This is a genomic window from Vibrio sp. 10N.261.51.F11, from assembly GCF_041471665.1.
Taxonomy (GTDB): domain Bacteria; phylum Pseudomonadota; class Gammaproteobacteria; order Enterobacterales; family Vibrionaceae; genus Vibrio; species Vibrio crassostreae_C.
Genome location: NZ_JBFROW010000014.1, coordinates 1 through 56,963, shown reverse-complemented (window position 1 = coordinate 56,963; position 56,963 = coordinate 1). Strand labels below are relative to the sequence as shown.

The 56,963-nt window shown below is 42.6% G+C and carries 56 protein-coding genes (1 of these 56 running past the window's edge); 35 read left to right on the top strand and 21 right to left on the bottom strand.

Annotated features, from left to right (window positions below):
* Both AB4351_RS05205 and AB4351_RS05200 read left to right on the top strand, forming a co-directional pair.
* Positions 1 to 567: the 3' portion of an inovirus Gp2 family protein gene (locus tag AB4351_RS05205; protein ID WP_372125295.1), read on the top strand. Its footprint begins 108 nt before the window's first position; 567 of the gene's 675 nt are visible here — the last part of the coding sequence; the start codon falls outside the window, past its left edge; the stop codon is at positions 565 to 567.
* A gap of 207 nt (positions 568 to 774) precedes the next feature.
* Positions 775 to 1,956: a DUF533 domain-containing protein gene (locus tag AB4351_RS05200; protein WP_372125293.1), complete on the top strand. Its 1,182-nt coding sequence runs from the start codon at positions 775 to 777 to the stop codon at positions 1,954 to 1,956.
* A 361-nt stretch (positions 1,957 to 2,317) separates the two neighbouring features.
* Here the strand turns inward: AB4351_RS05200 and AB4351_RS05195 are convergent, their stop codons facing one another.
* From AB4351_RS05195 to radC (AB4351_RS05180), 4 genes are all read right to left on the bottom strand, one after another.
* Positions 2,318 to 2,878, bottom strand: coding sequence for a tyrosine-type recombinase/integrase (locus AB4351_RS05195; RefSeq protein WP_372125291.1), 561 nt, complete (start codon positions 2,876 to 2,878; stop codon positions 2,318 to 2,320).
* A 127-nt stretch (positions 2,879 to 3,005) separates the two neighbouring features.
* Positions 3,006 to 3,449: a DUF2787 family protein gene (locus AB4351_RS05190; protein WP_372050618.1), complete on the bottom strand. Its 444-nt coding sequence runs from the start codon at positions 3,447 to 3,449 to the stop codon at positions 3,006 to 3,008.
* A 22-nt stretch (positions 3,450 to 3,471) separates the two neighbouring features.
* Positions 3,472 to 3,924: a DUF2787 family protein gene (locus AB4351_RS05185; RefSeq protein ID WP_372050619.1), complete on the bottom strand. Its 453-nt coding sequence runs from the start codon at positions 3,922 to 3,924 to the stop codon at positions 3,472 to 3,474.
* Positions 3,921 to 4,388, bottom strand: a complete 468-nt coding sequence (gene radC, locus AB4351_RS05180) for a DNA repair protein RadC (RefSeq protein ID WP_372125289.1) — start codon at positions 4,386 to 4,388, stop codon at positions 3,921 to 3,923. Before radC (AB4351_RS05180) ends, AB4351_RS05185 begins: the two co-directional genes overlap by 4 nt.
* A 457-nt stretch (positions 4,389 to 4,845) precedes the next feature.
* Here radC (AB4351_RS05180) and AB4351_RS05175 point away from each other — a divergent pair, with 457 nt between their 5' ends.
* The 7 genes from AB4351_RS05175 (at position 4,846) to AB4351_RS05145 (ending at position 14,751) form a co-directional block, all read left to right on the top strand.
* Positions 4,846 to 5,043 (top strand): AlpA family phage regulatory protein, encoded by a 198-nt coding sequence (locus AB4351_RS05175; RefSeq protein ID WP_372125287.1) that lies wholly within the window; start codon positions 4,846 to 4,848, stop codon positions 5,041 to 5,043.
* 136 nt (positions 5,044 to 5,179) lie between these two features.
* Positions 5,180 to 5,419, top strand: coding sequence for a hypothetical protein (locus AB4351_RS05170; RefSeq protein ID WP_017086799.1), 240 nt, complete (start codon positions 5,180 to 5,182; stop codon positions 5,417 to 5,419).
* A 32-nt stretch (positions 5,420 to 5,451) separates the two neighbouring features.
* Positions 5,452 to 7,929: a type I restriction-modification system subunit M gene (locus AB4351_RS05165; protein WP_372125285.1), complete on the top strand. Its 2,478-nt coding sequence runs from the start codon at positions 5,452 to 5,454 to the stop codon at positions 7,927 to 7,929.
* A complete protein-coding gene (locus AB4351_RS05160; RefSeq protein ID WP_372125284.1) occupies positions 7,926 to 9,254 on the top strand; it encodes a restriction endonuclease subunit S in 1,329 nt (442 codons plus the stop codon). Before AB4351_RS05165 ends, AB4351_RS05160 begins: the two co-directional genes overlap by 4 nt.
* Complete coding sequence (locus AB4351_RS05155) at positions 9,244 to 10,713, top strand: ATP-binding protein (protein WP_372125282.1); 1,470 nt, start codon at positions 9,244 to 9,246, stop codon at positions 10,711 to 10,713. The genes AB4351_RS05160 and AB4351_RS05155 overlap by 11 nt, the downstream gene beginning before the upstream one ends.
* 151 nt (positions 10,714 to 10,864) lie before the next feature.
* Entirely contained in the window at positions 10,865 to 14,020 is a 3,156-nt protein-coding gene (locus AB4351_RS05150) for a type I restriction endonuclease subunit R (protein ID WP_372125280.1), read from the top strand.
* The gene (locus tag AB4351_RS05145; RefSeq protein WP_102434064.1) at positions 14,020 to 14,751 is read left to right on the top strand and encodes a M48 family metallopeptidase; all 732 of its coding nucleotides are present in this window, start codon (positions 14,020 to 14,022) and stop codon (positions 14,749 to 14,751) included. The genes AB4351_RS05150 and AB4351_RS05145 overlap by 1 nt, the downstream gene beginning before the upstream one ends.
* 43 nt (positions 14,752 to 14,794) lie before the next feature.
* On the opposite strand, the gene AB4351_RS05140 is transcribed toward AB4351_RS05145, so the two are convergent.
* A complete protein-coding gene (locus tag AB4351_RS05140) occupies positions 14,795 to 16,015 on the bottom strand; it encodes a tyrosine-type recombinase/integrase (protein ID WP_372125278.1) in 1,221 nt (406 codons plus the stop codon).
* Between the two features lie 201 nt (positions 16,016 to 16,216).
* Positions 16,217 to 17,083, bottom strand: coding sequence for a YicC/YloC family endoribonuclease (locus tag AB4351_RS05135; protein WP_017059268.1), 867 nt, complete (start codon positions 17,081 to 17,083; stop codon positions 16,217 to 16,219).
* Between the two features lie 248 nt (positions 17,084 to 17,331).
* On the opposite strand from AB4351_RS05135, the gene rph reads away from it, so the two are divergent.
* Positions 17,332 to 18,048 (top strand): ribonuclease PH, encoded by a 717-nt coding sequence (gene rph / locus AB4351_RS05130; protein ID WP_009847983.1) that lies wholly within the window; start codon positions 17,332 to 17,334, stop codon positions 18,046 to 18,048.
* 107 nt (positions 18,049 to 18,155) lie between these two features.
* Positions 18,156 to 18,797, top strand: a complete 642-nt coding sequence (pyrE, locus tag AB4351_RS05125; protein ID WP_017059267.1) for an orotate phosphoribosyltransferase — start codon at positions 18,156 to 18,158, stop codon at positions 18,795 to 18,797.
* Positions 18,798 to 18,881: 84 nt separating this feature from the next.
* Here pyrE and lpxL read toward each other — a convergent pair whose 3' ends face one another.
* The 3 genes from lpxL to coaBC form a co-directional block, all read right to left on the bottom strand.
* Positions 18,882 to 19,862, bottom strand: a complete 981-nt coding sequence (lpxL, locus tag AB4351_RS05120; RefSeq protein WP_017063085.1) for an LpxL/LpxP family Kdo(2)-lipid IV(A) lauroyl/palmitoleoyl acyltransferase — start codon at positions 19,860 to 19,862, stop codon at positions 18,882 to 18,884.
* Between the two features lie 39 nt (positions 19,863 to 19,901).
* Positions 19,902 to 20,492, bottom strand: coding sequence for a nucleoid occlusion factor SlmA (gene slmA, locus AB4351_RS05115; protein ID WP_004741428.1), 591 nt, complete (start codon positions 20,490 to 20,492; stop codon positions 19,902 to 19,904).
* A gap of 139 nt (positions 20,493 to 20,631) precedes the next feature.
* On the bottom strand, positions 20,632 to 21,873 hold the full coding sequence (gene coaBC, locus AB4351_RS05110; protein WP_065584549.1) for a bifunctional phosphopantothenoylcysteine decarboxylase/phosphopantothenate--cysteine ligase CoaBC: 1,242 nt from the start codon (positions 21,871 to 21,873) through the stop codon (positions 20,632 to 20,634).
* A 224-nt stretch (positions 21,874 to 22,097) separates the two neighbouring features.
* Here coaBC and radC (AB4351_RS05105) point away from each other — a divergent pair, with 224 nt between their 5' ends.
* From radC (AB4351_RS05105) to AB4351_RS05080, 6 genes are all read left to right on the top strand, one after another.
* Positions 22,098 to 22,772 (top strand): DNA repair protein RadC, encoded by a 675-nt coding sequence (gene radC / locus AB4351_RS05105; RefSeq protein WP_017071069.1) that lies wholly within the window; start codon positions 22,098 to 22,100, stop codon positions 22,770 to 22,772.
* Between the two features lie 291 nt (positions 22,773 to 23,063).
* On the top strand, positions 23,064 to 23,300 hold the full coding sequence (rpmB, locus tag AB4351_RS05100) for a 50S ribosomal protein L28 (protein WP_004728407.1): 237 nt from the start codon (positions 23,064 to 23,066) through the stop codon (positions 23,298 to 23,300).
* A 13-nt stretch (positions 23,301 to 23,313) separates the two neighbouring features.
* Complete coding sequence (gene rpmG, locus AB4351_RS05095; RefSeq protein WP_002535344.1) at positions 23,314 to 23,481, top strand: 50S ribosomal protein L33; 168 nt, start codon at positions 23,314 to 23,316, stop codon at positions 23,479 to 23,481.
* A gap of 204 nt (positions 23,482 to 23,685) precedes the next feature.
* A complete protein-coding gene (locus AB4351_RS05090) occupies positions 23,686 to 24,210 on the top strand; it encodes a hypothetical protein (protein ID WP_032546317.1) in 525 nt (174 codons plus the stop codon).
* A gap of 2 nt (positions 24,211 to 24,212) precedes the next feature.
* Positions 24,213 to 25,022 carry a bifunctional DNA-formamidopyrimidine glycosylase/DNA-(apurinic or apyrimidinic site) lyase gene (mutM, locus tag AB4351_RS05085; RefSeq protein ID WP_372125276.1) on the top strand — a complete coding sequence of 270 codons (810 nt, stop codon included), beginning with the start codon at positions 24,213 to 24,215 and terminating at the stop codon, positions 25,020 to 25,022.
* Between the two features lie 90 nt (positions 25,023 to 25,112).
* Positions 25,113 to 26,117 (top strand): NAD-dependent epimerase, encoded by a 1,005-nt coding sequence (locus tag AB4351_RS05080; RefSeq protein WP_372125274.1) that lies wholly within the window; start codon positions 25,113 to 25,115, stop codon positions 26,115 to 26,117.
* Between the two features lie 70 nt (positions 26,118 to 26,187).
* Here the strand turns inward: AB4351_RS05080 and coaD are convergent, their stop codons facing one another.
* Complete coding sequence (gene coaD, locus AB4351_RS05075) at positions 26,188 to 26,670, bottom strand: pantetheine-phosphate adenylyltransferase (protein ID WP_371714009.1); 483 nt, start codon at positions 26,668 to 26,670, stop codon at positions 26,188 to 26,190.
* 1 nt (position 26,671) lies between these two features.
* On the bottom strand, positions 26,672 to 27,754 hold the full coding sequence (locus AB4351_RS05070) for a glycosyltransferase family 9 protein (RefSeq protein ID WP_017063093.1): 1,083 nt from the start codon (positions 27,752 to 27,754) through the stop codon (positions 26,672 to 26,674).
* A 96-nt stretch (positions 27,755 to 27,850) separates the two neighbouring features.
* On the opposite strand from AB4351_RS05070, the gene AB4351_RS05065 reads away from it, so the two are divergent.
* A complete protein-coding gene (locus AB4351_RS05065; protein WP_372125272.1) occupies positions 27,851 to 28,564 on the top strand; it encodes a 3-deoxy-D-manno-octulosonic acid kinase in 714 nt (237 codons plus the stop codon).
* A 56-nt stretch (positions 28,565 to 28,620) separates the two neighbouring features.
* Here the strand turns inward: AB4351_RS05065 and waaA are convergent, their stop codons facing one another.
* Complete coding sequence (gene waaA / locus AB4351_RS05060) at positions 28,621 to 29,883, bottom strand: lipid IV(A) 3-deoxy-D-manno-octulosonic acid transferase (protein ID WP_372125270.1); 1,263 nt, start codon at positions 29,881 to 29,883, stop codon at positions 28,621 to 28,623.
* A 102-nt stretch (positions 29,884 to 29,985) separates the two neighbouring features.
* On the opposite strand from waaA, the gene AB4351_RS05055 reads away from it, so the two are divergent.
* The 9 genes from AB4351_RS05055 (at position 29,986) to pseI (ending at position 38,542) form a co-directional block, all read left to right on the top strand.
* Positions 29,986 to 31,050 (top strand): CDP-glycerol glycerophosphotransferase family protein, encoded by a 1,065-nt coding sequence (locus tag AB4351_RS05055; protein WP_372125268.1) that lies wholly within the window; start codon positions 29,986 to 29,988, stop codon positions 31,048 to 31,050.
* A 21-nt stretch (positions 31,051 to 31,071) separates the two neighbouring features.
* On the top strand, positions 31,072 to 31,842 hold the full coding sequence (locus tag AB4351_RS05050) for a glycosyltransferase family 2 protein (protein ID WP_372125266.1): 771 nt from the start codon (positions 31,072 to 31,074) through the stop codon (positions 31,840 to 31,842).
* Between the two features lie 17 nt (positions 31,843 to 31,859).
* A complete protein-coding gene (locus AB4351_RS05045) occupies positions 31,860 to 32,939 on the top strand; it encodes a glycosyltransferase family 4 protein (protein ID WP_372125264.1) in 1,080 nt (359 codons plus the stop codon).
* A gap of 74 nt (positions 32,940 to 33,013) precedes the next feature.
* Positions 33,014 to 34,027 (top strand): UDP-N-acetylglucosamine 4,6-dehydratase (inverting), encoded by a 1,014-nt coding sequence (gene pseB, locus AB4351_RS05040; RefSeq protein WP_372125262.1) that lies wholly within the window; start codon positions 33,014 to 33,016, stop codon positions 34,025 to 34,027.
* A complete protein-coding gene (pseC, locus tag AB4351_RS05035) occupies positions 34,024 to 35,199 on the top strand; it encodes a UDP-4-amino-4,6-dideoxy-N-acetyl-beta-L-altrosamine transaminase (RefSeq protein WP_016797626.1) in 1,176 nt (391 codons plus the stop codon). Before pseB ends, pseC begins: the two co-directional genes overlap by 4 nt.
* Positions 35,199 to 35,888, top strand: a complete 690-nt coding sequence (gene pseF, locus AB4351_RS05030) for a pseudaminic acid cytidylyltransferase (protein WP_016789203.1) — start codon at positions 35,199 to 35,201, stop codon at positions 35,886 to 35,888. Before pseC ends, pseF begins: the two co-directional genes overlap by 1 nt.
* A 3-nt stretch (positions 35,889 to 35,891) precedes the next feature.
* The gene (gene pseG / locus AB4351_RS05025; RefSeq protein WP_372125260.1) at positions 35,892 to 36,962 is read left to right on the top strand and encodes a UDP-2,4-diacetamido-2,4,6-trideoxy-beta-L-altropyranose hydrolase; all 1,071 of its coding nucleotides are present in this window, start codon (positions 35,892 to 35,894) and stop codon (positions 36,960 to 36,962) included.
* Positions 36,943 to 37,500: a UDP-4-amino-4,6-dideoxy-N-acetyl-beta-L-altrosamine N-acetyltransferase gene (pseH, locus tag AB4351_RS05020; protein WP_372125258.1), complete on the top strand. Its 558-nt coding sequence runs from the start codon at positions 36,943 to 36,945 to the stop codon at positions 37,498 to 37,500. Before pseG ends, pseH begins: the two co-directional genes overlap by 20 nt.
* On the top strand, positions 37,493 to 38,542 hold the full coding sequence (gene pseI / locus AB4351_RS05015) for a pseudaminic acid synthase (protein ID WP_372125256.1): 1,050 nt from the start codon (positions 37,493 to 37,495) through the stop codon (positions 38,540 to 38,542). Before pseH ends, pseI begins: the two co-directional genes overlap by 8 nt.
* A gap of 4 nt (positions 38,543 to 38,546) precedes the next feature.
* Here the strand turns inward: pseI and AB4351_RS05010 are convergent, their stop codons facing one another.
* From AB4351_RS05010 to rfaD, 4 genes are all read right to left on the bottom strand, one after another.
* Entirely contained in the window at positions 38,547 to 39,647 is a 1,101-nt protein-coding gene (locus tag AB4351_RS05010; protein WP_372125254.1) for a hypothetical protein, read from the bottom strand.
* On the bottom strand, positions 39,644 to 40,909 hold the full coding sequence (locus AB4351_RS05005; protein WP_372125251.1) for an O-antigen ligase family protein: 1,266 nt from the start codon (positions 40,907 to 40,909) through the stop codon (positions 39,644 to 39,646). Before AB4351_RS05005 ends, AB4351_RS05010 begins: the two co-directional genes overlap by 4 nt.
* 10 nt (positions 40,910 to 40,919) lie before the next feature.
* Positions 40,920 to 41,876: a lauroyl-Kdo(2)-lipid IV(A) myristoyltransferase gene (gene lpxM / locus AB4351_RS05000; protein WP_372125249.1), complete on the bottom strand. Its 957-nt coding sequence runs from the start codon at positions 41,874 to 41,876 to the stop codon at positions 40,920 to 40,922.
* Between the two features lie 134 nt (positions 41,877 to 42,010).
* The gene (gene rfaD, locus AB4351_RS04995) at positions 42,011 to 42,952 is read right to left on the bottom strand and encodes an ADP-glyceromanno-heptose 6-epimerase (protein WP_010433822.1); all 942 of its coding nucleotides are present in this window, start codon (positions 42,950 to 42,952) and stop codon (positions 42,011 to 42,013) included.
* 151 nt (positions 42,953 to 43,103) lie between these two features.
* On the opposite strand from rfaD, the gene AB4351_RS04990 reads away from it, so the two are divergent.
* Positions 43,104 to 44,267, top strand: a complete 1,164-nt coding sequence (locus tag AB4351_RS04990; RefSeq protein WP_017071086.1) for a nucleotide sugar dehydrogenase — start codon at positions 43,104 to 43,106, stop codon at positions 44,265 to 44,267.
* Positions 44,268 to 44,375: 108 nt separating this feature from the next.
* Positions 44,376 to 45,014: a TetR/AcrR family transcriptional regulator gene (locus tag AB4351_RS04985; protein ID WP_017063104.1), complete on the top strand. Its 639-nt coding sequence runs from the start codon at positions 44,376 to 44,378 to the stop codon at positions 45,012 to 45,014.
* A gap of 62 nt (positions 45,015 to 45,076) precedes the next feature.
* Here the strand turns inward: AB4351_RS04985 and AB4351_RS04980 are convergent, their stop codons facing one another.
* The 5 genes from AB4351_RS04980 to AB4351_RS04960 form a co-directional block, all read right to left on the bottom strand.
* Positions 45,077 to 46,228 (bottom strand): murein hydrolase activator EnvC, encoded by a 1,152-nt coding sequence (locus AB4351_RS04980; protein WP_017066282.1) that lies wholly within the window; start codon positions 46,226 to 46,228, stop codon positions 45,077 to 45,079.
* 83 nt (positions 46,229 to 46,311) lie between these two features.
* A complete protein-coding gene (gene cysE, locus AB4351_RS04975) occupies positions 46,312 to 47,133 on the bottom strand; it encodes a serine O-acetyltransferase (RefSeq protein WP_009847961.1) in 822 nt (273 codons plus the stop codon).
* Positions 47,134 to 47,352: 219 nt separating this feature from the next.
* A complete protein-coding gene (gpsA, locus tag AB4351_RS04970) occupies positions 47,353 to 48,417 on the bottom strand; it encodes an NAD(P)H-dependent glycerol-3-phosphate dehydrogenase (protein WP_372055272.1) in 1,065 nt (354 codons plus the stop codon).
* A gap of 178 nt (positions 48,418 to 48,595) precedes the next feature.
* Positions 48,596 to 49,063, bottom strand: coding sequence for a protein-export chaperone SecB (gene secB / locus AB4351_RS04965; RefSeq protein WP_009847959.1), 468 nt, complete (start codon positions 49,061 to 49,063; stop codon positions 48,596 to 48,598).
* 105 nt (positions 49,064 to 49,168) lie between these two features.
* Positions 49,169 to 49,603: a rhodanese-like domain-containing protein gene (locus AB4351_RS04960; protein WP_017061445.1), complete on the bottom strand. Its 435-nt coding sequence runs from the start codon at positions 49,601 to 49,603 to the stop codon at positions 49,169 to 49,171.
* A 312-nt stretch (positions 49,604 to 49,915) separates the two neighbouring features.
* Between AB4351_RS04960 and manA the strand changes: the two genes are divergently transcribed.
* The 6 genes from manA to AB4351_RS04930 form a co-directional block, all read left to right on the top strand.
* Positions 49,916 to 51,118: a mannose-6-phosphate isomerase, class I gene (manA, locus tag AB4351_RS04955; protein WP_372125247.1), complete on the top strand. Its 1,203-nt coding sequence runs from the start codon at positions 49,916 to 49,918 to the stop codon at positions 51,116 to 51,118.
* Positions 51,119 to 51,244: 126 nt separating this feature from the next.
* Complete coding sequence (locus AB4351_RS04950; protein ID WP_371713989.1) at positions 51,245 to 52,645, top strand: mannose-1-phosphate guanylyltransferase/mannose-6-phosphate isomerase; 1,401 nt, start codon at positions 51,245 to 51,247, stop codon at positions 52,643 to 52,645.
* Positions 52,645 to 54,027 (top strand): phosphomannomutase CpsG, encoded by a 1,383-nt coding sequence (cpsG, locus tag AB4351_RS04945; RefSeq protein ID WP_372125245.1) that lies wholly within the window; start codon positions 52,645 to 52,647, stop codon positions 54,025 to 54,027. Before AB4351_RS04950 ends, cpsG begins: the two co-directional genes overlap by 1 nt.
* Before the next feature lie 72 nt (positions 54,028 to 54,099).
* Positions 54,100 to 54,894: an ABC transporter permease gene (locus AB4351_RS04940; RefSeq protein WP_372125243.1), complete on the top strand. Its 795-nt coding sequence runs from the start codon at positions 54,100 to 54,102 to the stop codon at positions 54,892 to 54,894.
* Entirely contained in the window at positions 54,891 to 56,120 is a 1,230-nt protein-coding gene (locus AB4351_RS04935; RefSeq protein ID WP_372125241.1) for an ABC transporter ATP-binding protein, read from the top strand. The genes AB4351_RS04940 and AB4351_RS04935 overlap by 4 nt, the downstream gene beginning before the upstream one ends.
* Positions 56,107 to 56,963, top strand: an 857-nt coding sequence (locus AB4351_RS04930) for a class I SAM-dependent methyltransferase (RefSeq protein WP_372125239.1), incomplete at its 3' end; no start/stop codon positions are given. The genes AB4351_RS04935 and AB4351_RS04930, both read left to right, overlap by 14 nt.

The window sequence follows — 56,963 nt, the reverse complement described above, 5'->3', positions numbered from 1 at the left end:
AGAGTACTCATCGCTCGAATTGATCTACGTATACCTAACAATGGGGGGAACTCTGACAACCCTTTAGATCGTGATACACCGACTTGTTACCCGAATACCGATGTTGATTTGATGAAACGGTTTATTGCTTCATTGAAAGTTCAGATGAATTTCGACCAGAGGAATAAAGCCAAACAAGGGAAGCGTATCTACCCGTGTCCGTTAAATTACATTTGGGTAAGGGAACGTAGTACGAGTCATAATGAACATTACCATGTGGCATTAGCGGTCAATCAGGATGCTTACTATCCATTTGGTAGGCTTCATTACGAAGGTACTCTTGCTTGTATGGTAAACAGAGCATGGGCTAGTGCATTAGGGCTTACGACAGATGAGATTGAAGGACTAGTTCATATCCCTGAGCGTCCAATGTATACGTTGAACCGTAATCACCCACCAGCACGATTTCAGAAAGACTTAGGTGAGGTAGCGGTTAGGTTAGCTTACTTGGCAAAGGCTGAGACTAAGATACTTGGTGATGGTCGCCGTAACTTTGGATGCAGTAATCCAAGAAAGGGACTGATTTAAGGCAGAACTAATCTTCGAGTTTATCTTGTCAGGAAGATGTTTGATCAAATGCGTTAGCACGCTTTCCTCTGCTTTTCTTCTTGATAGTGAGTAAGGTTAGACTTCCCCTATAGCAGGTTAGTTGTCACAAATCCTTATAACTGGGCTGTTATAAAATTACAATTAAAATACAATTGCACGCATAACAATTTGACAAGGAGTGAATTGATGCCATTGCCATTTATTGCCGCCGCTGCCGCAGGTGCACTAACATACAAATATTTTTCGGGAAATGATAAAAAAAAGACTAGTTCCGCACGGGATGTAACTGAAAAGTCATTAACTAAAGAACAAGAAAGGGAATTGTGTTTTCTTGTGCAACTAGCTACCTCTGCTGCTTATGCCGATGGTGATATGTGTGAAAAGGAGAAGTCCATTATTCAAAATTATATAGATAATGAAAAAATGGAATATCCCTCCTCTAAAAGTTTGCAAGAGTTAAAGATTAAAGAGCCATTGAGTATCGCTGAACTTCATCGGTATTGGGGAGCAATTAAAAAGAAGGAAGGGAGCTGGGAGGCTTTCATTGAGGAAGTCATCAGCGCTAATGACCAGCATACTCATTGTGAAAAAGCATTTTTATTCAGAATGAAGTTAATGTTTGAAGGTTTACCGGATCAACAGTTGTTCATGTTAACCGATGAGGAACCTCGAAGCACATTATCCCTAGACTATATAAACGTTGACTCATTGCCAGAGAATTATGTGATAAACAGTTCAGTGGTCGGTGAGTTTTTGATAGAGCACCCAGCACAAGCTCGATGCGAGCAAAGAGAGTTGATTTCAGTATCAAATTTTTTTGATGATTCATTTTTGACCAGCCAAGATACTGAATTAGTCAATGCAGCTCGTTTAGCAGGTGCTAAGAAAGTAACCATATATTCTGGTAGCAAACGCTCTGAAAGTATTTCCACGGATAAAGAGTTAAGAGGGAAAGCAAGCATTGGCCCACAATCTGGCCATCTAGTTTCAGATGTGGGAGCTTCTAATGCTTATTCGAGTGCAGATAAAAAAGTGGTTGTTTATGAGTTTGAAGGCAATACCACAAGCGCTATGACTCGGCTGAAGTCTATGTTTACTTCACCAGAAAAAGAGTTACTCCGACGGTCTACATGGTTGCAAAATGATGAAGAACTCACTGAATTCGTGAAAGGGTGTTTTAGTGATAATAAACTGACTTACTTTAAAAGAGAGTTCAGTACCGAACGTCAAAAAAATATTATTAATTCTGCAATGATGGCTGCTGATTGTGACTTGGTGAAAGTGTCAGCCGAAGCTAAGAGCTCACTGCAAGAAAAAGGTAAATTCTACGAAGAGTCAGTGAAAAAATACGAGGTAGCTTTTGTTTAAGCAAAGTATGGGTTTGAGGCGTAGGGCGTGTTGACCAGCAAACGTTGCCCGAAGGGGACGAATAAAAGCGTTTTACTCTTTGGTGAGAGGGTTTACTTAGAATGACTAGGCTACTTCCCCCTCGCTGCGATTAAAACTTTTTATCTCGAACTAAATTCAACTGGGAAAGGTTATATTGTAGATTTTTAGTGTGGACGTCCACACTAAAAATCTAGAGCATTCTCAGAGCAGTTATAATTAGTTTGTGCTTAAAAGCGTGTTTGAACATAAAAATAGGTAGGTAATTGCCTCTTTTAATCAACTTCACACATTCGAGTTAAGCGGCAGTTTGAAGATGGATTGGGTGTTGTCTTTTTTGTATTCACAGAATTAACTCCCTAAAGTCATTATCAATATCATCTTGTGTCACACCAATGTAGCGCAGTGTGACACCTTCTGAACTGTGGCGAAGCATACGCATCACCCGCGCAATATCTTTGGTGCTTTTGTAGAGGTGGTAGCCTCTGGTCTTTCGCATTGAGTGAGTCCCCAACGGAAAACTAATCTCTTCACCAATCGACGAGAACGCTTGGCTAACCGCTCGACGACTCAATGGGTTGGCAGCTTTGTTCATCGCTTGTTGGTTTCGGTAAGATTGAAATAGGTAAATGTGGTGTGGATTCTCCTTTTTAATGCGGAGGATGATTTCTAAGCTTCTTGGGTTTAATGCAATCTGGGCCACTTTGCCCGTCTTTGACTCACGGATGGTTAAACGGTCTTCTTCGATGTCACTGAACTTAATCGCCAGTAAATCAGAAATCCGTAAAGCGAGATTGATACCCACATTCCAGATATCTGCCATTTGCTTACTATGCCGTATTTCTAATAAGTGGCCGATGAGCTGGATAGTGTCACGGTTTTTCACCGCTTGAACTTCTGCCATAACGCAGCTTCCTTTTTTCGATGAAAATGATGATTAGAGGAACTTCAAAGCAAGCCAGAAACGAAAAGCCTTGTTCCATAAGGGTTGGCAAGTTCCCAAATTGCTAAAATGGGAACTTGGATTCTTTTCAGCTCTTGGTGACTTTAATTTGGTCAAACACACCATCAGATAGATATTCCAAAAAGTTACTTTCCCATGTTCGATAGAAAGATTTCACTTCTCGATGTGCTAGAGCGCAAGGAGCTAAAAACATCTGCCTGAATATGTTGCTCTCAATATTGAAATCAAGCTCGATGGCTAGCTCTGGATAGACACCTTCAGAATAGGCAAAGTCGGTGATGTAACAGAGTCGCCACTTATCACCTTCATTGCGGATCATGATTTCTATTGGATGATATCCACCAGCTTCAGCGTTATAGCTCGTGTCACGAAAGTTAATGGTTAAGGTATCTGAATAGTAATCAAGGCTCGCTTGCTGAACCTGCTTAGTAATAGCGTTATGAAAGCGAGTTGAGATAGGCAGCACACAAGGGTGAAACTGCATTGTTTGAATTTTGGTTGCGGCTGGCATGGTATGCCTCCTTGGTTAGTGGTTATGCGATAGATGATTCAGTGGGCGTGTCGACATTGACGAGTGTTGCTTGGATACCGTCAAAGGAGCCTTGTTGGATTTGCTTGAGGAAAGACCGTTCATAGCTTTGATATAGACTGGTTACTTGTGGCTGGTGGAGTTCACAGCATTCAATGTCCGGTTGATAGAACCATCCACGTAAGAAATTGAAGTAAAGCTCGACCTCCAGCTTTTCGGTTTGCTCATCTGAGTAAGCAAAGCTAGTCACAAAGACGATGCTCCAATGACTACCGTTTGATTGGTTTGTTGATCTATTGAGTTGGATCTCTACAGGATGAAAACCACTACGATCTTGGTAGTAGTTCGATACTCGAAAGTTAAGGGCGATACGTGTAGCAAAGGTCGGGACATCTAATTGCTCAACAAGAGCATTAAGGTATTCCACCAGCAGTCGATGCGGTGTGGTTTGGCTCATAGCAAACCTCGCTCAGCAAAAGACACACATTGCTCACCTACGACGACATGATCCAATACTCGGATATCAACCAATGCTAAAGCATCAGAGAGACGCTGAGTGATCCTACGATCTGCTTGTGAGGGCTCAGGCAAGCCAGATGGATGATTGTGACCAAAGATCACCGCCGCCGAGTTGAGTAGTAATCCTTCTTTAACGACTTCTCTTGGATAGACGCTAGCGGCATCGATGGTGCCAAAGAACATCTCCTTGTATTCAATTAGTTGGTTTTGATTATCAAGAAACATCACGGCAAACACTTCTCTGTCGTAATGCGCCAGTTTCATCTGTAGATATTGCTTAGTGTTTTTAGGGCTGGTGAATGAGCCAGCCCGAGCATACTTGGCTGCGAGCATAGTTGCAGCGGTCTCTAGGATTTGACGAAGCTCTGTAGGTTCGTTTGGCGTGTAATGATTTGAATGCATGTACTTTCCTTCTTGTGCGTTAAAGGTATGTGCATCCAAGTAATATGTGGCTAAAAAATAATGGAATCCCTCCCCATAGAAGCAGCCCAACTACGCTGGGCCGCTTTAGGTTATGGTCGCTGTTTATCTTGTTGTTTAGCCCAGTTGTAACCACTCACAACGCCATAGATGAACAACTCTATTAGTGTCTTAGTAGGTTGGTGGGGATTCACCATTCGCCTCCTTGTTTATGTGGTACAAGCCTGCGCCAACGATAAAGCCAGCAATAAAAACAAATGGCATAAGTGCCTCCTGCTTAGTTTGATTTTAAGAAAAGTGCATAAATGGAAACCTGCGACTAGCTGGCTTCAGAAAGGTAATGTGTGGTTGAAAAAAGTTAGAGTGTGGTGATTTACGTAGTGGAGTAATTAACTGCACATTCTCTTTATCTCATGAGTTGAACTAACCGGAATTCATCATGAGATTTTTAAAACTACAACAAGTAATGGACAAAACAACACTGTGCCGCAGTAGCATTTACAACCTAATCAAAGCGGGTGACTTCCCGAAGAACGTCACTGTAATGGGTAAACGTAAAGCCTGGTTGGAAAGTGAGGTTGACGATTGGATGATGAGCAAAATGGAGTCAATTGAATTGCAATGCTCTGAGGGCTAAGAATTGTCACTTGCGTTAAATAAGCGATTGAACCTTCTTTATCATCGAATAGTTCTTGCCTTAAATTTGTTGCTTAGATAATTTATATAAATTAGCTAAAAGTATGTAACCGCATGCAAATTAAAGGCACAACAACATGACCGAGCAAGCCATTTTCGACAGCATCAAGCAAGCCTTAAATGATGCCCCTCGCAATCAATACACCGCAGAAATGCACCTGCAAATGATCAAGTATGCTGATGATCTGAAAAGCATCACAGCTAAAGAGTTCTGCGAAGGCGTGGGCTTAAAAAGTAGCTTCGGTACTGAATTCTCAAAAATGCGCAACCTAACCACTCGCTTAAAAGCGGCTGGCTTAAACACAACACAATTGTAACTGCCCAACTCTCATCAAGGTTTTCAAAAATAATGGCCATTAAAAAAACAGAACTTTATTCATCCCTTTGGGCAAGCTGTGACGAACTGCGCGGTGGTATGGATGCCAGCCAATACAAAGATTACGTACTGACCATGTTGTTTATGAAGTACGTATCAGACAAATACAAAGGCGACCCTTACGGCATGATTGTGGTGCCAACAGGTGCCAGCTTCAATGATCTGATTGCGCTTAAAAATGATAAAGAAATTGGCGATAAAATTAACAAAATCATTGCAGCCCTTGCCGAAGAGAATGACTTAAAAGGCGTGATAGACGTAGCCGACTTTAACGACGAAGACAAACTTGGCAAAGGCAAGGAGATGGTTGACCGTCTGACTAAGCTGGTGGGTATTTTCCAAGGCTTAGACTTGTCAGATAACCGCGCTGATGGTGACGATCTACTAGGCGATGCTTACGAATATTTAATGCGTCACTTTGCGACAGAATCAGGTAAATCTAAGGGCCAGTTCTATACACCTTCAGAAGTATCTCAAATTCTAGCTAAAGTGGTAGGTATTACTAAGGACACCCCACAAGATGCGACAGTGTATGACCCGACTTGTGGTTCAGGCTCGCTACTATTAAAAGCCAGTGACGAAGCACCACGCGGCCTATCTATCTTTGGTCAAGAGATGGATAACGCCACCAGCGCATTGGCACGCATGAACATGATTTTGCATAACAATGCGACGGCTAAAATCTGGAAAGGTAACACCCTTGCTGACCCGCAATGGAAAGACGCCGCAGACAAGTTGAAAACATTCGACTTTTCAGTAGCCAACCCTCCGTTTTCTAATAAAAACTGGACCAGTGGCCTAAACCCAAAAAACGATCTCTTTAAGCGATTTGTTTGGGGGACACCACCAGAAAAAAATGGCGATTACACTTTCTTGCTGCATATCCTTACCAGCCTAAAAAGCACTGGTAAAGGTGCGGTGATCTTGCCGCATGGGGTGTTATTCCGTGGTAATGCTGAATCTGATATTCGTGAAAACCTAATCAAGCAAGGCTACATAAAAGGTATTATTGGTTTACCTGCAAACCTGTTCTACGGTACGGGTATTCCTGCTTGTATTATTGTTATCGATAAAGAGCATGCGCAAAAAGCAGTAGCCGATCTTGATGAGAATGGTAACGGCAAGATGCAAGGTCGCTCAATCTTTATGATTGATGCTAGTAAGGGCTTCATTAAGGATGGCAATAAAAACCGCCTGCGTAGCCAAGACATTCACAAAATCGTAGATGTATTTAATAAGGGGTTAGAGCTAGAGCGCTTTAGTCGCTTAGTCACCATTGATGAAATCGCTAAAAATGACTACAACCTTAATATCCCTCGTTATATCGACTCAAGTGAGCCAGAAGATCTACACGATTTAAGTGCCCACCTACAGGGCGGTATCCCAAATAAAGATATCGATGCCCTTGAGCATTTCTGGCAAGTTTTCCCAAATATTCGTGCCACTTTGTTCGGTGAAAAACAAGGTCAAGCAGTGCGAGAAGGCTATAGCCATGGTTTAGTAGAAGCGAGCAAGGTAAAAAGCAGTATTCTGGCTCATCACGAATTTAAAGACTTCGCTAACCGTAGTTTGTTGCCTTTTACGGCATGGACTAAGCAGGCACAACTTAGTGAGATAAAGCAAGGTGACAGCCCTAAAGAGCTTATCCATGAGATTTCTGAGCAACTACTAACAGGTTACGCTAACAGCGAATTGTTGAGTAAATACGACATTTACCAAATTCTCATGGATTACTGGGCCTATACCTTACAAGACGATATGTATGTGCTGGTACAAGATGATTGGCAAGCAGGCAAAGTTCTGCGTGAGCTGGTGGTGGTTAAGGGTGAAAAACTCAAAGAAACGCCAGACTTAATCATTAACAAGAAAAAGTACAAAGCTGAGCTTATTCCACCAAGCCTCATCGTGTCCCGCTATTTTGCTGATGAACAAATAGCGATTAACGAACTGCAAGCCAAACAAGACGCAGCAACTCAAACGTTGGAAAGTTACCTAGAGGAGCAAAGCTCAGAAGAAGGTTTGTTGGTTGAAGCTATTAATGACAAAGACAAAATCACCAAAGCTAGCGTAGCTGCAAGAACCAAGCTCGTAACCGATAGTGAAGAGCTGGCTGCCCTTAAGCAAGCGACTAAACTGTTTAATGCCGATGCTGCCGCTAAGAAGGCGGTAAAAACTGCGCAAGAAGCCTTAGATTTAGCTGTCTTCAACCAATACCCGAGACTGAGCATTGATGAAGTGAAAGTTCTTATCGTTGAAGATAAGTGGCACGCCATCCTACAAACTAATATTGTTGCTGAGATTGAGCGTGTAACCCAGCAAATGGCCAGTCGTGTCAAACAGTTGGAAGAGCGTTACAGCGCACCACTGCCAACACTCACTCAATCTGTGGATGATTTGAGTGACAAAGTAGCAGGCCATCTGAAAGCAATGGGTTTGGAGTGGACACTATGAGTCAAGTCACAAGCCAAGTAGTACCTGATGGATATAAGCAAACTGAAGTTGGGATTATTCCTAATGATTGGGCTTCCCTAACTCTTGATGATGTATGTTGTTTTGTAGGCGGAGCGCAACCTGAAAAGAGTACTTTTAGTTACAAGCAGCAGCCCGGCTATATTAGACTTATTCAAATTCGAGACTACAAATCAGATAAAAATACTGTCTATATTCCAGAAAAGTTAGCTCGTAAAAAATGTGATGAAAATGACATCATGATAGGCAGATATGGTCCGCCTATATTTCAAATTCTAAGGGGTATTGAAGGTGCCTACAATGTAGCCTTAATCAAGGCGATACCAGCAAGCTGTATTAATAGGGAGTTTCTTTATTACATTTTAAAAGATGAGCAACTTTTCGAGTTGATGGACACGTTGTCACAACGTTCATCTGGTCAGACGGGAGTTGATTTACCTGCATTAAAAGCATACCCGATAGGCTTACCATCAGAAAAAGAACAAACCGCTATTGCCACTGCTTTATCTGACGTCGATGCATTATTCGATGAGTTAGAAAAACTCATTGCTAAAAAACAAGCGATTAAAACCGCTACCATGCAGCAACTACTGACTGGTAAGACTCGTTTACCGCAGTTTTCAATTTACGCTGATGGCGACAAGCAAGGGCAAATCAAAGGCACCAAACCAAGTGAGCTAGGTGAAATTCCTGAGGATTGGGATGTTGCTAGGATGGGAGATGTTTCAAATGTTAATCAAGGGTTACAGATAGAAATTGAACAAAGAAAATCATACCAGTCAGAAATATCTAAGCCTTATATAACCATTCAGTCACTAAAATTAACAGAGCCGACAGAGTTCATTGATGAGTACTCCTCAGCCGTCTGCTGTGTGGAAGATGAAATTCTCATGACTAGAACAGGTAATACAGGAATAGTTGTAACTGGTGTTACAGGTGTTTTTCACAACAATTTTTTTAAGATTGTTTACCAAAAATCCAAATTAAATAAGGATTTTTTTGTATGCTTTTTACGTTCTTCAGATTCAAAAAAACGGATATTGGATAAAGCAGGGACAAGTACAATCCCTGACTTAAACCATAATGATTTTTATTCATTACCAATTATATTACCCTCGAAAAAAGAACAAACCGCCATTGCAACAATCCTCACTGATATGGATAAAGAGATACAGGCGCTACAGCAACGCCTATCTAAAACCCGCCAAATTAAGCAAGGCATGATGCAAGAGTTGCTCACAGGTAAAACTCGCTTGCCGTTTGATAAGGTTGATACGAAATCGCAAGGAGAGCCCGATGCCAACTGAGCAAAGCCTAGCGCAGTTACAAGCGTTACTACGTGAGTTGTGCCACCTGCCAAACGAAACCGAGTGGGTGGAGTTTAAACATAACAATGCTGATGCGCCAATGGTGGGGGAGTATATCTCTGCTTTGGCCAATTCGGCAGCCTTGCTCGGTAAGCAGTCTGCTTACATTGTGTGGGGAGTGGATGATAAGACTCAAGAAGTGATTGGTACTGACTTTAAGCCTGCTTCCGCTCGCCATAAACAGCAAGAGTTAGAAAGTTGGTTACTGCAAAAAACGGCCCCTAAAATCCATTTTCAGTTTTATGCATTTGAAAGCGCCAATGAAAAACCCGTAGTGATTTTAGAAATACAAGCCGCAAGCCATACCCCAGTGCAGTTTGATGGCATCGAGTACATTCGCGTAGGTTCGTACAAAAAGAAACTGCGTGAGTTTGCTGAGAAAGAGCGCGAGTTATGGCGTGTTTTTGACAAAGTCCCGTTTGAGCAACAAGCGGCAACTGAGAACAGCAGCGCTGAAGAAGTGTTGCAACTGCTCGACTACCCTGCTTATTTTGAGTTAACAGCTCAGCCCCTGCCAGAAGGTCGCGACGGTATTTTGGCCGCCTTGCAAGCAGATCGGCTGATCAGTAAAACCGATAGTGGCCATTGGAGCATTGCTAACGTAGGGGCGATATTGTTTGCTAAAAAGCTACAAAGTTTTCAGCACCTTGGCCGCAAAGCCGTTCGCCTTATTCATTACCGTGGCAATAGCCGTGTTGAAACCGTGCGAGAGCTGGTGGGCAATAAAGGTTATGCCGCAGGCTTTGAGGGCTTGATTGACACCATCAAAACCTTGCTTCCAGCCAACGAAGAGATTGGAAAAGCCTTTCGTAAAGAAGTGCCTATGTATCCAGAGTTGGCTATTCGTGAGCTAGTGGCCAACGCCATCATTCACCAAGACTTTGCTATTACGGGCACAGGCCCAATGATAGAGCTATTTGATACCCGCATGGAGATAACTAATCCGGGTATACCGTTGGTGGATACTGATCGATTTATTGATACTCCACCACAAAGTCGCAATGAAATGCTGGCCTCGTTTATGCGCCGTATCAACGTGTGTGAAGAGCGTGGCACAGGTATTGATAAAGTTATATTTCAAACCGAGTTGTATCAATTACCTGCCCCTATCTTTGAAGTTACCGATAGGCATACTCGCACGGTATTGTTTGGGCATAAGCCATTTACGGAGATGGATAAGGAAGATCGTATTCGTGCTTGTTACCAGCATTGCTGTTTACGTTACGTAAGCCGTGAACACATGAACAATGCCTCTTTAAGAGAGCGCTTTGGTATCGAAACCAAAAATAGCGCTACGGTGAGTCGAGTGATTAAAGATGCAGTAAGTAGCGGACTGGTTAAGCCTTATGATCCTGAAGCTGGGGCCAAAGCGATGCGTTATGTGCCTCACTGGAGCTGATTTGCTTGATCGTTGCTTGATGAATTAGCAATAATTTCCAGTTTATCCACTTACTTTTGATTTAAGTGTTTGATTTATTAGGACTATAGTTTGCTTGATCGTTGCTTGATAGCTATTTGCTAGAAAGAGTTTGATAGAAAGGAATGAATGGATGAGTACTGTAGGCCAAAAAGAGCGTGCAACCCAAGATCGCGTGGTTCGATTTTTTCGGGACCAGTTAAAGTATGACTACCTAGGTAACTGGGAGTACCGCGAAGGTAACCGCAACGTTGAAACTAATCTACTAAGCAGTTGGTTAAAAAAGCGTGGCGTACCTGAAGCATTGATTGCACGTACTTTACGTAAGTTGGATATGGCCGCAGCACTGGGTGAAGGTAAAAAGCTTTACGACGCCAATAAAGAAGTCTATAGGTTACTCCGTTATGGCGTAAAAGAGAAAGAAGGTGCAGGTGAGTTAAACCAAACAGTATGGCTAATTGACTGGGAAGACATAGAAGCTAATGACTTTGCTATAGCAGAAGAGGTGACAGTAAAAGGCGAGCATAAAAAGCGGCCTGACATTGTACTGTATGTAAATGGTATTGCTTTGGGCGTTATTGAGCTTAAGCGTTCGTCTGTATCAGTGAGTGAAGGTATTCGTCAAAACCTCGATAACCAGAAAAAAGCCTTTATTCGTAACTTCTTTACCAGCATGCAGCTAGTCATGGCTGGTAATGATACCCAAGGCATTCGTTATGGCACCACCGAAACCACAGAGAAATACTATCTAGAATGGAAAGAACCAAGTAGTGATACCGCTCTACCACAGGCTGGTATTACGGTTGATACCATCTTAGATACTCATCTAGCACAACTGTGTGATAAGAAGCGCTTCTTACAGCTAATTCATGATTTTATTGTGTTTGATGCTGGGGTTAAAAAGACCTGTCGCCACAATCAGTTCTTCGGAATTCAAGCCGCTAAAAAGCATGTGAACTCCCACTCAGCTAACAAGCAAGGTGGGATTATTTGGCATACCCAAGGTTCAGGGAAAAGCTTAACCATGGTGTGGTTGGCTAAATGGATTAGAGAGAACGTGAGTGACTCACGCGTACTCATTATTACTGACCGCACTGAGCTTGATGAACAGATTGAGACGGTATTCTCTGGCGTTGATGAAGAAATCTATCGTACTAAAAGTGGCAGTGATCTCATTGCCACCTTAGGTGAGCCTAATCCATGGCTGCTGTGCTCGTTAGTACATAAATTTGGTCGTAATGGTGAAGACGATAACGATAACGAAGAAAGTGAAGTAGCTACGGATGAATATATTGAATCGTTATCTAGTAGTGTGATGAGTAACTTTACCGCTCAGGGTAAGTTGTTTGTGTTTGTTGATGAATGCCACAGAACCCAGTCAGGTAAGCTGCATAGCGCAATGAAAACCATTTTACCTGATGCGATGTTTATCGGTTTTACCGGGACACCGCTGATGAAGAAGGACAAGAAAAAGTCCTTAGAGGTGTTTGGCCCTTATATTCACACCTATAAATTCAATGAAGCGGTAGAAGATGGTGTGGTACTCGATCTACGCTATGAAGCGCGTGATATTGATCAACATTTAACTTCACAGAAAAAGGTTGACCAATGGTTCGAGGCGAAGACTAAAGGTATTTCTAATCTCGCGAGAATGCAGCTTAAGCAGAAGTGGGGGACTATGCAAAAGGTGCTGTCGAGTAAATCTCGCTTAGAACAGATTGTTAGCGATATCTTGATGGATATGGAGTTAAAACCAAGGCTAATGGATGGCCGAGGCAATGCAATGCTGGTGTGTGCCAGTGTGCATCAAGCTTGTGTAGTGTATGACTTATTTAGCAAAACTGATTTAGCGGGTAAGTGTGCCATTGTTACCAGTTATCAGCCAGTAGCGGGCTCAATTAAAGGTGAAGAGTCGGGAGAAGGTTTAACCGAGAAATTATTTAAGTACGACACCTACCGGAAAATGTTGGCAGATTATTTTGAACAAAGTGAAGACGATGCAGCAAAACGTGTAGAAGAGTTTGAAAAGTTGGTGAAGAACCGATTCATCAAAGAGCCCGGACAAATGCGTTTGCTTATAGTTGTAGATAAGCTGCTAACTGGTTTTGACGCGCCTTCAGCGACCTACCTTTACATTGATAAGAGTATGGCTGATCACAACCTGTTCCAAGCTATTTGCCGTGTAAACCGTCTTGATGGTGAAGATAAAGAATACGGCTATATTATCGATTATAAAGATTTATTCCGTTCTTTGGATAAAGCGATTAAAGACTACACCGCAGAAGCGTTTGATGGTTACGACCAAGATGATGTTGCAGGTCTGCTTAAAGATCGTCTAGTGCAGTCTCGTGAAGATTTAGACAATGCGTTAGAAATGGTTCGTGCCTTGTGTGAACCTGTAAAAGCGCCACGTGATACAAAAGATTTTATCCATTATTTTTGTGGAGAGTCGGGTGTTGAACCTACTGATATCGATGAGCGATCAGAAAAAGAAGCACTTCGTTTAACCTTGTACCAAGCAGTAGCTAAGCTTTTAAGGGCATACGCCAACTTGGCTAATGAGATGGAGCAAGCGGGTTATTCACCTACTGAGGCCAACAGTATCCGACAAGAAGTTATCTACTTTGAGAAGGTACGTGATGAGGTTAAGTTAGCCAGTGGCGACTTGCTGGAAATGAAGCGCTTTGAACCTGCCATGCGCCATCTTCTGGATATGTACATTCGTGCTGATGATAGTGAATTACTCATGGATTTTGAGGAATTAGGTCTCATTGATTTAGTGGTGAATAACAACGGTGAAGGGTTAGATTCATTACCTAAAGACCTACGCGAGAATGAAGAAGCGATGGCTGAGGCTATTGAGAACAATGTGCGTAAAACGATTGTGGATGAAAACCCAATCAACCCGAAATATTACGATCAAATGTCGTCACTGTTAGATGAGATTATTAGACAGCGCCGCGAAAAAGCGCTGAACTATCAAGAATACCTTGAGCAGATCAGAGAGTTGGCTAAACAAGTGGTAAACCCTAGCGGTAATCGTAGCGCAAGTTATCCTGATTCTGTTGATACAGCAGCTAAGCAATCACTGTATGACAACTTGGGTAATGATGAAGTGCTGACAGCCAAAATTGATACGGCTGTACGCTACACTAAAAAAGCCGATTGGTTAGGTGACCGCTTTAAAGAGCGTGAAATAGCTAACGCTATTCGCGAAGAAACCAAAGGCTATGACGTTGATATTGTGGAAGTGATGGAGCGAGTGAAAGCGCAGAAGGAATATCATTAATGTCGGTAACAGGCAGTGAAGATATTCTTATTGGCGGTATAGAGGTTCAAGTCAATCGTAAGGCGATTAAAAACTTACACCTAAGTGTATTGCCTCCCCAAGGGCGTGTACGTTTGTCAGTACCACATGGTACTGGTGATCAAGCAATCCGTTTGGCCATTATTAATAAATTAGCTTGGATAAAGCAGCAGCAGGCAGACTTTGCTGCTCAGCCTCGCCAATCAAGTCGAGAAATGGTGAGCGGTGAAAGTCATTACCTTTGGGGTAAACGCTATCGACTTAGCATTGTTGATACCTTGGGTAAGCATACCGTGACAGAAAAAGGCGTAACTAAATTAGAGTTAGCAGTTACAAAAAACACCAGTGTTGATAATCGTCTAAAGTTGCTTAATGTTTTTTATCGCAAGCGAATGCAAGAATCTATCGCTAAGTTGCTCCCTCATTGGCAAACGAAGTTAGGTGTTGAATCAAATGATATCGGCATTAAGAAGATGAAGACCAAGTGGGGAAGCTGCAACATACAAGCAAAAAGGTTGTGGCTTAACCTAGAGCTAGCTAAAAAGCCACCAGAGTGTATGGAGTACATATTGGTGCATGAGCTAGTCCACTTGATTGAACGCCACCATAACGAGCGCTTCAGAGCCATTATGGATAAAAATATGCCCGACTGGCGTGAGCGCAGAAACTTACTTAATAGCTTGCCTTTGGCTTATGAGGATTGGAGTTATTAGCCAAACCTAATAAATTTTAAAGAGGATGTGATTGCATCCTCATCTATGGCATCAGCTTTTGAATGCTTTCAGCTAGTTGAATTAACGCATCTCTCCGCTCTTCCAAATAGTCATACTGATCATAAATACCTTCAACACCTTTTAACTTGTGATTCAAGCATCTCTCGGCCACATGGCCGGGGGTGCCTTGTTTTGCCAGTAGCGTACGGCAAGTGCGGCGTAGGTCATGTACAGTAAAGTGCGGCATGTCACCCATCAAATTAGGTGGTTGTTTCTTTTTACCAGCTTCATGACCAAATAGCTTAGTAATCGCTCTGTTAAGCGTGTCGGGGCCCATGTGAGGGCTCTTGCTGGCTCGTCGGCTAGGTAACACATACTCTGAACCAAAACCTCTTACCTTTAATTCCTCAAGCCACTCCAACACTTCTGGTGCTAATGGAATAGTAAAACCCACATTGGTTTTACTACGCTCCTTCGGTAAGTGCCATAAGCCATTCTCTAGCTCAAACTCTTCCCATTTAGCTTCACACAATTCAGATTTACGCACACCTAAACAAACCAATAATGCACAAGCTAGGTAGTTATCGCGGCTAAAGTTAGTGCTGTTCTCTCTAGCGATACTAAAGAACTGCTTTAGTTCATCTTCAGTCAAGAAGCGATCTTTACTTTGCTCTATGCCGCCAGCGTCCCTCACAGTAAATGCAGAGGCTGGATTACCTTGAAGAAGGTCAAGCTTAATCCCGTGATTAAACAACTGCTTACAGTGGCCTAGAGCGTCATTGGCGATAGTTGGACGACCAGAGTCATTAATCGCAGTGATTGTTGAGCGAATATCTCGTGCGGTAATTTTATCGAGAGGGATGTCGCCTATGTGTGGGGCGATATCTTTGGTGTAAACACGCTTGGGGATATTAGGGTGCTTGAGGCGTTTAACTAAGGTTGGGTACCAATCTTCAAATAAGTCATTAACAGTTTTAATGCTTTCTTGTTCGGCACGTTTGCGTTGCAAGAGGGGATCGAAGCCTTCACGGACTTGCTTCATCTTAGTCGCAGCTTCGAGACGGGCATTAGCTAAAGTAAGGTCTTTAACTTTACCAAGCGTCATTTCACGGCGCTTTTTATTAGAGGTAAAGCGTAGCATCCAGCTTGCAGTACCTGACGTTGGCACCACTAGGTATAAGCCCTCACCATCAGCATGGCGCTGTGTTTTCTCGCCACCAGCCTTAATGAGCGCTTCTACTTTCTTAACTGATAACTTAGCCATAACCCACCTCAAATAGTGCATGATTTTGGTGGATATTGCTTTACCCACCACTTACCTTTGCAGTGAGTCTATCATACCCACCGCATTAACCACCAGTTAGTGGTGGTTAATGGCGTATTAAAGCATACGGTGATGGAAAGTGTTGTTGCCTAAGTTGTTGTATTTTAATTATTTGAATGCACGTAAATACAGGTATAACTATTATTCAATATTCTGGATCTGCTCACGCATCTGTTCGATAAGAACCTTAAGCTCTACGCCTGATGCTGTGATGTCTGTGCTGATAGACTTAGACGCTAGCGTGTTTGACTCACGGTTGAACTCTTGCATCATGAAGTCTAGCTTACGGCCACAAGCGCCACCTTTCTTCAGTACTGCATTTGCTTCTTTCACGTGAGAATCTAGACGGTCTAGCTCTTCTGCTACGTCTGACTTCTGCGCAAGTAGGATAAGCTCTTGCTCAACACGAGAACCTTCAAGTTCGATTTTCGCATCTTCAAATTTGGTAAGAAGACGCTCACGTTGCCACTCTAGGATCTCAGGCATGCGTGCACGAACTTTCACTACTTCTTCAGTGATTGCATCTAAGCGCTGTACGATTAGCGCCTTCATGTTCTCACCTTCACGAGCACGAGCATCAATGAACTCTGCGATAGCATCGTTGAATGCTTCAAGTAGGTCTTTGTTGATGGCATCCATGTCTTGCTCTGGCGTTTCCATCACACCAGGCCAATTCATGACTTGGAATGGGTTCAAACGGCTGTCTTCACCTGTCATCGTCATTACTTGGTTCGCAGCATTGATTACTTGCTGAGCCAAACCTTCGTTAATGCTTAGTTCGCCCTTTGCAGCAGGGTTTGCTTCAAAGCGTAGGTTACATTCAACCTTACCGCGTGCAAGACGCTTACGGAAACGCTCACGCAAGATTGGCTCTAAACCACGGAACTGTTCAGGCATACGGAAGTAAGTTTCTAGGTAGCGTTGGTTTACACTACGGATTTCCCATACTGCGCTGCCCCAATCGCCTTTTACTTCTTTGCGTGCGTACGCGGTCATACTATAAATCATCGAATTTTCCTGTCTTTTATCATTCTGAAAATAACGCGCACGCATAGTATCACGATATGGTGTGCTCTCGAAGCCTGTCGCTTTTCACTGTAAATAGCCTTTCGTGATAAATAGCTTTGAACGGTAAATAGATTTGCACGATAAACTGCTATATAATCTTGCCCCAATCAAAACTGTCTCACCCCTTTCTTAGGTGATGCACTCTTTCGATAGTAAATCACTTCAGACTGTTAATAAGGTAGATACCAATGCGTCCAAATGACCGCGCTGTAGATCAAATTCGTCCAATTAAAATTACTCGTAACTACACAGCTTATGCTGAAGGTTCTGTATTAGTTGAGTTCGGCAACACTAAAGTTCTATGTAATGCGACGGTAGAAGAAAACGTACCGCGTTGGTTAAAAGGCCAAGGAAAGGGTTGGGTAACGGCTGAATACGGCATGCTGCCACGTGCAACGCACACTCGTAACCGTCGTGAAGCGGCGAGCGGCAAGCAAGGTGGTCGTACGATGGAAATCCAACGTCTGATCGCTCGTAGCCTACGTGCTGTTGTTGACCTGAAAGTAATGGGTGAAATTATGATCACTGTCGATTGTGATGTTATCCAAGCAGACGGCGGTACTCGTACTGCTTCTATCTCAGGTGCAAGCGTTGCAATGGCTGATGCTATCAACAGCCTACTAGCAAGCGGCAAACTGAAAAAGAACCCAATGAAAGGCCACGTAGCGGCAGTTTCAGTGGGCATCGTTGGTGCACAAGCACTGTGTGACCTTGAGTACGTTGAAGACTCAGCAGCCGATACCGACATGAACGTTGTAATGACGGAAGACGGTAAGATGATTGAGATTCAAGGTACCGCAGAAGGCGAACCGTTCAGCCACGAAGAGCTGATGCAGCTTTTAGCCCTGGCTAATAAGGGCATTGCCGATATCGTCGAAGCGCAGAAAGCTGCGTTGGCCGACTAGTCATTTTTAATAGCTCCCAATTTGGGGGCTATTTTTTTGTCTGTAAAACCTGAAAGGGTGGTACAGGGCGTAAGTTAAGTTTTATTGAGTAAACATAGAGGATGAGCATGAAAGCATATCAACGTGAATTTATTGAATTTGCACTAGAGAAAGAAGTACTTAAGTTTGGTGAGTTTACTTTAAAGTCTGGCCGCAAGAGCCCTTACTTCTTCAATGCTGGATTGTTTAATACAGGTCGTGACCTAGCGCGCTTAGGTCGCTTCTACGCAGCAGCATTGGCTGATTCTGGCATTGAGTTTGATGTACTATTTGGTCCTGCATACAAAGGTATCCCAATTGCAACGACGACAGCGGTTGCACTAGCGGATCACCACGATGTAGACACGCCTTACTGCTTCAACCGTAAAGAAGCGAAAAACCACGGTGAAGGTGGCAACCTTGTCGGTAGCGCGCTTGAAGGTCGCATCATGTTAGTGGACGACGTGATCACTGCAGGTACTGCGATTCGTGAGTCGATGGAAATCATCCAAGCAAATGGCGCTGATTTAGCGGGCGTGCTTGTTGCTATCGACCGTCAAGAGAAGGGCAAAGGCGAACTGTCTGCGATTCAAGAAGTTGAGCGTGACTTCGGTTGTGCGATTATCTCAATCGTTAGCCTGACTGACTTGGTGACTTTCCTTGAAGAGAAAGGCACAGACGCAGCACATCTAGAGTCAGTAAAAGCGTACCGCGCTCAATACGGCATCTAATACTACTCGTAATTAGACTATAGGATGCACAAGGGGCTGATGATTCATCAGCCCCTTTTCTTTTGGTTCAGTATTCAGTATTCATTATTTATAACGAATGCCGCGCTCCACTTCTGGGTCTTCCATGGTCTTAAAGCGCTTGTGCAGCCACATCCACTGTTCTGGTGCTCTTAAGATAATCTTCTCAAGGTAGCGGTTCATGTAGGCGGCAGCCGCTTTCTCATCTTTCTGTGGATAGTCATCTTCGATCGATTCATCGGCCATGATCTCATACTTGCCATCGGCATTTCTAAAACCAGAACCCGGAACAAGTGCGCATCGGCTCGTATAAGCCAGAATACTAGTGCCTGTTGTAGTACATGCATCTTCTACTGCGAAGAAAGGCACAAACACAGACTTGTTACGACCGTAATCATGATCCGGTAGGTAGAAAAGGATCTCACCTTGACGCAGGATTCGAATCATACGCTTCACGTCTTTACGGTGAATTAGGCGGTTGCCGTTTTGAGTACGACCACGGTATTGAATGAATTCATAAGCCGGATTGTTGTGCGGGCGATAAACACCTAAACCAGAAATACCGAGAACAGCCATTGCTCGCGCAGTGATCTCTAGGTTTAAGGCATGCACACAGCATAGAAGAACACCTTTACCGTTGGCTTTATGTGTACGCAGTGTTTGGGTGTCTTTATCTACTAGGATTCGCTTGAAACGCCACGTTGGCCAGAACCAGGTAATGCCGGTTTCGATGAGTGCCATACCTGTGTTCTTAAAGTTCTCACTGACCATTGCCGCGACTTCATCTGCTGGCTTGTCTGGGAAGGCGAGCTCCAAGTTACGTGTTGCTACCGCGACGCGCTTTTTACCATAGCGAGCACCCAAAGAGCCTAACGATCGGCCTAACAGCAGTAAGAGGCGATAAGGGAGAACGTTAACAATAAGCGCCAATAACCCAAAACCAAACCATACACCCCAATATTTAGGGTGAAGTAGAGCTAGAGTAAAAGGCGGCTTAGTAATCACGTGTTGTGCTGTGCCGTTTGCTGAAGAAGTTTTCGTCGTCATAACCATCACTTAAGATTTGATTGCCACTTAATTTGATTGCTACTTAATCTGAGCGCTTAGCAGTGCCCAATAAGCATCAAAGTTTTCTGTTGGTTGATATTTGAAGTCTGAGCGAACAAATCGATTCAAGCTGCCTTCAACTTGACCGAGCAGTTGAGCGGCTAAGATTTTCTCATCAACCGGGAATGATTTCCCTTCACGAAGCTTTCTTTCACGCAGGATCTGGCGAAGTTGCGTCTCAATGCGTTCGAAAAGTTGGTTGATGCGATCACGCAGGCGTTCATTTTCAAACATTAGAGCATGACCAGATAAAATTCGAGTCAGGCCTGGGTTACGTTCTGAGAAAACTAAGATAAGTTGTAGTACTAGGCGTATGCGCTCTAGCGTGTCTTTCTCTTCATCCAGAATACGGTTGATTCGAGACATCAACGCTTCTTCAATGAACTCGATCAGGCCTTCAAACATGCGGGCTTTGCTTGGGAAGTGGCGGTATAACGCAGCTTCAGAAACACCCACTTGCTTGGCCAACTTTACCGTTGTGATACGAGAAGCACCTTCGGTCGATTCCAACATTTGTGCGAGAGCTTGTAGGATTTCTTCACGACGGTTTGATTTTCGAGTACCAGCCATCTATTTACTTCCTTTCCTAAAGATGAGGATTGAGTGAAGAAGGATTATAAACACCATTCAATTCTGTTTCCTAGTTTTGTAAGCCCTAGGTCAACAGAATCGAGAGGTGTCAGCAGATTATCAGAGCAAATTTGTGCGTTTATACATTAATAAGCTGTTGGATCTGATCGAGGATCTGGAAACCAAGTGTGTCTTTGCTTTCCAGTGGCAGAGATTTATCGCCGCCTTTCCAATAAAGGTGCAGCTCATTGCTACTGCTATTGAAGCCTTGGCCTTCAACTGAGACGTCGTTGGCGCAGATCATATCGAGGTTCTTTCTTTCCAGTTTACCGCGTGCGTACTTCTCAACATCTTGAGTTTCTGCTGCGAAGCCGACAGTAAATGGGCGACCTTCGGTCATTGAAGCGACAGAAGCGACAATATCTGGGTTTTTAACCATTTGAATGGTCATGTCGTCTTTACCGTCGACCTTTTTAAGCTTTTGGTCTGCAATGGTCTCAGGACGGTAATCGGCAACTGCGGCGCAGCTGATGAAAATATCGTGTTGAGAAGCGTTAGCAGTAACGGCATCAAACATCTGTTGTGCGCTGTCGACATCAATACGATTAACTTTATTTGGCGTTGCTAATGAAACAGGGCCGCTGATTAGAGTCACTGTTGCGCCTTGTTTCGCGGCTGCTTCAGCCAGTGCATAGCCCATCTTGCCCGAGCTGTGGTTGGTAATGTAACGCACAGGGTCAATGGCTTCACGAGTTGGACCCGCCGTGATTAACACAGAGCGACCAGCAAGAGGTTTAGGTTGGAAGAAGTCTTCACAGCGATGCACGAGCTGCATAGGCTCTAGCATGCGACCCATTCCCACATCACCACACGCTTGTTCGCCAGCCGCTGGCCCCCAAACTTCACAACCACGACGTTTTAGTGTCGCAATGTTCTCTTGAGTCGCAGGGTGGCTGTACATTTGTTGGTTCATTGCCGGAGATACCGCAACTGGCGCATCGGTTGCTAGAACCAAAGTGGTCAGTAGGTCGTTACCCATGCCCGCTGTCATACGAGCAATCAGGTCTGCGGTTGCTGGCGCTAGTAATACCAAATCAGCCCACTTTGCGAGCTCGATGTGCCCCATGGAAGCCTCAGCAGCAGGATCAAGCAAACTATCAGACACCGGCCTTCCAGAGACGGCTTGCATAGTGAGAGGAGTGATGAACTCCTTGGCTGCATTTGTCATCACGACTTGTACTTGCGCCCCACGTTCAATTAAGCGTCGAGTCAGTTCGGCACATTTATACGCAGCGATACCACCACTAATGCCAAGTAGGATTTTTTTCCCAGCTAGGCCTTGTAGGTCAGCGTTATCCAGTTGATTAACCAATGTTTGCATGATTCTGTTCCTTAATTTCTCTGGGACTTACGATATCAGAACAAAGGATTAGTGCCTAGAAGCAGAATTAGAACAGATTTGACGCTCATCAAGTTGGTGTTATCAAACTTATCAATTACACGGTTTTGCTAGTGACTCGTTTCCTTTTATCTCTACCGAAGGATCTCCGATTACGATCTCATTAAGGTGGTGGGTCGTGTTCATGACTAGTGATTAGCTTTTATATGCCAATAGATAAAATACCTGCCGAATCGATGCCGAGAGAAAAGTTGTTAAATAGAGGGCCTGATTCTTTGAGTGATGCGGAATTGCTCGCGATATTTCTGCGAACAGGGACACAAGGAATGAACGTGTTGGAACTTGCTGACAAGTTGATCAAAGACTTTGGCTCGCTCCGTCATCTTTTTTCAGCAACGCAGGAAGAATTTTGTGCCCATAAAGGGATGGGGCAGGCCAAGTATGTTCAATTACAGGCTGTGTTAGAGATGACACAGCGCTATCTAGCAGAGACGTTATCTCGCGGAGATGCACTCACTAGCCCTAGTCATACTAAGCTTTATCTTTCGAGCATGTTGCGTGATCGCCAGCGAGAAGCCTTCTATATATTGTTCCTCGATAACCAAAATAGGGTAATCAAAGACGAAGTTATGTTTGAAGGAACCATCGATGCCGCATCGGTTTACCCACGGGAAGTGGTTAAACGGGCACTTCATCACAATGCGGCGGCATTAATCTTGGCTCATAACCATCCTTCGGGTGTCGCGGAGCCCAGCCAAGCGGATAGGAGGATTACACGCCGATTGACCGACGCATTAGCGCTGGTGGACATCCGAGTTCTCGACCATTTTGTCGTTGGAGATGGCGAAGTTGTCTCTTTTGCAGAGCGTGGATGGATTTGAATCACATTTTAGGTTGTTAGTTGCGTTAAATCTGCTATTATTCCGGCCACATTTTTAGACCTAAAATCAGCTCTGATTACTCAAGCAAGCTGCGCTGCACAAAAAAAGATCACGAAATCCGTAAAAAGGATCTGTTCGGGTCTTGAGCAATGCGTGTCAAGTTAGTATAATGCGCGACCTTTGATAGCCTTGTATGGATTTTCCATAACGGTTTTTACCTTCTATTTTAATTGATAGAGAGGTTCGGCCACCAAGGTTGATATCGAGCTGAAACGATTGGAGAAGACATTCATGTCCCGAGTATGCCAAGTAACTGGTAAGCGTCCAGTAACGGGTAACAACCGTTCACACGCACGCAATGCTACTAAGCGCCGTTTTCTGCCGAACCTACAAACTCATCGTTTCTGGGTAGAGAGCGAAAAACGTTTTGTTAAACTACGTCTAACTGCTAAAGGCATGCGTATCATTGATAAGAAAGGCATCGATGCTGTTCTTGTTGATATCCGTGCACGTGGCGAAAACGTTTAAGAGGAATTAAGCAATGGCTAAAGGCATTCGTGAGAAAATTCGTCTAGTATCTTCTGCAGGTACTGGTCACTTCTACACAACTGATAAGAACAAGCGTAACATGCCAGGCAAATTTGAGATCAAAAAGTTTGATCCAGTAGTTCGCCAACACGTTATGTACAAAGAAGCTAAAATCAAGTAATTGATGCTTTTTTTGCTCTTCTTCAGTAGAAGAAAGAATTGAAAAACCCAGTTTAATCGCTGGGTTTTTTTATATCTACAATTTGAGGAACTCAATTATTCTTGCTTGATATAGCCTCTGATAGATAGAAATCTGTACAACATAGAAAGTATTGCCACTTTCACGATATACTGAATGTTCAATAGGTTAGATGAGCAGAATCAGATGAGATATCGTGGACGCCGGTGGAACAACATACTCATGTTCAGTGTGATCGCTTTTATTGGCGTGTTAAACCTTCCAACATTGATCAAAGCGTACCTTATCGAGCCTGAACCGCAGGTTGATAGCCCTTATCCTTATCTCCTGAACCCAACAGCAAAGCTTCAAGCGTTACACTTTGCTAAGTGGTCTGTCATTCAACAAGATAATCAATGGGTTTACCAGTTCGAAGATACTGACTTTCCTCAAGCCACCAATGCACAAGAGCTGTCACAACGTTGGAAAGAGCTTGTGGGCACGGAAGTCGACTCACAGACCTACACAGACCTTACGCCTCGGTTAAATACACCACACACCATCGAAGTATGGTATCAAGACCAAGAAGAGCCCCAGCGTATTACCTATTATCAATTGCCTGAGTTCTGGTTGTTAAAAAACTGGAATGATCAGTGGTTGGCGGTGTCTATTGAAGAGAGCTACCTGTTTCCAAGCTTTAACGCTAACCACTCCTCTAAATCGGACGACTAACTATGCCTGAATTACCCGAAGTCGAAGTAAGCAGAATGGGGATCTCGCCTCATTTAGTCGGTGAGACCATTAAAACTCTTACTTTTCGCACGCCCAAGCTGCGTTGGGATATCCCACAAGAGTTAAAAGCATTAGAAGGGCAGATGATTCGCTCCATCTCGCGCCGTGCAAAGTACCTATTGATTGAAACGGATACTGGCACTGCCATTGTTCACCTTGGTATGTCTGGCTCACTACGCGTATTAGACGCTGACTTTCCAGCAGCCAAGCACGATCACGTGGATCTTAAGCTCACCAATGGCAAAGTATTGCGCTACAACGACCCTCGCCGCTTTGGCGCTTGGTTGTGGTCGGCGCCTGATGAAGTCCACTCTGTGTTGCTTGGTTCTGGTCCTGAGCCGTTAACGGACGACTTTAACGCTGATTACATCGCTGAGAAAGCAGAAAAGCGTAAAGTCGCAGTCAAGCAGTTCATCATGGACAACAAAGTGGTGGTTGGTGTGGGTAATATCTATGCCAATGAAGCGCTATTTGCTTCACGTATTAGCCCTTTGCGCCCTGCAAGCAAAGTGACAAAACAAGAGTGGGTCTTGTTGACCAAAGAGATCAAACAAGTGCTCGCCACCGCCATTAAACAAGGCGGTACTACGCTAAAAGATTTCGCACAAGCAGATGGCAAACCGGGGTATTTCGCCCAAGAGCTGCAAGTGTATGGGAAAGCGGGTGAAAAGTGCCCAAGCTGTGAAGCTCTGATTCAAGAATTGAAAATAGGGCAAAGAAATACGTTTTTTTGCGAAGAGTGCCAAGTATAAAAAACTGAACGCGCGTTCACTTTTTACTGCTAGTAGATATAAGTGCTAGTCGCTACAATTACATTAATGATATGAATTGAGAATAGTAGAATGAAATATTTAGTAACTGGCGTTGCCGGTTTTATCGGATCTGCAGTGTCAGAGCGACTATGCGCAGCAGGCCATGAGGTTGTCGGTATTGATAACTTGAATGACTACTACGAAGTCTCTTTAAAGCATGACCGCCTTAAACGTATCGAACATGAAAACCTGACCTTTATCGAGCTGGATCTCGCTGATAGAGAAGGTATCGCTGAGCTTTTCGCACAGCAAAAGTTTGACCGCGTGATTCACTTAGCGGCGCAAGCTGGCGTTCGTTACTCAATTGATAACCCAATGGCGTATGCCGATAGCAACCTTGTCGGTCACTTAGCTATTCTTGAAGGTTGTCGCCATAATAAGGTTGAACACCTCGTTTATGCTTCATCGAGTTCCGTTTATGGCTTGAATCAAAAAATGCCATTCCATACAGCAGACAGTGTTGATCACCCGATTTCACTGTACGCCGCGACTAAGAAGTCGAATGAGTTGATGGCGCATACCTATTCTCATTTATACGACGTACCAACGACAGGTCTTCGCTTCTTTACGGTTTACGGCCCTTGGAGTCGCCCTGATATGGCGATGTTCAAGTTTGCGAATCTAATCGTAGCGGGCAAAGAAATCGACATTTATAACAACGGCGACATGATGCGTGACTTCACTTATATCGATGATATTGTTGAAGGTATTATTCGTGTGCAAGACCGAGTTCCAGCTAAACAGCCAGATTGGACAGTAGAGCAAGGCTCACCAGCAACCAGTTCAGCACCATACCGAGTGTTTAACATCGGTCATGGTAGCCCAGTTAAATTAATGGACTACATCGAAGCCTTAGAAGGTGCTCTAGGTGTTGAAGCGAAAAAGAACTTCATGCCAATGCAACCAGGTGATGTGTACGCGACTTACGCTGATACGGAAGATTTGTTTGAAGCGGTTGGTTATAAACCTCAAGTGAAGATCCAAGAAGGCGCGAAAGCTTTTGCGGATTGGTATAAGGCTTACTACTCACTATAAGAGTTAGTTTCTCTTATAAAAATAGCGCTCAATGAGCGCTATTTTTGTTTTTCGGAGTAGATAAAGAGAATTATTTGGCTGTTTTTATTGTGATTTCGTTTGCTACTTTTTGAGGTACAAACTGGCTAATATCCCCTCCGTGTATAGCGACTTCACGAACAATGGTTGAAGAGAGGAAAGCATACTCTTCTGAAGGGGTCAGAAATACGCTTTCAAGGCCAGGTAGGAGCTTACGATACATGCTAGTGAGACCAAACTCGTACTCAAAGTCCATGGTTGTTCTTAGACCACGTACTAATACGTTTGCTTGCTGCTGTTTAGCAAAATCGACCAGTAACCCCGAAAATCCCTCTACAGACACGTTAGGTAAATGAGACACCGCATCACGTAACAACTCTACACGTTCATCTAACTCAAACATGGTTTTTTTACTTGGGCTCGCTGCTACTCCAACAGTGATATGGTCAAACATGCTAGCGGCACGAACAATGATATCAAGGTGGCCATTGGTCACCGGATCAAAAGTTCCTGGATAAATAACGTGTGTGCTCATTTTAGCTGTCCTTGCTTAATGTAGTGTTCGAATTCGGTGCTTTACTAGAGTTTAAGGCCTTATCGAGTTGCTGCTTTACCATATCGAGTGTGATGTCTTTCATCAGGTCATCGCCTTTAGCACGGGTTCCCCATGGAAGGTCTGCGACTGGTTTACCTTGTTGTGCTTCTACGTGCTGTTGATAAACACTCACTACGATATCGAGATCGTTGTAAGGTCCTGTTCTACGAGGGTCGCTGTGTGCGTACAAGCCGATTACAGGCGTTGACTGCGTAGTTGCCAAGTGGGCTGGGCCAGTATCAGGTGCCAATACCACCGTTGCATGTTTCAGTACGGCAGTCAGTTGCTTCAAGTTCGTTTTTCCAATCAAGTTGGTTACTGGCGACTGGCATAATTTTTCGATGTCGCTACCAAGGTTAACTTCTCTTGGTGCCGGAGAACCACATAACACCACTTGCATGCCTTGTTCGACAGCATAATCAGCAATAGCTGCATATCGCTCAGTTAACCAATTGCGTGAATCTTTGCTTGCAGCTGGGGAGATAACCAAGGTCGGCTTGTCTGCCATGGTGCTAATTGCGAGTTGTTCATCTTCAGGTGTTAAAGGGATATCCCATTGAGGCTTATCGAAGGGGGCACCAATGTAGCGAGCAAATTCGGCAAAGTTATCCAACACATGAAACTTATCTGAAATAGGTAGATGGTGGTTGGTAAAGAGTGACTGCATTTCACGAGTACGGTTTTTGCCAAATCCCACTTTGCACTTCGCCTTTATCCCCCAAGATAGCACGCTGGCTCTGAGTGCGGCTTGCATATGCAGAAGTGCATCAAATTTACGATCAGATAGCTGACGCCATAATTCACGCATTCCTTTGAAGCCTTGTTTCTTATCGAAAACAATCACCTCAATACCGGGTAGATCGCCGATCAGCATGGCTTCTATTTTGCCCGTTATCCAAGTGATTTTCGTTTCAGGCCACTGCTTCTGGATGGCTTGAACCACAGAAATAGCATGACAAACATCGCCAATCGCGGAGAGGCGAAGTATGCAAAGAGATTGAGGTGCAGTTGAGAACAGTGACATAAAGTGCCCGAAAAAAGTGAATAACATCAGAATTATGCAGATACTCGCATTAGTTGTAAAATAGCAATGACGAAAAGCGACCCAAAGGCCTCATAGATGGAAACGATTAGCACCAAGAACCAAACAATTTGGTACGACCCTGAACTTTTGGCTCAGGTACCAGAGGGCGATATCGCTCAGATTTTTGAGGCTGAATATTGGCAGCAACAAGACGCCATTTCAGGCAGTGCTCAAGGACGCGGTACCACATGGTTCATTCAGCTTGATGGAATACAGGCCGCATTGCGCCATTATCGCCGTGGCGGATTGTTTGGGAAGCTAGTCGAAGACCAATATCGTTTCTCTGATTGGGAAAGTACGCGCTGTGCAATGGAGCTTAATGTTCTCAAAGCATTGGCAAACGCAGGTGTGAATGTACCGAAGCCCATTGCTGCTAGAGCCATTAAAAGCGGACTATTTTATCGTGCTGATCTGATGTCGGAACGGATTCCCAATGCGAAAGATCTGGTTGATGTCTTGGTTTCTGATCCAATAGATGCGGATGTTTATCGTCGAATTGGCCAAGAGGTACGCAAGATGCATGATGCTGGGGTTAATCATACCGATCTCAACATTCATAATATCTTACTTGATGACTCGCAAATGGTGTGGATCATTGATTTTGATAAGTGTGGGCATCAAGTGGGTGATGAGTGGAAAGAAGGTAACTTGAATCGCTTAAAGCGCTCGTTCTTAAAAGAAGTAAACAAGCGCCAGATTCAATGGCAAGAGCAGGATTGGGAACCGTTATTGCAAGGCTACCAAGGTTAGTTGCTGTTAGTTAAGAGTGGTGACTAGCTAAGAAGGCCATTAGCTAAGAATGGTCATTAATTAAGAATGTATGCCAAGGTTTTATCCAACGCCCCTCGGTTCTGATCAACCACTTGATAAGCCGCTAAGCCTCTGTTTTTACGCAAGTCAGGCTGAGAGAATAGCTCTCTTAGCTGGCCTGCAATTTCATTACTGTTTTGACAAATAGTGACAGCTTGAGCTTCAAGTAGTTTGTCTGTGATCTCGCTAAAATTAAAGTAGCTAGGGCCATTCAGTAAGGGTAGCTGTAGAGCTGCTGGTTCTAGAAGATTGTGGCCACCTACCTTATCGCCTACAAGGCTTCCTCCCATAAAACACACATCAGCACCACCGAGTAGTACTAACATTTCTCCCATCGTATCCGCTATATAGACTTCAATATCAGAGGCGATGGGATGTTGGCTCGTTCGAGTGATGGTATTGAACTGGTGCTGCTTAGCCAACTCAGTGACTTGACTAAATCGCTCAGGATGGCGAGGAACAATAACGAGTAACGCAGTTGGGTGGTCCTTTAGAAGCTGCTTATGAGCGTCTAAGATAATCTCATCTTCGCCTCGGTGAGTGCTGGCCGCTATCCATACACAGCGCTCAGAGCCAATTGTTTCACGTAGCGCTTTGCCTTTTTCAACCTGCTCAGAAGAGACCTCAATATCAAACTTGATGGAGCCAGTCACATGCACTGATGCTTTATCTAATCCTAGCCTTACAAAACGTTCTGCATCACTAGGATATTGACAGAGCACTTGAGAAAGGTTTTTCGCTAGAAGGTTAAAGACAGATTGGAATTTAGCATAACGCAGGCACGATCGTTCAGATAGGCGAGCGTTGAGTACCGAAATCGGTATTCCGGCTTTCGCAACGTAATGTAACGTGTTTGGCCAAAGCTCTGTTTCCATAATCAATATTTGCTTTGGTTTTACTGATTTAAGGAAGCCTCGTACACACCAAGAAAAATCAATCGGCATGTAGCGATGTTCGACCAAATCACCCAGCTTGTCTATTTGCTCAGCACCTGTGCTGGTTGTCGTGGTAACAATGATGGCTTGATTTGGTTCTCTCTGCTTCAATTGCTTGATAATAGGTATCGCAGCAATAGATTCACCCACCGACACCGCATGAATCCAGATAGGGCTTTTACCTTGAACTTGCGGTGTGATACCGAAATGCTCTTTCCAGCGCTTGCCGAAACTTGGTTTGCCGGGTTTGCTCTTATAAAGCCCATAGAGGAGTAGTGGAGAGGCCAATGACAATATAAGAGTGTATATAAGTCGTATAAGCATAAGAATATAAAAACTTTGAGAGTAAAACGAAGAAACATCGTAGATTAACTCTATCTTAAGTTAGAATGTGATTTTAGAAAACAGGCATTAAAGGGATAAACTGTGAACTGCCAAAAACGTCGCTATTTGATGTACATATCACAAAATTATTCATATGCAATCTTGCGCCCTTTACAAAAAGTAATCTTGGAACATCAAGGGGAAGTGCGTTGGTTCTTAGAGGGGAATGAAGTTGATGATAGGTTTCTATTGCATGACGAGGTTCAATTAAACAGTATTGCCGAGGTGAATAAATGGAATCCTGATGCTGTATTTGTACCGGGTAATGTCGTTCCTAGTTTTATCCCCGGCGTTAAAATTGGGGTTTTCCATGGTTTTAATTCTGGAAAGCTCAATCGACGTGGCAGAGAAGATCATTTTGAAATTCGCGGGTGCTTTGATATGTATTGCACCCAAGGCCCTCAAACAACGGCACCATTTTTGGATCTAAAAGCGAAGCATGGCTTTTTTGACGTTGAAGAAACTGGCTGGCCAATGTTGGACCCATTGTTTTCACAACATAATGAAAATCCATACTTAAATAATGACGATTCTCGCCCTATCGTTCTAATGTGCTCGACGTTTTCACGTAATCTCACGTGTGCCCCTCATTTGTATGAAGAAGTGAAGCGTATGTCACAAAGCGGGAAGTGGCGTTGGTTCGTACAATTTCACCCTAAAATGTCGACAGAAATTGTGGATATGTATAAGTCCCTTGAAAGTGAAAACCTAACCTTTGTAGAAACAGATAACGTCATTCCATTACTTCAAGCAGCAGATGTTATGCTGTGTGATACATCTTCGGTGTTGTTAATGTTTTTACTTCAACATAAACCAGTCGTAACTTTTAATAATCAAAGTCCTAAGTCTCACTTGTTAAATATTAAGGAGAAGTGTGAAGTTGAAGGGACTTTAGAATTGGCGTTGTCACGACCAAGTAATTTAATGGAAGAGGTAGAGGCATACTGTCAGTTTATTCATCCGTATAATGATGGTGAATCTAGTCTACGAGTATTAGGTGCAACTAACGCTTTGCTCGATAAAGGTACCTCACACTTGAAGAGTAAACCGCTCAACTTGTTAAGACAATATAAAATGAGGAAAGTGCTAGGGCACTGGAACTTTTAAAACTATCGAAAGAGAACTGTTATGAGAAAGCACTCACTATCCGTTATTTTAATTACAAAAAATGAAGAAGACCGTGTTGAAGTATGTTTAAAGTCGGTAGTGGATATTGCTGATGAAATTATTGTATTAGATAGCGGTTCAACGGATGCAACGGTTGATATATGTAGAAAATATACAGACAACGTGACTATCACTGATTGGCCTGGTTTTGGCAAACAAAAACAACGAGCGTTAGATAAAGCGACATGTGATTGGGTGTTATCAATCGATGCTGATGAAGCTCTAGACCCTGAAATGAGCAAGGCTCTTATTGAGTTGTTAAAGCAAGATCAAATCAAGCATACCGCGTATAAACTTCCTTGGGGAGTGACGCTCTATGGAACAACGCTTAAGCATGGTCGAAGTGCTCGTGCTGTGCTGAGACTCTTCAAAAGAGAGGGCTCTCGTTATACGTTGGATGAAGTGCATGAAACTGTTGTACCGGGACAAGGGACGACAGGTATTCTGAAAGGCTATTTGCTCCACTATACTCATCGAGATTATGGGCATGGCCTAGATAAGGCTGCAAAATATGCGTGGCTTGGCTCTCAGAAGTATCACCGAAAAGGAAAGAAGAGCTCAGGTTTATTGGTGGCTTTGTTACGTGCTATTTGGACTTTCTTTTTAATCTATGTCATTCGTCGTGGTTTTTTAGATGGTAGTGTTGGATTTATTGTGGCAATGACCTATGCACAAGTGAATTTTAACAAGCATGTTGGCTTGTGGATTATTGAAAATTGCTCAGAATATTAGTAAATGGGGCCCAATAGATGAAGATTTTAGTTTGTGCATCTTACTTACATGCATGGAACAGTTTACGCCCTGAAGCCGCGATCTTTATTGAGCTTGCGCGTCAAGGTCACCAAGTCACTATCATGACCCAAGGTGAGTCTGAGCATCTCTCAAAGTTAGAAGAGTGCGGCATTCGAGTCGTTGATGGTTATCCAAAGCGTAAAATTTGTTTTGATACCATTAAAAAGATTCGCCACGAGCTGAAAACGCATGATTACGACATCTGCTATGCTTTTAACTCTAAGACGATCCCCAATGCCGCGTTTGCGTGTATTGGCTTTAACGTTAAATTAGTCGTTTATCGAGGTACAACCGGAGGGTTATATCGACATGACCCTAGTGCTTATTTAACGCAACTTCACCCTCGTGTAGACGGCATAGTATGTGTTTCTGAAGCGGTTCGACAAGATGTGGTGAAGCGCGTTTGGAAGAACAAAGATAACGTTGTTACCATATACAAAGGGCATGAATTGGATTGGTATAAAGTGCCACCAACTGAGCGCTCTGAGTTTGGTTTGAATGAAGATGATGTAGTCGCGATTACTGCAGCGCATGTAAGGCCAAGTAAAGGTATATCTGTTTTACTTGAGGCGACCAAATACATTACTGCACCGAACTTCCATTTGATCTTAGCGGGCAGCGGCTACGAGCCTCATTTTGATGAGATGAAAGCAAGTCCTATGAGTGAGCGTATTCACTACATTGGTCATCGTACTGACATCCCTTCAATCATGTGTATGGCTGATTTTCAAGTTCAGCCATCGATTAGCGGAGAAGGGCTACCACGCACGATTGTCGAAGCGATGGCAAATGGCACAACCTCAGTAGTGACAACTACCGGTGGCGCTCCTGAACTCGTTGTAGATGGCGAGACTGGTTATATTGTCCCGACTGGTGACGCCAAGGCGTTAGGGGTGGCTATGGACAAGCTCGCACAAGATAAGGCAAAGTGCACAACAATGAGTGAAGCGGCTAAGAAGCGCCTAGATGAAAGCTTTAGTTCACGAGTGACAGTGAAGAAGCATTTGGAGTTTTTTGAGAAACTACTAGCCAGGTAGTTAGAAATTAATTTGAATTTAAAATTCTGAGTCTACAGACTAAGAATATAAAAGACATAATAGAGTAGTTGAATATGCTAAATAACAAAACAGTATTAATTACAGGTGGCACAGGTTCATTTGGTAAACAGTTCATTAAAACGATTTTAGAACGTTACCAAGATGTAAAGAAAATCATCATTTTTTCTCGTGATGAACTAAAACAGTTTGAAATCAAGCAACAATACCCAGCTAAGGATTTCCCTCAACTGCGCTTCTTTATTGGCGATGTGCGTGATCGTAATCGTATGATTCAAGCGTGTGAAGGTGTTGATGTCATTATCCACGCCGCTGCGATCAAACAAGTAGACACTGCTGAGTACAATCCGACTGAATGTATTCGCACCAATATTGATGGCGCAGAGAATGTGATTAGTGCAGCTCTTGCGTGTGGTGTGAAAGATGTCGTTGCTCTCTCGACCGATAAGGCATGTGCACCAATTAACTTATATGGTGCTACGAAACTTGCATCGGATAAGCTATTTGCCGCTGCGAACAATATTAAAGGCTCAAAAGACATTCGTTTCAGTGTCGTACGTTACGGCAATGTTATGGGCTCTCGTGGTTCAGTTATTCCATTCTTTATGCAGAAAAAAGAAGAAGGTGTACTGCCAATTACACATGAAGAGATGACGCGTTTTAATATTTCTCTTCAAGATGGCGTGAATATGGTCATGTATGCACTTGAAAACCATTTGGGTGGTGAGATCTTTATTCCTAAGATCCCTTCGTACAAAATTCTAGACATCGCTGAAGCTATTGCGCCGGGCATGGCAACGATGGTTGTTGGCATTCGCCCAGGAGAAAAACTTCATGAAGAAATGATCACTGATACTGATTCTCTCAATACGATTGATTTAGGTCGTTATTACGCGATCCTTCCTTCTGTCTCTTTTACATACACAGAAGATGAGTACATGAATCACCATAAGGCTGAGAAAGTGCCTTTTGGTTTTAAATACAACTCAGGCACCAATACTGAGTGGGAAACGATTGAAGGTCTACGTGACCTAATCAAAGAACATGTTGATCCTAAATTTACAGTGTGAGTAGAACAGTGATTCCATACGGCAAGCAAGATATCAGTCAGCAAGACATTGATAGTGTAGTTGATGTCCTTAAATCTGATTTTCTAACTCAGGGGCCACAAGTTCCTGCGTTTGAAAAAGCGTTAACAGAACATACTGGTGCTCAGTACGCGTTAGCAGTGAATAGTGCAACCTCGGCTCTGCATATCGCTTGTTTGGCTTTAGGTTTGGGGGAAGGTGACTGGTTGTGGACAACGCCTGTTACTTTTGTTGCGTCTGCAAACTGTGGTCTTTATTGCGGAGCTAAAGTGGACTTTGTTGATATTGATTCAGCAACTTATAACATGTGCCCTAAAAAGCTAGAGCAAAAGCTAATTACTGCTAAAGCTACAGGAACTCTACCTAAAGTCGTAGTTCCTGTTCACTTATGTGGTCAGCCTTGTGATATGGAATCCATTGCTAAGCTAGCCAAAGAATATGGCTTTAAAGTCATTGAAGATGCTTCTCATGCTATTGGTGGTCAATATCATGAACAACCAATCGGTAATTGTAAGTATTCTGATATTACAGTGTTCAGTTTTCACCCTGTAAAAATTGTCACAACGGCTGAAGGTGGTGCTGCATTAACGAACCAGAAAGAGCTAGCGGATAAAATGGCTCTCTTGCGCAGTCATGGTATTACACGAGATCCTGAAATGATGACGGAAGCTTCTCATGGTGGCTGGTATTACCAACAGGTTGATTTAGGTTTCAACTACCGCATGACAGAACTTCAAGCGGCGTTGGGTGTCACGCAAATGCAACGTCTTGATGAATTTGTTGCGGCGCGCCATGTGTTGTCTAAGCGTTATAATCAAATGTTATCTGAATTACCCTTGGTACTTCCTTATCAACTTGAAAACACATACTCAGGTTTGCATTTATTCGTAATTCGTTTGAAGTTGGATGAGATATCATTAACTCATAAACAAGTGTTTGACGCCCTGCGTGAAAATGGTATCGGTGTTAATTTGCATTACATTCCTGTGCATACTCAGCCATATTACCAAGCTATGGGCTTTACTGAAGGGGAATTCCCTGAGTCAGAACGCTACTATCAAGAAGCCATCTCACTGCCAATGTTCCATGGTATGACGGAAGAACAGCAAAATACCGTTGTTCGTGTAGTAACTGAAATTTTGACAGGTAAATAATGAACGTTGCTATTATTCCTGCACGTGGTGGCAGCAAGCGTATTCCTCGTAAAAATATAAAGCACTTTCATGGCAAACCTATGATCGCTTACTCAATCGAGGCTGCACTTGCTTCGGATTGTTTTGATAAGGTTATTGTCTCTACTGATGATGCTGAGATAGCCGAGGTAGCGATAAAGTATGGTGCTGAAGTGCCATTTTTACGGCCTTCAAATATCTCCGATGACTATGCTACCACTATGGATGTGATACACCATGCAATAACTTGGTGCGCTAATAATGGCTGGGATATTGGTGATGTTTGTTGTTTGTACGCCACTGCTCCGTTTGTTTTACCTGAAGATCTTCAGAAAGGCTACGAGCTACTTAGAGGAAATAGTGTGCAATTTACATTTGGTGCCACATCGTTTCCTTTTCCGATTCAGCGTGCCATTAAGCTTGATGAGCAAGGCTATGTTTCGATGTTTTCGCCTGAGAACGAACAGGTAAGATCACAAGACTTGGAAGAAGCGTATCACGATGCTGGCCAGTTTTATTGGGGTCGTAAAGATGCTTTCCTGAATAAACTATCGGTGTTTTCCAGCCACTCTAAGGCCGTGCTCTTGCCGAGAAAACGCGTTCAAGATATTGATACCCAAGAAGACTGGGAACTGGCCGAATCTCTTTTTTCAGCATTGAGGTTAGGATAAACAATGAAGGTTACCTTCCGAGTAGATGCGTCACTATTTATCGGTAGTGGCCATGTTATGCGCTGTTTGGTGCTTGCTGATGTATTAAAGAGTAAAGGTTTTTCTGTATGCTTTGCATGTTTGCCTCAGCCTGGGAACATGATTACATATATCCGCGATAGAGGCTTTGACATGTTAGAGCTGACTCCCTCTTGCCTACAAATGACTCCCTCCCATAGCGCTGATTATAAAGCTTGGCTTCAACGTAGCGTTGAAGAAGATGCAAATGACTTTCTATCTAAAGTTGATTATTCCGAGTGGGTGATTGTGGATCACTATGCGCTGGACCATGAATGGGAAAGCATCATTATTGGTAAGCTGTCATGCGCTATTTTATCGATTGATGACCTTAACCGTGAACACTGTAGTGATATTATTCTTGACCAAAACCTATGGCCGAACATTTCAAAAAGATATTCGGATTGTTCTGCTACCAAGCTCCTTGGTCCTGAATATGCTCTTTTAAGAGAGAGCTTTTCAACATTGCGGGATTCGCCCCGAGATTCAATATCTAATCAACTCTTAGTTTTTTTTGGTGGAACAGATCCTACAAATGAGTGCGAGAAGTTTATTCTTGCAGCAAATGAGTTTAAGAGGCTCCCGTTTAATACTATTTTGATCACGGGGAGAATCAACCCTCGTTTTGATGCTTTGATAAAGCTTAATCAAAATAGCAATGTTTCTATATACAAAAATTTAGAGAGTTTTGATTTATCTTTAAGTAATAGCAAATATGCAATTGGCGCCTCAGGAGTAAGTAACTGGGAGCGGTTTTGTCTTAGGGTTCCTGCCTCGATAGTTTCCGTAGCGGAGAATCAAGTATTACTTTCAAATTACTTGTCAGATTTAGGGTTTGTTGAATACTTAGGTGAAGGTATAACGACGAGTACCGATACTTATGCAATTGAGCTAGCGCGTTTATGTGAAAGGTGGGATTACATCAAACCTTTTAGTGATTTTGAAGTTGATGGCTTTGGTGCGAATAAGGTCGCTCAAACAATGGAGAGCTTTTGTCGTGAAACAAAGAGTGATTAAATTTAGGCTACTTGAAGAAAGTGATTTAGAAGAAATTCTCGCTTGGAGAAACTCTCCAGATGTTAGAAAAAATATGTACACCTCTCATGAAATCACTATGGATGAGCACAAGTCATGGTTTTCTAGCATGTGCAAGGATAGTTCAAAAGAATATTTTCTAGCAGAGTTAAATGGAGAGCCAGCAGGTGTTGTTGGATTTACTGATATAAATCGAATTCCTGGAATCGCTTCTTGGGCATTCTATGCATCGCCCAATGCGGTAAGAGGCACAGGTTCTTTGATGGAATATCGAGCGCTAGAGCATGCATTTACTGAATTAGATTTGCATAAATTACGCTGTGAGGTTTTAGGTTTTAATCAACCGGTAGTGAAGTTACATTCCAAATTTGGCTTTAAAGTTGAAGGTACTCATCGAGATGCTTTCTTCAATGGGACTGAATATCACGATGTAGTACATTTGGGTATCTTTTCACATGAATGGAAAGGTATTAGAAACCTTATGAAAGATAAATTGAGAGTATACGAAGAGAATGAATAAAAACATATACATCGATAATCGAGAAATTGGTCCAAATTGTCCTCCATATATTATTGCTGAACTTTCTGCTAACCATAATGGCGATATAAACCGTGCTTTTCAGATTATGGAAGAAGCAAAAAAAGCAGGTGCTGATGCGATTAAACTTCAAACCTATACCCATGAAACAATCACTATGGATAGTGACTCGGAAGAGTTTCAAATTCATGGCGGTTTATGGGATGGCCAAACTTTGTATGAGTTGTATAAAGAAGCGCATATGCCTTGGGAATGGCACAAGCCTTTGTTTGAAAAAGCAAAAGAGTTAGGTATTACAATCTTTAGCTCACCTTTTGATTTCACAGCTGTAGACCTATTGGAAGAACTTGACGCTCCCGCATACAAAATAGCATCTTTCGAAGTGGTTGATTTACCTTTGATCAAGCGTGTTGCTCAAACTGGTAAGCCGATGATTATTTCAACCGGAATGGCCAACGAGGAAGAGATTGCAGAAGCAGTAAAAACAGCAAGAGACAATGGGTGTACTGAATTAGTTGTACTGCACTGTGTAAGTGGGTATCCAGCACCAGCTGAACAGTACAATTTAAAAACTATTGCCGATATAGCCCAACGATTCGAAGTCTTGTCAGGCCTTTCTGATCACACGATTGACAATGCTACTGCGGTTGCTTCGGTGACTCTAGGTGCATGTTTGATAGAAAAGCATGTCACGATGGATCGAAACGGTGGTGGCGCAGATGATAGCTTTTCTCTTGAGCCTCATGAGTTAGCTGCATTATGTAAAGACACGAAAACGGCTTGGCAAGCGATGGGGCAAGTGAACTACGAAAGAACAGAAGCTGAAAAAGGTAATGTTAAGTTCCGTCGATCTTTATATGTAGTAAAAGACATAGCGAAAGGTGAATTGTTGGTGCCTGAAAATGTTCGTAGCATCCGACCTGGGTTTGGTTTAGCGCCAAGACACTACGAAGACGTTATAGGAAAAAGAGCTTTATCCAATATAGAAGCAGGAACCCCTTTAGCTTTTGGATTATTTAAATAAAATATTATGTCATTTTAGATAGCTGGATAGAGATTCTCTCTCGAAGGCTATCTTTGTTTATTTCTAATTTACTTATGATATCTACAAAGTTAGACACTTCGCTATCAGGAATTAACTTATATATGTTACAATACTCTTCCATACCGATACCCGCTGAAGAGTTAATTGATATTATGTTAACAGTGTCTGTACTAGATAGTAAATAAAGCTCTAAAGGCTGTTTGTTCGATAAGAAAGTTATCCCTCTTTCTTTGAAAGACAAATAATCTAATTCATTTTCTTTCGGATGTAATTTTAAAACTGGTTCAAATCCTTTACTTCTACTTTTCGATATTATCAAATCATAAATTTCATGAAAGAAACCGTTATCAATAAGCTTTCCCTTCAGTTTATTGAATGTTGGCTGCGTGGCAATAATTAGTGTTTTCCTATTTAAAATATGAGAACTATCAAACTTGAAGCAGCGTTGAATATTTAAAATATTCGTTTTGTTTTCAGATAAAACTAGTTTTTTACCTTTACTTATTACAGATCTAGGTAGTTTTTCTGGATGTATCGCATAAATATAATTACATTGTTTTCTCTCGCCAAACACATAGCGCTTCGGGTTTTTATTTGAGAGTAAGCGAAGGAGTTGTTTCGGTTTAGAGTCTATTTTGTGTTCAACATAATTGCCCATACCATCTTCAATCATTGAGTACGATGCCGATAGTAGTCTAAATAATCTAGACATTTTGTTATTGTCATTATATAGAAATAGGGTGTTGATTGTGCTATCAACATTCAAATTACCATCGTATTTTTTAAATAACATTATGAGGTAAGATTTTAAATTATCAGGTATGGACCAACCACGTAATGCACAGAATAAGAGGTATTTTCCTTTAAAACCACTTTCCTTCATATACATTACTAGCTGCTTTCTACTAACCAGGACTAGCTCAATATTATCTGGCAATTGTTCGCAACTTAAGCTTTTAGGGTCAACGTGTTGATAATCATAGAAAAAAATTATCATTGAAGATGTGGCACTACCTTGTGATTTATACAGACTAAAAAGTAGATGTCTTACGGTAGAGCAAATATATAGGTCCTTATTTTTCATCTTCCTCCCCTAACTTTACTAGACATAGCTGAACTCAAAATAATACTAGTCCAGACTAGATAAAAAATTGTTCCGGAATTGTGATTGAAAAAAGCTTGCGTGAGGCAATAACCAACCATAAGTATAACGCTTACTATTCCAAGTAGACTAAAGTTCTTAGCATTTTCACAAGACGATGAGCTGTTCAATATCTTAAAGAAAAGGAACAAGGGTACTAAAAATATAGCTATTAAAGCACTTAGTCCTATTATCCCTGTAACCGAAGCTGCCTCTAGAAATTGATTATGCTCATGGTAAGTCATTCGAGATACTTGCTTATCTATAATGCCAGCATCACCTAATGATTTTCTTTTTTCGAGTCTTCCATCAGTGCCAGCACCCACTAATGGGTTTTCTAAAAAAGTGATTGATGCACTTTTCCATAAGTTGAGTCGAATCCCCACTGAGGTAAAGGCATTGGTGCTTGAGTTGTACTGGCTGTAATCACTGATAGCTTCATTGACTCGAGAGGTAACAGTATCATTAGTACTAAGAGTAGCAACTGCAAGTGATATTGAAAAAAGAGTTAATAGGATAACTTTGATACGGAACAAGTTGAACTTGTAGTGGATAATTACAAGCGTAGCAACAGGAACGAGTAACCAAGAGCCTCTACTTTCAGATTGCAAACTGGCCCAAGATGCCAAGGCGAATGCAATCAAAGACATGATGGAGAATAGATAGTTCTTCTTTTTGATTTCCAATAACGCTATAGCTAGACTAGACATAGCAAATGTGGTGACCATGCCACCCGTCTGAATCTGCATGTAACCTTCAAACCAAAGGTTAGGAATACGCCCATCAAATGCTCTTAGTTCGGGATAATTTTGTAAAAAGTATAGGGCAACTACCGCTGAACAAATTGAGGCTATATTTATCCCGACAGCGAGGCTCCTCCATGATGGTGGGTAGCGCAGTAGTGCAATAAAAATAGGAATAGTGAGCAGCGCTCTACTCGGCTTGTCTATAAAGCTCCACTTCTCACCATGGATAAGCTTTAATACGACAAAAGAGATGAAATAATAGCAAAGTGTATATAAAAAAAGCTTTTCCTCAGAGCTTAGTCGGGGTTTATGCCTTTTGAAACATAAGCTGGTAATACAAGCGAGCAGTAAGATAATACTGGAGTAGTTGTATCCCGAGCCATAAGCAATGCATATAACAGGAAAGCAAGCAGCAAAAAAGGGTACTGTTTTTGTCTTAGAAAAATGAGTAGAGGACATTGTATTGTGGTTAATTACTATAAGGGTTTACATTACTATCAGGACGAGTCTTAAGCAGCCTTAAGATCCACATATATTGCTCTGGGTTTTTGCTCACGTAATTTTCAATACATTGGTTCATCATACGAGCGTCCTCTTCTTCGCTTCCTGTTGGGAAGGGTAGAGCAGGGTAGAAGTCCAGGGCGTATTGGCCTGTACTGCTATCGTATTGAGCAAACAAGGGCACAATTTTAGCTTTACTTAGTTTTGATAGGCGACCAAGGCCTGAGATAGTTGCTTTTTGAGTCGCGAAAAAGTCAACGAAGACACTGTGCTCACGGCCAAGATCTTCATCAGGGAGGTAGTAACCCAGGTACCCATCACGTACCGACTTGATGAAAGGTTTGATACCACCACTGCGATCATAAACACGACCGCCGTATTGCACGCGCTGTCGGTGCATTAGCCAGTCACTGAGTTTGTTTTTTTGTGCTTTCGCCATCGCAGATACAGGTAAATTGCGTGAAGCTAATAATACCGCTGGGATATCGATAGCCCATGTGTGTGGCACCAGCAAGATCACATTCTCGCCACTGTCTGTAATATCGGTTAGGTTGCTCAGGCCGTTTATCGAAGTGTTATTCTCTAGCCAAGTTTTACTCTTGAGTGTCAGTGAAGCAAATCCCATCAAAAATGAGATGGAAGTAACGTATGACTGATAGAGAGTCTCTTCGCGCTCTTCGATAGATTGCTCAGGGAAACACATCTCAAGGTTAACTCGAGCCCGGCGGTTAGCCTTATTCTTAATTTTTACAGCTTGCTTAGCCATAAACTTAGCTAATGCTAAACGAATGCTGTTAGGTAAGAAGCAGACTAAAGACGATAACAAAACAGCAATCCAAGTTCCCCAGTATTTAGGTGCTAGAAAACCCCATTCAAACTCAGGGTTGTAAGCTTTTGGATCAAAATCATTGCGTTGTGTGGTCATTCATTCACTACATTATTTAAATCAGAGAGTTAACTTAATATCGGTCACTCTGGGAATGATTATATTCGTTAGACATTCCCAATAATACACGCTAAAAGTAGGGTGTATTATTGGTCCTAATCTGAAATATACCGTTAAGCGTTTACGATCTTCATGTACTCAGCAACGCCATCGGCTACTGCTTTAAACTCGATATCGCAACCTGTACCGCGAAGCTTCGTTAGGTCTGCTTGAGTGAATTCTTGGTAAGCACCTTTTAAATGCTCAGGGAAAGGAATCGTTTCGATTTCGCCTTTACCATGGTGCTTGATAACTGCCTTGGCGACTTCTTCAAACGACTCAGCATTGCCAGTACCTAGATTAAAGAGGCCTGATACCCCATTCTCTAAGAACCACAAGTTTACAGCCGCAACATCACCTACATACACAAAATCACGCTTAAAGGTTTCGCTACCTGCGAACAATTTCGGGTTTTCACCGGCATTCATTTGGTTGTTTAGGTGGAAAGCGACAGAGGCCATGCTGCCTTTGTGTTGCTCGCGTGGACCATAAACATTGAAGTAACGAAACCCTACGATTTGCGAAAGCGTTTCGTTGTGTGCTGCTGCATCCGCGGTTAAGCGACGAACGTAGTTATCAAATTGTTGTTTTGAATAGCCGTAGACATTCAATGCACCTTCGTACTCTCGCTCTTCGATGAAAGTGTCGGTCTCACCGTAAGTTGCAGCTGAAGAGGCATACAAGAAAGGAATTTCACGCTCAACACAGTAATGAAGTAGCTCTTTTGAGTATTCATAGTTGTTGAGCATCATGTATTTGCCATCCCACTCAGTGGTAGCAGAGCATGCTCCTTCATGGAAAACAGCTTCAATATGACCAAAATCATCACCGGCCATGACTTGAGTTAGGAAGTCATCACGATCCATGTAATCCGTGATGTCTAGGTCTACAAGGTTCTTAAATTTCTTACCATCTTTTAAGTTGTCGACGACTAGAATATCGTTGTGGCCCGCTTCATTAAGCGCCTTAACAATATTGCTGCCAATCATGCCAGCACCACCCGTTACGATAATCATAATTTCTAACTCTTTTGAATACAAAACTGTCACGAGTATAGCAAGGAATGGATAAAGCGGGCTAGTGGAATAATTCCCCAACCAGAGTATGATACGGCAAGCTAAGTTATAAATTATGTTGAGTTAATTACTCAAAACTATAGGTATTATCATGAAGATTGCAGTAGCCGGTACAGGGTATGTGGGTCTATCAAACGCTATGCTTTTGGCACAACATCATGAAGTCATTGCGGTAGATATCATCGATGAAAAAGTGGCAATGCTAAACAATAAGCAGTCACCGATTGTAGACAATGAGATTGAGCACTTTCTATCAAATAAGACGCTGAACTTCATGGCAACAACGGATAAAGCCGCTTACAAAAATGCTGAATTTGTCATCATTGCTACACCTACCGATTATGACCCTAAAAACAATTATTTTGATACCAGCTCTGTAGAATCTGTCATCAAAGACGTCATGGAGATCAATCCTGATGCGGTGATGGTTATTAAATCAACGGTGCCGGTTGGCTATACCGAGCGTATTAAGCAAGAGCTGAACTGCGAAAACGTCATGTTCTCACCGGAGTTTTTGCGTGAAGGCAAGGCCCTGTACGATAATCTACACCCATCACGTATTATCGTTGGTGAATGTTCTGAACGCGCTAAAGTGTTTGCGAATCTTCTTGTGGAAGGTGCGGAAAAAGAAAACATCGACGTACTGTTTACTCACTCAACGGAAGCAGAAGCAGTAAAGTTATTCTCAAATACTTATCTAGCGATGCGAGTTTCTTATTTCAATGAGCTTGATTCTTACGCGGAAGCGCATGGCTTGGATTCTCGTCAGATCATAGAAGGTGTTGGCTTAGACCCTCGTATCGGCAATCATTACAACAACCCTTCATTTGGTTACGGTGGTTACTGCTTACCAAAAGACACCAAGCAACTATTAGCAAACTATCAAGATGTACCAAACAACATTGTGGGTGCGATTGTTGATGCAAACCGTACCCGAAAAGACTTCATTGCGGATTCAATTATTAAGCGCTCGCCTAAAATTGTCGGTATTTATCGTTTGATCATGAAGGCGGGCTCTGACAATTTCCGTGCTTCTTCCATCCAAGGGATCATGAAGCGTTTAAAAGCCAAAGGCATCGAAGTCGTCGTGTTTGAACCGGTATTGAAAGAAGAGCACTTCTTTAACTCGAAAGTCTATTCTGATCTTGCTGAGTTCAAAGCGGTGTCCGATGTGATTGTTTCTAATCGAATGGTAGAAGAGATCGCAGACGTTGCAGATAAGGTGTACACACGAGATCTGTTTGGCAGTGATTGATTCGGCTCTATTTTAGCTAATGCTAATTAGACCAGATGTTAACAGCTCGATCTATCCGTTTAGTGGCGATATACTGAACCCCTAAACGGATAGGGATACTAATAACTAATGAAAACACGTGACAAGATTGTTTACGCTGCTCTAGAGCTTTTTAATGAGCACGGTGAGCGTAGTATTACGACCAATCATATTGCTGAGCATATCGAGATTAGCCCTGGTAACCTCTACTACCATTTCCGCAACAAGCAAGAAATTGTCCGTGACATCTTTACTCTCTATTCGACAGAGTTACTTGAAAGGTTCACACCGATTCAAGGCCAACAAGAAAGCCTGACGTTACTAAAGACTTACTTAGATTCTATCTTCACACTGATGTGGAAGTACCGATTCTTCTATGCGAATCTGCCTGAAATATTGTCACGTGATGAAAAACTCCACCTTGATTACATGGCCGTACAAGAAAAGCTGCAAACGAATCTTGTCGATATCATGCGAGCCTTCGTTGAGTTGAACCTGCTCAAAGCAACGGATACGGAAATGAAATCGATGGTCACTTCTCTTCACTTGATCGCATCGGGTTGGTTGGCGTATCAGTCTGCGATGTCTCCAAAAGCCCAAATTACCGAGCAAGTCGTTCATCAAGGAATGCTGCAGATGATAGCGACCGTTAAACCAATTGCGACCGCGCAAGGTTTTGAACAGCTGACATTATTAGAAGATGGTGTAAGGGCGTTGAACTCTAAATAGAAAGAGACGAGTAAGCGGTATACGGGATTCGAAGAAAGATACTCGCATCCCGTATCTGCTCTTTATCGAACTAACCAACTCTTCGGGTTTTGGGCTTGGCTGTTTCTGCGAATCTCAAAGTACAGTGAAGGGCGCGTTTGGCCGCCAGTGTCACCAGCAAGCGCAATCGCTTCGCCAGCTTTAACCTTGTCACCTTCTTTCTTTAAAAGTGCTTGGTTAAAGCCGTAGAGCGTCATATCACCTTTACCGTGGTCAAGTAGCACCACTAATCCATAGCCACGCAGATACTCTGCAAATACCACCGTGCCAGAGTAAACCGATTTTACCTGCTGACCGTACTTGGCGTTTATCACCATGCCTTTCCAGTTAATTTGCCCCGTTTGACGTGAACCGTAGTTATGTAGAACTTTATCTTTGATCGGCCAAGGCAGCTTACCTTTACGTTTTGCTAGGCCATCCATCGGGACTGCATTACGTCGTTCTCGAGCCGCTTTTTCTGCTTTCGCTATTTCAGCTTTGAGGCGTGTTTCATTTCGCTGAAGCTCTGCTAGGTAATTCTTGTCACCCGAGATGTTTTTCTTGATGCTGCCAACCGTTTTCTTACGCTGCGTTTGAGTTTTGGCTAACGTATCGCGCTTGGTGGTTTGCTGTTTTAGCAGTGTTGCTATCTGTTCTTGCTCAAGTTGACGCTGTTTGTGGCTTTCTTCTAATTCAAGTTGCGTCTGTTCAATCGTTTTAATGGTTGCGGAGCGAGCTTTGGCAAGGTGCTGGTAATAATGACTGATGCGATCTTCTTCTACACCGGTGTTGAGAATGTGAGAAGAAGCCTTAGCTCGACTCGTCATGTAGTAAGTCTGAATGAGCTGCTCTAACTTGTCTGTCTGGACTTTTTTCTGTGCAGTGAGCGCTTTAATCTTTGTGTCTAAATTAGCAATATTAGCATTAGCAGTATTGAGCTGCTTTTTACTGTCTAGAATCGCTTTTTCAAGTGAAGCGATGGACAGCTCCTGCTTCTTGAGGTTTGCCTGTAGGCTATCGAGTTTCTTTTGCTGGGAAGAGAGCGCTTTCTGTTGACGAGAGATTTCGCTTGATACGCCTTTCAGTTCACCTTGAGATGCAGCAAATGATGATGAAGACAAAAGAGCAACACCAAGGCTGGCAGATATCAAAAGAACAGTGCTCATTGATTGAACGGGTTTCATCATTATCGTCATTTTGCTCTTATTAATAATCAGCATCTGCTGCGAGTCTTTTCGCATCTCGGCCATCGGCTATTCGTCGGATCCCGAATCTGCTCTTAAATCCCATCACCATGGATGAAGTTCTGAGAGCGACCGTTAAACCCCTGATCCATGTCTAAAGATGGCTTATCAGTTTTCGGCTTTCCAACAATTTTTGCAGGAACACCAGCGACAGTCGTATGAGGCGGAACGGCTTGAAGAACCACTGAGCAAGAACCAATTTTCGCGCCTTCACCCACTTCAATATTGCCAAGTATTTTAGCGCCGGCACCGATCATTACACCTTCTCGGATTTTAGGGTGACGATCGCCACCTTCTTTACCCGTACCACCTAAAGTCACGTCTTGAAGGATAGATACATCATTTTCAACTACGGCTGTTTCACCAATCACGATACCGGTGGCGTGGTCGAGCATAATCGCTTTACCGATACGAGCGGCTGGGTGAATATCCACTTGGCAAGCAACCGAAATTTGGTTCTGTAGGTAAGTAGCAAGTGCAATACGCCCTTGCTTCCATAGCCAGTTAGCCACTCGGTAACCTTGCAAAGCGTGGTAGCCTTTCAGATAAAGCAGAGGCATCGAGTACATCTCGACCGCAGGATCTCGATTTACCGTCGCGCAGATATCACAAGCAGCCGCATCAATAATCGATTGATCTTGCTTAAATGCTTGTTCAACCACCTCACGTACCGCCATTGCGGGCATTGAAGCCGTCTTTAGCTTGTTGGCTAGGATATAACTTAATGCAGCGCCTAAGCTTTCGTGGTTGATAATGGTGGCATGGTAAAAACTCGCAAGCATAGGTTCTTGCTCTGACTGCTGTCGAGCTTCCTTCACAATGCATTGCCAAACCTTTTGTTGTTCACAGTGTTTCATTTTTCCATCCATTCTTTATCAGGGGCTGATGCGATGGCGAGATGAGAGTTTCTAAGAGCTACAAGAACAGAAGCGAGTAACCGAGATTCGAGTAACGAAAAGTAGCCTTCATTAAGAGCTCAATCTGCTTTTACTCTTTTCGCATCCCGTTTACCCGAATCTCGTATCCGCTTTTACTCTTTTCGCATCTCGTTTACTCGAATCCCGCATCAGCTCTTATTATCTTTCTGACTTCTTATCGCGAGCAAGCAGATCTTGCGCAGCTAAGTGTGCATCCTTTCCTTGATACAGCACTTGGTAAATTTGTTCAACAATTGGCATCTCAACGCCCATACGTTCTGATAATAACCAAACTTCTTTGGTGTTGCGATAGCCTTCAACGACTTGGCCAATTTCTTCTTGTGCGGTATCTACATCTTTGCCTGCGCCAAGTGCCAAACCAAAGCGACGGTTGCGTGATTGGTTATCAGTACAGGTGAGTACTAGGTCGCCCAACCCTGCCATGCCCATGAAGGTTTCTGGTTGCGCACCAAGAGCGGCACCTAACCGGCTCATCTCAGCTAAACCGCGAGTGATAAGCGCGGTACGTGCATTAGCACCAAAGCCAATACCATCCGACATGCCTGCGCCAATTGCGATAACATTTTTCACCGCGCCGCCAAGTTGCATACCGATGAAATCTGAGTTTGCGTATACGCGGAATGTTTTACCGCAGTGGATCTTCTCTTGCAGCTCTTCTAAGAATACTTCATCTGGTGAAGCGACAGAGATAGCCGTTGGCATGCCCATCGCTAACTCTTTGGCGAAGGTCGGTCCTGATAGAACCGCTAACGAGTAACCATCACCCAGCACATCATGCGCGACATCTTTAAGCAGGCGGCCGGTCTCTGGCTCTAAGCCTTTGGTCGCCCAACAGATGCGAGAGTCTGAGGCTAAGTAAGGTTTAACGCTATTAAGCACAACGCCGAATACGTGGCTCGGGACTACAAGTAAAAGGTCTCGGCTTGAAGTCACTGCTTTTTCTAAGTCTGATTCAATGATCAGGCTTTCTGGGAATTCTATATTTGGTAGAAACTCATTATTAGCGCGCTCAGATTCAAGGCGAGCCATATGAGCAGGGTCATGCCCCCAAAGAACAACGTTTGCACCGTTACGCGCTAGAGAGATAGCTAAAGAGGTTCCGTAAGAACCTGCACCAATGACAGTCATGGCGATCTCTTTTCCGTAAGCGCTGTCTTTACCGTAAGCGTCTGTCGTGTTGGTCGGGTGAGTTGTGTCTGTCATGCTTCCACCTAAAAATATTGAGGGAAATCGAAGAATTCTGGAAAAGCTATCTACTAAAATAATAAGAGCTTTCAATCTTAGTACAGTGTAAAGAAAAAATGCACATCGCAGAAGTTACGATGTGCATTTAAAAGCTAACTAGCGCTTGAAACGTTAGAGTTAAGTTCTACTTTGAGACTTAAGCCTGTTCGCCTTCAGCTTGTTGAGCTTGGTTCTGTAGGTAGTTCATGAACAAAGCATCGAAGTTTACTGGAGCTAGGTTCAGTTGTGGGAACGTACCTTTAACTACTAGGCTAGAAATTGTTTCACGAGCATATGGGAACAGGATGTTCGGGCAGAATGCGCCTAGGCAATGAGCCAGTTGACCAGCTTCCATTTCGCTTGCAGAGAAGATACCGCCTTGTTGAACTTCACAAAGGAATGCAGTGTCTTCTGCGTTCTTAACTGTAACCGTTAGACGTAGAATTACTTCGTACACGCCTTCGCCAAGTTCACGGCTTTGAGTGTCTAGATCCAGTTTTACATCTGGGTTCCACTCTTTTTGAAACATGTCTGGAGAGTTTGGCGCTTCGAAAGATACGTCTTTTAGGAAGATACGTTGGATTGCGAAGTTTTGTTGTGCGTCTTGTTGTGCTGCTTCAGCCATTTTCTTGTCCTTAAAATTTAAATTAGGTTTTGTTCGTCATATCTGCCGGACAAAACCTTAAAGTCATATTCGTTGAATCAGGTCAGCTTACTTCTTGCCTTTAACCTATTTTTTACCTTTAACTAAAGGTAGATTCGCTTCGCTCCAAGCCACTAAGCCACTTTTCAGTACGCTTACGTTTTCGAAACCTGCTTTAACCATTAGGTTAGCGCTTTCTTGAGCAGTTTGACCTGTCTTGCATACTACGATGATTGGGTCTGCTTTGTGGCTTTCAAGGCTACCAAAGCTATTTGCTTTGATATCTGACGGCAAAATGTGAACTGCGTCCGTAATATGGCCCTTTTTGAACTCATCTTTAGTACGAATATCAACCACAACACCGTTTTCACGGTTAATCATGTGTGTGGTTTGCGCTGCCGTGATCTCTTTGTAGGCTGCATTTGATGTTTTGATTACGTTCGCAATGATGGCAACAACCAAGCCGATCCATACGATGGCTAAAATCATATTCTCTTGAACAAATGGAACTAACTCTTGCATGTCTTGAACTCTTATTCGTTATTGGGCGAAAAAATATTGGGTAGGAGTATAGCCAGGTTTTGGGTTCTGTGTATAGGGCGATTGATAAGACTTAGAAGCAGAAATTAATTCGCATTGTTTGCTTATTGTGATCAATGTAAGAGGGGAAAAGCAGCAAAAAATTTTGCTTCCTAAAGTCACATTAGGGATAATGTTTGGAATTATAAGCCTTCATTTTTATGCGTAGTGTGATTTCGCCTCAATATCAAAGGGCGGTAGCATGCTTGTTTTTCTGAGATGGCTATCAGGTTTAAAGTGTTTGGAGTTAATTAAATGTTTGATGCTGCTAAAGAAAAATGTTTTTTTGAAATGGACAATACCATTCAAAATTTTGCTTGGGGTAGTAAGTCTTCGTTCAGGCAGTTATTTGATATCGATAATTTAAATAATGAGCCGCAAGCAGAAATGTGGATGGGCGCTCACCCAAATGGATGCTCGAAAGTTAAATGTGGCGATTCTACAGTATTATTGTCTTGCTTGATTGAATCTCATAAAGAGGAATTCTTATCAACGCAGATAAGTGAGAAATTTGGAGAGTTACCATATCTATTTAAAGTCCTCGCTGCTGAAAATGCACTGTCTGTTCAAGTGCATCCTAGTAAAGAGCAGGCTGAGCTTGGTTTCCATAAAGAAGAGCAAGCTCATGTTCCTCTTTCCGCTCATCATAGAAACTATAGAGATTCGAATCACAAGCCTGAATTAGTTTATGCTTTAACTCCTTATCAAGCTATGAATGGTTTCCGAGCAATTCCTGAGATCATTTCACTATTTTCAAATGTTGGAATCCCACAGTTAAGTGAGATGCTTGACCTCCTAAATGCTAATCCTTCTTCTGAGGGGCTTCGTGAGTTTTTTGTCGGCATCCTCTCACTGGAAGGGGGGCGCAAAGTTGAAGCAGTCGACTCGTTAATCTCGAAAGTTAAAGGAAATGTAACTCAAGAACTGTCCTCACTAATTTTAACATTGTCAGAGCAGTATCCTGGTGATATAGGGTTGTTTACTCCGTTAATGCTTAATGTCATTACTTTAGAGCCTGGAGAGGCAATGTATTTAGATGCCAGAACGCCTCATGCTTATCTAAAGGGGACTGCATTAGAGATTATGGCTAATTCTGATAATGTTCTGAGAGCTGGTTTAACACCTAAACATATTGATGTTCAAGAGCTTGCTAGTTGTACTCTTTTTGAGGAAAAGCCGTTTGATACGCTAAAGTTAACACCGCTAATTGAGAACGGTGTTCTTACCTACTCCATTCCGGTTCCCGATTTCAGATTCTCTGTTTATGAAAACCCGAATAATGAGCTTGTTTGTCCAGAAAGTGCCGAGATTTTATTGCCGTTGGATGCTGAACTGACGTTAACTCATGACTCTGGTGAGGTTGTGACGTTGAAAAAAGGAAAGTCAGTTTTCATACCGGCATATGTCGATGAATATCGTATATCTTCGAAAGGAAATGTAGCTAAAGCTCACTGTTAACCCTGCGTATAACAACCAAATGTTAAGTGGTTTGGCGCTGGTTTGAAACTATTTATTCTTGTCCCCTTGCTTTACTACAAAATAGGGGGGACCAAAGTATTGATTATAAATTAAAGAAGAAAAATTATGTTTATACCTGTCATTATGGCTGGGGGTTCTGGCTCTCGTTTATGGCCCCTGTCGCGTTCAGCGTTCCCAAAGCAATTTTTAGCGCTAGATAATCACAATTCATTAACGATGTTGCAGTCCACCTTAGATCGAATTAGTGGTATGTCGGCTTCTGAAGCAATCATTATTTCTAATGAAGACCATCGTTTTGTGGTTGCTGAGCAGCTTCGTACTTTTGGTCAGGAAGCTCGTATTATATTGGAACCTGCAGGGCGAAATACTGCTCCGGCTATTGCATTGGCTGCAATGCAAGCGATAGCGCATGGCGATGATCCTGTGATGCTAGTTTTAGCCGCTGACCATATAGTGCAAGATACGGAAGCGTTCCAAGACTCAATTCGTAAAGCTCAAGTTGTCGCTGATGCTGGTAAGTTAGCAACCTTCGGTATAGTACCAACTGCACCAGAAACGGGTTATGGCTATATTAAGCGAGGCTCTCAAGAAGGCGATTCGGCTTACGTTGTAGAGCAATTTGTTGAAAAGCCTCAATTGGAAGTCGCGGAGCAATATGTAGCAAGTGGAGAGTACTACTGGAATAGCGGATGCTTTATGTTCAAAGCGAGTGTCTTTCTAGAAGAGCTTAAGAAGTACTCACCAGAAATTCATGAGTGTTGTTCAAAAGCAACGAATGGCACAACAGAAGATATGGACTTCATTCGCGTCGATAAGAGCGAGTTCTTAAAGTGCCCAGATGATTCTGTTGATTATGCTGTAATGGAACGCACCGATAAGACTGTAGTTGTTCCTATGGATGCAGGCTGGAGTGACGTTGGCTCATGGTCAGCGTTATGGGAAGTTTCAGAGAAGGATAGCTCTGGAAACGTGATTCATGGAGATGCGATAACAGAGGACACTGAAGGGTGTTATATTTACGCTCCGAATAAGCTGGTAGCTTCGGTTGGAGTAAAAGACATCGTTGTCGTTGAAACTAAAGATGCAGTCTTGGTCGCACACAAAGATAATGTTCAACAAGTGAAGAAAATTGTTGAGCATTTAAAGGCTGAAAATCGGGCTGAATTCAGAGAGCATAGAGAGGTTTATCGTCCTTGGGGTAAATCTGATGCAATTGATGGCGGTGAGCGCTACAAGGTAAATCGTATTACCGTACAGCCAGGTAAAAAACAATCACTCCAAATGCACTATCATCGAGCTGAGCACTGGGTCGTAGTTTCAGGTACCGCCAAAGTAAGTAGCAATGGCAAAGAGCAAATTATCTCTGAAAATCAATCACTCTACATTCCAGTTGGTGTAAGCCATATGGTTGAAAATCCCGGTAAAATACCACTCGAGCTTATAGAAATACAATCAGGTTCATACCTAAACGAAGACGACGTAGTACGTTTAGAGGAAAGTAAATAATGACAAAGTTAACATGCTTCAAAGCTTATGATATTCGCGGCCAGCTAGGCTCAGAACTCGATAATGACATCGCGTACCGAATCGGCCGAGCTTACGGCCAGTTTTTAAAAAGTGAAAGTGCTGATGAGAAAACCATTGTTGTTGGCGGAGATGTTCGTCTAACAAGTGAAGAACTGAAACTCTCTTTAGCTAACGGTTTGATGGATGCGGGTGTTCACGTTTTGGATATTGGCTTATCTGGCACGGAAGAAATCTATTTTGCTACTTTTCATTTAGGCGTTGATGGCGGTGTAGAGGTTACAGCGAGTCATAATCCGATGGACTACAATGGTATGAAGCTTGTTCGTGAAGGAGCAAGGCCAATTAGCGGTGATACCGGGTTACGAGATATTCAAACGTTAGCAGAAAACAATGATTTTATTGACGTTGATGTTAAAGGTACCTACAAGCAAATTAATGTTTTGAAAGAGTACACTGATCATTTGATGGGCTATATTACGCCAGCGAATATTAAACCGATGAAATTGGTGATCAACTCTGGTAATGGCGCTGCAGGACACGTGATTGATGCTCTTGAAGAGCGTTTTCAAGCTCTGAATATTCCATTGGAGATTATCAAAGTTCACCATGAGGAAAACGGCAACTTTCCTAACGGAATCCCAAATCCACTATTGCCAGAATGTCGTGCAGATACTGCAAATGCGGTAAAAGAACATAAGGCTGATATGGGGATTGCCTTTGATGGTGATTTTGATCGCTGCTTTTTGTTTGATGAAAATGGCGATTTTATCGAAGGTTACTACATTGTCGGCTTACTAGCGGAAGCCTTTTTGCAAAAAGAAAAAGGCGCGAAAATCATTCATGACCCACGCTTATCTTGGAACACGATTGACGTAGTTACTAAAGCCGGCGGTATTCCTGTTATGTCGAAAACAGGTCACGCTTTTATCAAAGAGCGTATGCGTAAAGAGGATGCCATTTATGGCGGCGAGATGAGTGCACATCACTATTTTCGTGATTTTGCCTACTGTGATTCAGGTATGATTCCTTGGTTGCTAGTAACTGAGTTATTGTCAGTTAAAAGCATGAAGTTATCCGAAACGGTTTCAGAACGTATTAGTGCATACCCTTCATCTGGTGAAATTAACTCTAAGCTACAAAATCCAAAAGAATCAATTTCTAAGGTTTTAGATATGTACAAGTCTGAAGCCTTAGTTTTTGATGAGACGGATGGAATTAGTTTAGAGTTCGCTGATTGGCGCTTTAACTTGCGCTCTTCAAATACTGAGCCTGTTGTTAGGTTGAATGTAGAGTCTCGCGCAGACATTGCGTTGATGGAAGAGAAAACTAAAGCCATTCTTTCTATTTTGTGTGGCAAGTAAAGTGTCACAATACACATCTAAGAGGTGTAATCCTCTTAGATGAAATCTGCAGAATTATAAGGTAATAACTAGATGAAAAGAGTGCTACTCCCTTTGTGGGCGTACCGATACTTTATACTGTCGTCAATTCGCACTGAATTTCGTTCGCGCTTTGCGCGAAGCAAACTTGGTGGATTGTGGATGGTTCTTAATCCCCTCGCGATGGTACTTGTCTATGCGCTGATCCTCTCTCAGATTATGACTGCAAAGTTGCCAGAGGTTGCGACTCAATATGCCTACCCTATCTATATCCTGTCAGGAGTTATCGGTTGGACGCTCTTTTCAGAAGTATTAGGCCGCTGCCTTACGGTATTTATCGACAACGGAAACTTACTAAAAAAAATGTCTTTTCCTAAGCTAGCGTTGCCTTTGATTGTTGTTGGTAGTGGCTTAGTCAATTTCGTTCTTATGTTTATAACCATGTTCGTAGTGTTTGGATTTTTGGGCCATATTCCTTTTCACGCACTTCACTGGATACCTTTACTTGTTCTAATTACGTTGGGACTTGCAACCGGTATAGGCTTATTTTTTGGTGTGCTGAATGTTTTCATGCGAGATGTCGGGCAAGTAATGAATGTAATACTTCAGTTTTGGTTTTGGCTGACACCTATAGTTTACATGTTGAATATTGTTCCTGAGACCTATCACGGCTTAATGATGTACAATCCAATGACTGGATTAACAATGGGTTACCACAATGTGTTGTTATATGACAAGGCTCCGGATCTAAGCTTACTTGTCTACCCAAGTATTTTTGCATTGGTAAGTTTGATTTTGGCTATGGTGATGTTCCAAAAAGCTAGTGAAGAAATGGCGGATGTCCTATGAGCAATGTACTAGATATATTAAATGTTAGTAAGTCATTCAAAGAGTATAGTTCTGAGTTTCAACGCATTTCTTCTTGGTTTGGACTCAATCCGAAACCCGCAGAAGAACATCAAATACTTAAAGATATTAATTTTTCACTAGCTCCAGGCGAAGCTGTTGGGATTGTAGGTCAAAACGGAGCTGGTAAAAGCACCTTGTTGAAAATGATCACTGGTACGCTCAAACCATCCTCAGGAAAAATACAAGTTGTGGGACGTATATCGGCGATCTTAGAATTGGGTATGGGTTTTCACCCCGATCTTACGGGAAGACAAAATGTATACCATTCTGCTGGTTTGATGGGATATAAGCAGGAGCAAATTGATGCGGTGATCGATGAGTTAGAAGCATTTTCTGAAATTGGTGGCTATTTTGATCAACCAGTTCGCACTTATTCTAGCGGAATGCAGATGCGTGTTGCTTTTGGTGTTGTTACTGCATATCGTCCAGAAATTTTGATAGTCGATGAAGCACTTTCCGTTGGTGACTCTTATTTTCAGCATAAAAGTTTTAATAGAATTAAAGAATTTCAAAAGCAGGGCACGACTTTGTTGATTGTTTCCCATGATCGTGGTGCGATACAGGCAATTTGTAATAGAGCTATTTTGCTTGAAAAAGGCATGGTAATAAAAGATGGTGATCCTGAAGAAGTAATGGATTTTTATAATGCTTTGATTGCTGAAAAAGAAAATAATACTATTATTCAGGTAGTAAATGATGCAGGTAAAATGGAAACTGTGTCGGGAACTAGGGAAGTCGTTATACAAAGTGTACAGATTTTAAATAGTGAATTTGAGCCTGTTGAGTATGTCTCTGTGGGAGAAAGTGTCGCTCTTAAAGTTTGTCTTGAAGCTCGTGAAAATGTTTCGGAATTGACTTTAGGGTACATGATTAAAGATCGGCTAGGGCAAGCTATATTTGGTACTAATACACACCATTATAATAAGAAAATTGAGAACGTACTTTCTGGTGACCTCATCGAAATATCATTTTTGGTTTCACTAAATTTGGGTGTCGGCTCCTATTCTATATCAATAGCAGCTCATTCTGACGAGACGCATTTAAACAAAAACTATGAATGGCGTGATCAAGCGATTGTATTCAATGTGGTTAATTCCTCCAAACAAACATTCGTTGGTTCAGCGTGGTTAGAGCAAAGTATTGAGGTTAAACATGTCCGATACTAATTTTTATAGAGCCTTTGAAAACAAATTTAGAGGTTCAAGGGAGTTAATTAAAAGTCGACTGGAACAGTATTTACCATTTGTTAAACCGCTGAGTGAAATTTACACTGATGCTCGAACGTTTGATGTCGGTTGTGGGCGTGGTGAATGGCTACAGTTGATGAAGAAGCATGGTTTTAAATCTTTTGGCGTTGATCTTGACCAAGGTATGCTCGACGCCTGTGATGAGCTTAATTTAGATGCTTCTCAAGGTAATGCAATTGAATATTTAAAGGGGCTTGATTCAGATAGTCAAGTAATCGTATCGGCATTTCATGTTGTTGAGCATATCTTGTTTGAAGATTTACAATGTTTAGTTAGAGAGGCTCTAAGGGTGTTAAAGCCGGGTGGACTTCTAATTATGGAAACGCCAAATCCAGAGAATATTAAAGTAGCGTCAGAAAACTTCTATTTAGATCCAACACATATTAAACCAATCCCTGCAATGCTACTTGAATTTATACCCGAATATTATGGTTATTATCGTACGAAGGTTGTAAGACTTCAAGAACCATCAGAATATATAAACCGAGAGAAATTGAGTTTGTCAGAAGTGATTAATGGTGTTAGTCCTGATTATGCTGTTATTGCGCAAAAAAGTGCTGATAATGAAATACTCAAGCTCTTTGATAGTATTTATTCAGCAGACTTTGGATTATCGATTGAATCTGCAACGGCCAAGTTTGAATCTCGGTTAATAAATATTGAAAGTAAATTACTTAAAGCTACGGAAAAGTCGATTGAGGCACAGGATAAGGCGGATAAATCAGAAGCTAAAGTGATAGACGCAGAAGCTAAAGTGATAGA

What these genes read in the sequence shown, in the direction of transcription:
- AB4351_RS05200 (WP_372125293.1), top strand. Translation starts at nt 775, where the DNA reads ATGCCATTGCCATTTATTGCCGCCGCTGCCGCAGGTGCACTAACATAC.
- AB4351_RS05195 (WP_372125291.1), bottom strand. Translation starts at nt 2,878, where the DNA reads ATGGCAGAAGTTCAAGCGGTGAAAAACCGTGACACTATCCAGCTCATC.
- AB4351_RS05190 (WP_372050618.1), bottom strand. Translation starts at nt 3,449, where the DNA reads ATGCCAGCCGCAACCAAAATTCAAACAATGCAGTTTCACCCTTGTGTG.
- AB4351_RS05185 (WP_372050619.1), bottom strand. Translation starts at nt 3,924, where the DNA reads ATGAGCCAAACCACACCGCATCGACTGCTGGTGGAATACCTTAATGCT.
- radC (WP_372125289.1), bottom strand. Translation starts at nt 4,388, where the DNA reads ATGCATTCAAATCATTACACGCCAAACGAACCTACAGAGCTTCGTCAA.
- AB4351_RS05175 (WP_372125287.1), top strand. Translation starts at nt 4,846, where the DNA reads ATGAGATTTTTAAAACTACAACAAGTAATGGACAAAACAACACTGTGC.
- AB4351_RS05170 (WP_017086799.1), top strand. Translation starts at nt 5,180, where the DNA reads ATGACCGAGCAAGCCATTTTCGACAGCATCAAGCAAGCCTTAAATGAT.
- AB4351_RS05165 (WP_372125285.1), top strand. Translation starts at nt 5,452, where the DNA reads ATGGCCATTAAAAAAACAGAACTTTATTCATCCCTTTGGGCAAGCTGT.
- AB4351_RS05160 (WP_372125284.1), top strand. Translation starts at nt 7,926, where the DNA reads ATGAGTCAAGTCACAAGCCAAGTAGTACCTGATGGATATAAGCAAACT.
- AB4351_RS05155 (WP_372125282.1), top strand. Translation starts at nt 9,244, where the DNA reads ATGCCAACTGAGCAAAGCCTAGCGCAGTTACAAGCGTTACTACGTGAG.
- AB4351_RS05150 (WP_372125280.1), top strand. Translation starts at nt 10,865, where the DNA reads ATGAGTACTGTAGGCCAAAAAGAGCGTGCAACCCAAGATCGCGTGGTT.
- AB4351_RS05145 (WP_102434064.1), top strand. Translation starts at nt 14,020, where the DNA reads ATGTCGGTAACAGGCAGTGAAGATATTCTTATTGGCGGTATAGAGGTT.
- AB4351_RS05140 (WP_372125278.1), bottom strand. Translation starts at nt 16,015, where the DNA reads ATGGCTAAGTTATCAGTTAAGAAAGTAGAAGCGCTCATTAAGGCTGGT.
- AB4351_RS05135 (WP_017059268.1), bottom strand. Translation starts at nt 17,083, where the DNA reads ATGATTTATAGTATGACCGCGTACGCACGCAAAGAAGTAAAAGGCGAT.
- rph (WP_009847983.1), top strand. Translation starts at nt 17,332, where the DNA reads ATGCGTCCAAATGACCGCGCTGTAGATCAAATTCGTCCAATTAAAATT.
- pyrE (WP_017059267.1), top strand. Translation starts at nt 18,156, where the DNA reads ATGAAAGCATATCAACGTGAATTTATTGAATTTGCACTAGAGAAAGAA.
- lpxL (WP_017063085.1), bottom strand. Translation starts at nt 19,862, where the DNA reads ATGACGACGAAAACTTCTTCAGCAAACGGCACAGCACAACACGTGATT.
- slmA (WP_004741428.1), bottom strand. Translation starts at nt 20,492, where the DNA reads ATGGCTGGTACTCGAAAATCAAACCGTCGTGAAGAAATCCTACAAGCT.
- coaBC (WP_065584549.1), bottom strand. Translation starts at nt 21,873, where the DNA reads ATGCAAACATTGGTTAATCAACTGGATAACGCTGACCTACAAGGCCTA.
- radC (WP_017071069.1), top strand. Translation starts at nt 22,098, where the DNA reads ATGCCAATAGATAAAATACCTGCCGAATCGATGCCGAGAGAAAAGTTG.
- rpmB (WP_004728407.1), top strand. Translation starts at nt 23,064, where the DNA reads ATGTCCCGAGTATGCCAAGTAACTGGTAAGCGTCCAGTAACGGGTAAC.
- rpmG (WP_002535344.1), top strand. Translation starts at nt 23,314, where the DNA reads ATGGCTAAAGGCATTCGTGAGAAAATTCGTCTAGTATCTTCTGCAGGT.
- AB4351_RS05090 (WP_032546317.1), top strand. Translation starts at nt 23,686, where the DNA reads ATGAGATATCGTGGACGCCGGTGGAACAACATACTCATGTTCAGTGTG.
- mutM (WP_372125276.1), top strand. Translation starts at nt 24,213, where the DNA reads ATGCCTGAATTACCCGAAGTCGAAGTAAGCAGAATGGGGATCTCGCCT.
- AB4351_RS05080 (WP_372125274.1), top strand. Translation starts at nt 25,113, where the DNA reads ATGAAATATTTAGTAACTGGCGTTGCCGGTTTTATCGGATCTGCAGTG.
- coaD (WP_371714009.1), bottom strand. Translation starts at nt 26,670, where the DNA reads ATGAGCACACACGTTATTTATCCAGGAACTTTTGATCCGGTGACCAAT.
- AB4351_RS05070 (WP_017063093.1), bottom strand. Translation starts at nt 27,754, where the DNA reads ATGTCACTGTTCTCAACTGCACCTCAATCTCTTTGCATACTTCGCCTC.
- AB4351_RS05065 (WP_372125272.1), top strand. Translation starts at nt 27,851, where the DNA reads ATGGAAACGATTAGCACCAAGAACCAAACAATTTGGTACGACCCTGAA.
- waaA (WP_372125270.1), bottom strand. Translation starts at nt 29,883, where the DNA reads ATGCTTATACGACTTATATACACTCTTATATTGTCATTGGCCTCTCCA.
- AB4351_RS05050 (WP_372125266.1), top strand. Translation starts at nt 31,072, where the DNA reads ATGAGAAAGCACTCACTATCCGTTATTTTAATTACAAAAAATGAAGAA.
- AB4351_RS05045 (WP_372125264.1), top strand. Translation starts at nt 31,860, where the DNA reads ATGAAGATTTTAGTTTGTGCATCTTACTTACATGCATGGAACAGTTTA.
- pseB (WP_372125262.1), top strand. Translation starts at nt 33,014, where the DNA reads ATGCTAAATAACAAAACAGTATTAATTACAGGTGGCACAGGTTCATTT.
- pseF (WP_016789203.1), top strand. Translation starts at nt 35,199, where the DNA reads ATGAACGTTGCTATTATTCCTGCACGTGGTGGCAGCAAGCGTATTCCT.
- pseG (WP_372125260.1), top strand. Translation starts at nt 35,892, where the DNA reads ATGAAGGTTACCTTCCGAGTAGATGCGTCACTATTTATCGGTAGTGGC.
- pseI (WP_372125256.1), top strand. Translation starts at nt 37,493, where the DNA reads ATGAATAAAAACATATACATCGATAATCGAGAAATTGGTCCAAATTGT.
- AB4351_RS05010 (WP_372125254.1), bottom strand. Translation starts at nt 39,647, where the DNA reads ATGAAAAATAAGGACCTATATATTTGCTCTACCGTAAGACATCTACTT.
- AB4351_RS05005 (WP_372125251.1), bottom strand. Translation starts at nt 40,909, where the DNA reads ATGTCCTCTACTCATTTTTCTAAGACAAAAACAGTACCCTTTTTTGCT.
- lpxM (WP_372125249.1), bottom strand. Translation starts at nt 41,876, where the DNA reads ATGACCACACAACGCAATGATTTTGATCCAAAAGCTTACAACCCTGAG.
- rfaD (WP_010433822.1), bottom strand. Translation starts at nt 42,952, where the DNA reads ATGATTATCGTAACGGGTGGTGCTGGCATGATTGGCAGCAATATTGTT.
- AB4351_RS04990 (WP_017071086.1), top strand. Translation starts at nt 43,104, where the DNA reads ATGAAGATTGCAGTAGCCGGTACAGGGTATGTGGGTCTATCAAACGCT.
- AB4351_RS04985 (WP_017063104.1), top strand. Translation starts at nt 44,376, where the DNA reads ATGAAAACACGTGACAAGATTGTTTACGCTGCTCTAGAGCTTTTTAAT.
- AB4351_RS04980 (WP_017066282.1), bottom strand. Translation starts at nt 46,228, where the DNA reads ATGACGATAATGATGAAACCCGTTCAATCAATGAGCACTGTTCTTTTG.
- cysE (WP_009847961.1), bottom strand. Translation starts at nt 47,133, where the DNA reads ATGAAACACTGTGAACAACAAAAGGTTTGGCAATGCATTGTGAAGGAA.
- gpsA (WP_372055272.1), bottom strand. Translation starts at nt 48,417, where the DNA reads ATGACAGACACAACTCACCCGACCAACACGACAGACGCTTACGGTAAA.
- secB (WP_009847959.1), bottom strand. Translation starts at nt 49,063, where the DNA reads ATGGCTGAAGCAGCACAACAAGACGCACAACAAAACTTCGCAATCCAA.
- AB4351_RS04960 (WP_017061445.1), bottom strand. Translation starts at nt 49,603, where the DNA reads ATGCAAGAGTTAGTTCCATTTGTTCAAGAGAATATGATTTTAGCCATC.
- manA (WP_372125247.1), top strand. Translation starts at nt 49,916, where the DNA reads ATGTTTGATGCTGCTAAAGAAAAATGTTTTTTTGAAATGGACAATACC.
- AB4351_RS04950 (WP_371713989.1), top strand. Translation starts at nt 51,245, where the DNA reads ATGTTTATACCTGTCATTATGGCTGGGGGTTCTGGCTCTCGTTTATGG.
- cpsG (WP_372125245.1), top strand. Translation starts at nt 52,645, where the DNA reads ATGACAAAGTTAACATGCTTCAAAGCTTATGATATTCGCGGCCAGCTA.
- AB4351_RS04940 (WP_372125243.1), top strand. Translation starts at nt 54,100, where the DNA reads ATGAAAAGAGTGCTACTCCCTTTGTGGGCGTACCGATACTTTATACTG.
- AB4351_RS04935 (WP_372125241.1), top strand. Translation starts at nt 54,891, where the DNA reads ATGAGCAATGTACTAGATATATTAAATGTTAGTAAGTCATTCAAAGAG.